The following is a 48,081-nucleotide window of genomic DNA, read 5'->3' as shown; positions in this document are numbered from 1 at the left end:
TGACACCCGCACAGAAACTGAGAATGGCCGCGTAAATTCTACGGCCAAGCCCCCGTAAAAACGGGGGGATTACCCCGCAAAACAGAGGCCACATCCTCATACCGCACCTGCGTGACCGAAGGGCTCGACTGTACCGTGCTCGCCTTGTGGGCCACAAACACCTTTCCGCCATCCATTTGATAGATATAGGAATAAACATCGATGCGCGCGTCCGCCACAAACGCATGAATGAAAGAGGCACTGGGCCGCTCAGAAGCAAGCAGCTTGCCCAGCATGTTCCCTTCCCAGAAGCGAAAATAATACCATTTGCCGTTTTGATCCTGAACACGCGTAAATTTTCGAAAATGCGTCCATACATCGTCGAAAGAGGATCGCGAGCGCAGATAAAGACCGGGCGCCTTATGCCACATATGACGGCTCGTCAGGTTGTCTGGCTGCTCAGGAAGATGGGTAAATAAGGTCCTCGTAAAGGCGTTCTGATCTTTCAACTCCACCAGATAAGGCGCCGCATCCTCATAGTTCTCTTCCGCCTCGCCCTTGAACAGACAACGAAAATTCAAATCCGATGCCTCAAGGATTTCACGAAGCCCAAAAACCTTCGCAGCATCGAGAACCGCATATGTTTTAAGAGAGATTGTAGAGGAGTCAGATGAGTCGGGCTGGCCGAACATATGGTCGAACAAAAGATCAGGCACCGTCTTCAGAGGCCAGATATCACGCTGATGATCCAGCGGCATCACGCCTTCGATCTCTTCAATTCTGAGATCAGCACTCAATGATCCGAAATATGTCATATAAAATCCTCGTCTGCGGGCTTCTATCAACCACCTAAAACGCGGACAAGCGAGATGAACAACTTGTGTTCGAGCCTAAGCATGTGCTTGTGCTTGGCCTGAAATCATCACCTTTGGAAAACCTTCCGGGTTGGACTTAAGCCATTGTTTCACATTAATTTTATCACAACATAGACTCGATTACGTCGCCATGAGACACAACGGCGGAAAATCCCCAAGGCGTCCATGACACCCTTATTACCATGTCTCTGCGTCCATACAGAAGACATGTTCATTCAAAACCCACACAGCCGGGCAACGGCTTACTCAGCGTCCCGCCCCTGAGGGGATGTCGCATGGTAAGGCGGACTGAGTTGGATCGGCCCAGGCAAAGTTCCGAACCCGGTCTCAGAGGGCCTCAGATCCAGTTCGACAACACATCGCGCGCCGACATGAGTGGGAGGGAGCCCGTAGAGCTGTCCCATCTCCTCCATCTCTGCCGAGTCATACGCCCCCGTCAACATGGCCTTCAGCGCAGCGTCGTGCGCCCTGCCGGTGCTATCGGACATGCCCCGTGTTGGAATGGTTTCGTAAAGGGCAGATGAGTAGTCGCTGCCGCCTTTGAAGATGATCGCCTCTTCCGGGTCCGAGGCTGCACGGTCGCTGACCCAGTCGGCCAATCCGCCAGACAAATCGTAAATCCCCAAAGGATTGGGCGGGAAACTCGCCACATCGGGGCGATCCTGACTCATCCGGGGCAGCGTGCTTAAATCGAACACGTTGCGCCCATATTCGAAACTGCCGTTGTCTGTGGGCCAGAATGGCGTCTGCCCACGGCTACGCGCCATATATTCCCATTCCGCCTCTGTCGGCAGACGCATTGGCAGGCCCGCCGCGTCTCCAAGCCACGCACAATACGCTGTCGCCTCCTGATGGCTGAACGCGGCAGGTCTATTTTCCATTCCCGCCGCGACATCGCGCGCCCTGCCCTGCGTCCGGTCAAAAAGCGCAGCCTCCGATTGGGTGACCTGATGCGGCGCGATGTAAAAGCTGTCGATCGTGACCTGACGCGTTTCCGATGTGCTGTGATCCGCCACGTAAGTGTCGATCACCGTGCCATCCTGCCTCTGCAAAGGGGCGCGATAATTGCCCATGGTGAATGTGCCACCTTCGACGAAAACCATCGTCGCGCGGGTGCTGTCGATCAAATTCGCACGGGCGCGTTTCTGACCGAACGTGTTGAACGTCAGGCCACCGGCGACGACCAACACTATGGCCCCGGCGGAGAGCAGGACGATAGACTTGCGGGTCATGCGACATTCCTCACGTGGACAGGTTCACCGGCAAGCATGGTATTGGTCGGCAAGGAATTGATGGCGCGCACCAGCGCTTCGAATTTGCGCGCGGAGCCCCCATCGAGCACGGCGCGCAGACGGGCATAGCCCGCGGCGGCTGAGGATTTCATACCCGTCACGGTGATACGCTCGACGACCTGTGCCCATTCGCGTTGGCTTTGCATCGTGCCGACAACGGTGAGAATGGCAGCTTCCTGATGTTCTTCGAAGGAGAAGAGATAGCGCTCGGAGAGCTTGTAGAGAATGGCCCCCTTGGCCTCCGGCGCCGCAAAGATCAGAGCGGATGGGCGGGCCTTGACCTTACGTGCGAAATCTTCTGCGGCATTGGCGCTTCGGATCGGTTCGAGCGCGGCCTCAAGCGCGATGGAGCCTTCGGTAATCAGGGAAATCGTGACCTGAACGAGCGCCTGCCATGCATCCTCGGCGACAAACCGCAGGAAGGCAAAGTCGTTGTCCTTGAGCTGGCAGTAGATGTATTTGATGAATTCCAGAATTTTCGCGAAATTCACCTCTCCCAAGAGCCCGCCCTTGGCGCCGACGCCAAGCACGGCACGGGCCTCGCAGCGGAACATGAATTTGCCGTTCTCATAGGTGATCTTAAGCACCCCTTCGAGACCGGCCCCGGCGTTTACGGCCACGGTCGCCCCGACGGACACGAAGGCCGCCCATTTGGGGCTTTCGACAACTCCGCCCGCTTCGACAAGGCCCGGATTGTACCATTCGAAAGCGCCTTTGACGCTGCCGCCGGCCTCAAGCCCGGCAAACAGTCCGGCGGCCACTTCGCCCTTGCTGTCGGCGGCGGAGGGTTTGACGAGGACCTTCCCCGCAGGCTCGGTTTTGAATTCCAGACCTGCGGTGGCATAGACCGAAGCGCCCAACATGGCATTTGCAGACACCGTGGCATTGAACCGGAAATAGCCAAAATCGAGACGCGCCTGCGTGCCTGCCTCGGAGGCATCCTCTTCGGACAGATCAATCAAGGCATGCCAGCCGTCCCTGTCGACAAAATAGCCGTTGAACGTGGCTTTTGCCTCTCCCAGAATGGCGCGCGCTTCGGCATTGCCTTTCAGAGAGTAAGCGCCTTTTTTCGGATCATAGCCCAGCTGCACGCCAAACCCGGCATAGCCACGCATCAGTTGCGCCCCAGCGGAAAGATCGAAATGCGCCCCGCTCGCGGAATAGCTCAGGCTGTCGTTGACCGCATCGACCCATTTGAGCCAATTGGCGTCCCAAACGTCGGTGATCGACCCTGAGGCCTCCCCTTTTGCGATCTGTTGCTTGTAGGTGATCCCGTCTGAAAGATCGGATTTGATCTTGTCGCGCACCGAGGTGAAGGCCTGACGCAGCTTGCCGCGATCAAGCTCCGACGTGCCCGCAGCCCCGGTTTGGGCTTGCAGGAGGGATGTGTCGATTTTGTAGCTGCGCCAATGATTGCGCATCTTGTCGGACCGGATCCGGGTCCATTTTTTGCCCCGGATGGAATAGGCTTGCACCAGATGTTTGTCCGGCAGGCGTTCGGTGGGTCTGACATATCCTTCGAGCATCTTGGCGAGATGATCCTGCGCCTCGATCACGGTTTCGGGATCGCCTTCAACCTTGGCCCGATCCAGGGCGCCAAAGGCGGCATCCATTTCGCGGATTTCCTGATTGAGGGCTGTCAGCTCCTCACCTGCGTAAAGGAGAACGTTGCTTTCACCGACAGCCGAGTCGCCACAAGCCAGCACATAAAAAAGTTCGAATTCACCGCATTCAACACAAATACTCATACATTCTCTCCATCGAGAAGCTCTAGGCAACCATATCTATTGGCATACCGTAACAGCAAGGGGCGCGGGGAAAAAACGCCGTTTTCCGCATCGGCCCAAAAGGCAGTGCGGGCCTCTTCAGGAAGCGCACAAAGAAGCCGGTGCGTCTCCAAAAGACGCGGGGCATGATCGAAACCGGCCTGCATCATTCTGGCAAAGACATAATGGGCAAAGGGGCGCGCATCGGCGGCTGAAATGGCTTCGGCTGCGAGGTTTCGGGCACGGGTGTCGTTGACGAAAAGCGCCAATGCGATCCGCGCCGGGCGATCAAGGCGGGGTATGGCCGCCCCCTCGGCTCCTGATCGACCGGCTATCAGAGCGACAAACTCCCACAGGCCCGGTTCAAGAGCTGGGCGGGGATAGACAAGCTGTATCCCGGCCTGAAAGAATTTCGTCACCGCGGCAGGATCGCTGGCACATAGAAGCGCATCAAGCATTCCCGGCTCCTGCAGGCGAAAATATTGCGCGATCCCGGCCTCGTCCGACAGTTTGGTGTAATGTTTGAGATGACGCCTCATCGCGTCGAGCGGCAGCGCAGAGGCAAGGAAGATCCCGGCACCCAGCATTTTGCGGGGATCGTCCCTATCGGGGTCATGGGCAAAACAAGTGCCCGTAAACGCGGCCTCGCGCGTCAATTCGACAAGCCATGGCGCGCCATCGGCAAGCTGCGGCGCATTGTTCAGATCGTAGAGACAGCTATGAGCAAGCTCGCTGCTGTCCAGACGGGCAGGCAGCCCCTGTGAGCGCGCCGCATCCAAAAGCGCATAGACATGCCAGCTCTGATCGGGATCAGCGGGCGAAGAGAAAAGCGCATCCAGCACGTCTTCTATGGGCTGACGCTCCTCAGGCGCGTGCAGTCCCGTCAAAAGCGGTGGAACTTCTGCAAGGATTCGGTGCGTAACGGCCTCGCTTTCTGTAGGGTGCAAAAGCGCCTGTGCGATTTGCCAAGGCTCAACCGTTTGTAAAAGGGCCATACCACGCCTCACTTTGCCGTCTTAACAGAAAAGAGCCGCGCCCAATCGGACGCGCCCTATTGGCCGACAACGTCCTCTGCCGGGCCCGAATTTGCAAACGGAAATCCAGATCCCGCCTTGCGAAGGCTCTCGATCCCCTTCGTCCTGTTTCTTGACGGGAGCCATCACGATTTCATTTTGTGGTTTTGGAAACTTGTTCATTGAGCCAGTGCATCATGGATGCTAGATGTTTTGAGCAGAAATTGTCCTAAAGATCAGATTTGGATGGATTTTTTGAGTGATTATGACCACTGGCTAGATCTTGAGACGCCAACGCATCGAACAGCTACGACAGGTTTGCACGACGCCCCTGTCGCTATTTCAACGCAATCCGGTGTGCTGGCGCTTGATGCGCAGTTCGGGATTTGGCCCAAGAAAAATCTACCCGATGCTCTGGCCGAGAACCTTTTTGGCAAGCGGTTTTTCGCTGAAGCGGACGCCTCTGAAAAGGCCGTAGCGCCGCGCACCTTCGCCATTCTTGACGCCTCAAAAGTTAAAGACCTACCACGCCTTTTGGACGCGAGCGGCCTGCCCTATCTCTGTTTATTCCGTGGAACGGCGGCGACGGAGCTTTCGGACGTCGCACCCTATATCGTGGAACTCGACAGCACGGCGGACTTTGTGCGTCGGCTGTTTACAGCCTCGGACAACCCCTCTGATCTCTGGCTACGAGAACCGGGCATCTTTTTGCGCTCACATGAGACTTTGAAAAACCTGCAACGCCTGCTGCGACGGTTTACACGGGTCCGCGATGAGGCCGGAAACTGGAGCTTCTTTCGCTTTTGGGAACCCGAGGTCGCCAAAGTCCACTTCAACTATCTCGCGAAACGTCCCAAGCTATTCACATTGTGGTTTTGCTCTCTGAACGGACATGCTGTCGGCTATATCGTCCTCACGAAGGATGGCGAGGTGACAACCTTCACGCCGAATTCCCCCTGCATCGAGCGCGCCTCTGCCGTATTCACGCTTGAGACATCCGAGAAAGAGGCGTTCCGGGCACGGCGCGTTCAGATGAAGATGACGGAGATACAGCGAAAGTTGGAACCGCATTTCACGGCACGCAGCCCGGCAGAGATCAAGACAGCCGTCGCCCACGTCGTCGAGCGGTTTGCACGCTTTGGCCTGAAAAGCACGGCGACCATTTTTACGCTCGCATGGTATGAACTCAAGTCTGGCCCCGCTTTCGAGAACCGGATTGGCGCGGACCATCTGAGAGAGTTGGAACAAACCCACATTGCAGAAGATCTTCGCATCATGAGATTTCGTGCGGCGATGGAAGGGCAAAAAGGAACGGATTTATGAGAAAATCTGTGAGAACGGTTCTGGCAACAGCTTTGCTGTTTTTTGCGGCGGCCTGTCGTGGTGACGCTGTGACAGACAACGTCAGGTATGATCTCAAGACCACATCGGGATGGCCGGTGGTCGCGTTCATCGGCTCCTCGTCTTTTGCTCCGGAGCGTCAAAGCTACACAGGCGATCCGTGGCTTCGAAACGGCGGATATGATGAGAACAGCGCAGGCACACCGGTGCGAAACCTCCTCGCCGAGGGCGCAGATACGACGCATGTGACCTTCGATGTGACCTGGTTCGAGGTCGTCACCCGAAACGTTTATTCCGCCTCTCTCGATGTCGATCTCAAGACGTTGAAACGCGATCCTATTGCCACGGATTTCAACGTCCTTATCTTTCGCATTTCGCCGGATGGCATCGTTCAGGCCGTGACATATGACGAAAGCTACCCGCCCAAAGAGCCCCCCGCCAGTGCGATTACGGTGGCACAGGCCTGCGGCGCGCCAACCCGCCTTGATGAGGAAAAACGGGACAGCTTGACCTTCGCATTGGAGCTCATGGAGAGCAACGAAGATGTGGGCGACTGGTTCGCGCACAGATGGGATGACGAAGATATCCCGACACATTGCAACTGAGGCACAGAGCGATGGATGGCAGCACATTTCCCGATGAAGACCTTGTCGACCTGCAAGAAGAAGGCGCGATTGATGCCGTAACGACCACCTGTCCGGCGGTCGACGTCGAGATCGCGATGTTCTTCGACGGGACAGGCAACAATCTGGCCAATGTCGAAGAGGGCAACAGGGTCCGCGCCAACGGTGGGGCCACTTCGGAGCCGAGCTACGAGAACGATCTGAGCAATGTTGCAAAGCTCTACCAGAGCTATGCGCGACTTGTCCCAAGCGTGGTACGCAACGACTGCGGCGGGATCGGAAAACGACGCTTCGCCGAGATCATTGACGGGATCGGCACAACATCAGGCCAAGAAGACAGCGTGCTTGGCTTTGCTGTCGGTTGGGGGATCACCGGCGTCGAGGAGCGCGTGAAAGAAGGCTTCCTGCGGTTTTTGCAGCGGCTGAACGAGGCGAAGGCCGCAGGTGAGATCAAATCCATCAAGCTTGATGTTTTCGGCTTTAGCCGCGGGTCGGCAGCGGCACGTCACTTTGTGAACTGCGTCAGGCGTGGCAACGCGGGCCATGGATATGGCGGTCCATACTATGAACTCCAAGAAGAGGATAAACCCAAACTCGAAATTCGCTTCCTCGGTCTTTTCGACACGGTCGTCTCTTGGGGATTGATCGCCAACGATAGCAATTGGGGGCGGCTGAAGATCACACTCCCCGACGACATCGCAACGAAAATCGTCCACATCACCGCGCTGGATGAACACCGCGAGAATTTTCCCTTAACCGAAGCGCCCGCGAGCGCCGAAACGATCCGCATGCCGGGCGCCCACTCGGATATCGGCGGAGGCTATGCGGATTTTTTCGTGGAACGGGTTGAAGTGGAGCGCCCGAGGTCTGACTTCGACAATTTCAATCCACGCCCGAGCGAGACGCATGAGGTCCATGGTTTCGATGCCTTTACCGCAGAGGATATGGCCATCTTCAACCGCCTCGTGGCTCAGGGTTGGATTAGGCCGACGGATCGGAGCGCTCTGACGCGGGAATACACGCCCGTCTCGAACAATCCCTACGATCCTTACTGGAACCGCTGGTTCTTGACGCGGGACTGGCTGCGCAATCCGCGCCTTGCACATGTCTCTCTGCATGTCATGTTCGAAAAAGCCGTCGAAGCGGGCGTGCCTTTTGTCTCCCTGCTTCCCGGTGAGAATTACGATCTCCCGGAAAGCGATCTCGTGCTGGCGCAGCTCAAAGCCGATTTGATGGCGGGCCGCGTATTCACGCCTGCCGAAACGATCCCCTACCGCCGCGACTATGTGCACCACTCGGCAAACTGGGCACCTTCTGGTCCTGTCTTCCCAATGCAACCGCATGAGGGCGCGAGCCGACGTACGGTTTACGGAAATGATGGCTCTCTTCAGGCGGACTGATCGGCGGCACCAACGGGAGGGGCGATTTTGAGACAGCTCGCCCGGATCACCATTCAAAATTTTCTCAGAATGGGACGGAACATCTCAGGGTTTCGCCTGTGTTTTTACGGCTTCACACATAAAAACGCCCCCGCAAAAGCGAGGGCGTTTCTCGTCTTATCGACTGAAGATCAGGCCAGATCGAAACGGTCGGCGTTCATCACCTTGACCCAGGCTTTGACGAAATCAGTCACGAATTTCTCCGCATTGTCGTCCTGCGCATAGACTTCCGCGTAAGAGCGCAGGATCGAGTTGGATCCGAACACCAGATCCATGCGCGTTGCGGTGTATTTCACAGCACCCGTCTTGCGATCCGTGATCTCGTAGATGCCGCCTTTCGCAGCATTCCACGTGTAGGCCATATCCGTGAGCGTCACGAAGAAATCTGGCGTGAGCGTGCCCGGGCGATCCGTCAGGACACCATGCGCGGTGCCACCATAATTGGTGCCCATGGCCCGCATGCCGCCAACAAGAACCGTCATTTCATGCGCGGTGAGGCCCATGAGTTGGGTACGGTCGAGCATCAGCTCTTCGGGGGCGACCACGTAGTCTTTCTTGAGCCAGTTGCGATAGCCATCGGCGATCGGTTCCAGCACGTCGAAAGAGGCCGCATCGGTCATCTCATCGGTGGCATCGCCCCGGCCCGGCGCGAAGGGGACAGAGATGTCGAAACCTGCAGCTTTCGCCGCCTGCTCGACACCGACGCCACCGGCCAGCACAATCACATCCGCCACTGAGGCGCCGGTCTCGGCGGCAATCGGTTCCAGCACAGAGAGCACTTTCGCCAGACGGGCGGGTTCGTTGCCCTCCCAATCCTTCTGCGGCGCCAAGCGGATGCGCGCGCCATTGGCACCACCGCGCATATCGGAGCCACGGAAGGTCCTGGCGCTGTCCCAAGCGGTCGAGACCATCTCGGAAATCGTCAGACCGGACGCCGCGATTTTGGCCTTCACCGCCTCAACATTGTAGGCGGTCGAACCGGCGGGCACCGGGTCCATCCAGATCAAGTCCTCAGAGGGCACATCCGGGCCGATATAGCGCAGTTTCGGCCCCATGTCGCGGTGGGTCAGTTTGAACCAGGCGCGTGCGAATGTGTCGGCGAAATAGGCGGGATCAGCCATGAATTTCTGGCAAATCGCGTTGTAGATCGGGTCGACCTTCATCGCCATATCTGCGTCGGTCATCATCGGGTTGTGGCGCTTCGACGGATCGGAGGCGTCCAAAGGCTTGTCCTCTTCCTTGATGTCCACCGGCTCCCATTGCCAAGCGCCTGCGGGCGATTTTCGCAGCTCCCATTCGTGACCAAAGAGCATCTCGAAAAAGCCCATGTCGAATTTCGTCGGCTCAGAGGTCCATGCGCCTTCAAGCCCGGAGGTCACCGCATTTGCCGCCTTGCCGTGCTGGTTCGGGTTCGACCAGCCAAGGCCCTGCATTTCAGGTCCCGCGCCTTCCGGGTCCGCGCCCAGAATCGAGGCGTCGCCATTGCCGTGGGTCTTACCGACCGTGTGGCCGCCAGCCGTCAAAGCGGCGGTTTCCTCGTCGTTCATCGCCATACGGGCAAAGGTTTCGCGGACTTGGGCGGCGGTTTTCATCGGGTCCGGTTTGCCGTTCACACCCTCAGGGTTCACATAGATCAGGCCCATCTGCACGGCGGCCAGCGGGTTTTCCATCGTGTCCGGCTTGTCGACGTCACTGTAACGCTCATCAGAAGGCGCCAGCCATTCTTTCTCGGCGCCCCAATAGGTGTCTTTCTCCGGGTGCCAGATGTCTGCGCGGCCAAAGCCAAAGCCAAAGGTCTTCAGCCCCATGTTTTCATAAGCGATGGTCCCGGCGAGAACGATCAGATCGGCCCAGCTCACCTTGTTGCCGTATTTCTTTTTGATCGGCCACAGAAGGCGCCGCGCCTTGTCGAGGCTGACGTTGTCGGGCCAGGAGTTCAGAGGTGCAAAACGCTGGTTGCCGGTGCCGCCACCGCCGCGCCCGTCGGCCAAACGATAGGACCCGGCGGCGTGCCACGACATGCGGATCATCAGGCCGCCGTAATGGCCCCAGTCGGCCGGCCACCATTCCTGACTTTCGGTCATCAGCGCGTGCATGTCCGCCTTCAGCGCGTCGAAATCGAGCGATTTGACTTCTTCGGTGTAGTCAAACGCCTCGCCCATCGGGTTCGTCTTGGTGTCATGCTGGTGCAGAATGTCGAGATTGAGCGCATTCGGCCACCAGTCCATGACGCTTTTGCCGGATTCGGTGTTGCTGCCGTGCATGACCGGACACTTGCCCGCCGTTTTCATATCGTTACCGTCCATCTGTTCCTCCAGAGTGCTACGTTCTTCGTGGCTGGGATCGGACAACATATAAGTTTCATTTGGCCGTCAGCCACTGTTACCGATCCCGTTGGACCAAGAGGTAACAACTCCAAACGATAAATAATAATTGTATTAAATATGCGTCGCGATAACTTTTACTAATGAATAACCTCGCCATTCATGGCCACTTATGGCTCACAATTCAGACCACGCGACACATTGCCGGACGCGGACGACAAACAGGTCGGCGCGGGCACGTCAACGCCCACGGCTTCGAGGTGACGGGCAATGGAAGACAAGGCCACATCCCCTTGAACATACATGCGAATATTCGCCATCGGGTCCTCAGGATGCCCCACAAGAGGCGCCAAACGTTCGATCTCCGACCGATCCCCGATCATTGACGCAGCGGCCAAAAGCAAGATGTCGCGCGACGGGCTTTCCTGTTCGGCATACCCTTTGCGCGCGACATCGACCATACGGGCGTTCTTGCGCACGATGCCGACCACGAGCATCGGCAAATACATATAGGCTGACGGGCTGGCGCTGAGGCGCACGGCGGATTGCGCCATACTCGCCGAAGCATCCAGCAGGTCCGCCGACAAATAGGCATAGGACAACACGCCATAGGCCGTGGGATTGGCGGGGTTCAACTCAACCGCCTGACGCAGGGTCCGGATCGCCAGATTGGTGTCGCCCTTCGCGTTATAGAGCGCCCCCAACAAGATGAATCCCACATCCGAACCGGGAAAGCGGTCCACGAGGGATCCGGCATACTCCGTGACCTCCTGAGCGGTGCTGTGCATCTGCTCGGGCACACCGCTCAAGTCCATGAAATGAAACTCGGGCACAGCGTGCAGCATCAACGTGCCGAGAGACGCCGCGCCCACCGCATCGTTCTCCAACCGCCCGCGCAGAGGATCGAAACAGCGATAGGCCTCCAGAAACCGTTCCTGTTGGTAACTCTCGAGAAAGGCGTCGGTGAGCAGCACACAGCGGAAAACATCGCCTATGGCCGCAGGGCGCATTTCGCTGCTCAGGCCGAAAGCGCTGATCACCCCGCCCTGCGCGGCGAGAAAGGCGCTGATGCGTTGCGAGACATCACGCAGGCTCGCGTAAAAATCTGCGTCTGTGATCGGTCCGGAAATCCGCGACTGAAACAACACCTTGCCGCTCTCGGCCTCGGCCAATTCCACAGCCAGATCGAGCTCACCTACAAGCTTGAGGATAGACCCACGCAGGATATAATCCGAGCCCGCGATTTCACGATTGAGATCGGCGCTCAGGACACGCACACGAAGACGTCCGAACCGCTGAAAATCACCGGCCAATTGGCGCTGGACATCCTTTTCATAGACATCGTTCTCCGCGTCCCTGGTCAGATTGACGAAGGGCGCGATGGCGATGATCGGGTATCCAGTGTTGAGCACCTGCCCCTCTGTATCGGGCACAGCCTTGTGCCACATATCATGCCCCAGAACCACCGCCACGAAAGCCACGATCAGGGCCACGACGCCCATAAGCCCCCACATGGGACGAGGCCGCCGGGTTGATACCTTCAGGGGCGCAGAGGCTGGGCTGTCCGCCGCCTCTACACGTTCAGAGGGCGACGCGAAGCTTGGTGCGGTCTCATCTATGGCGGCGTCCACCTCGACAGGCAATGCGGCAGGCTCAGCGGGGTGCGGCACGTTCACATGCGCAAGAGAAAGCGCATAGCTTCCACGCGGAACAGTCAACCGGTCTGCACTGTCGGCGTGCAGGTCGTAATAGACCGCGATCGCTTCCCGCAATCGCCGCATGCGCACACGCACGATCGGATCGGTGGAGGGGTCGAACTCCGCATCCCGTCCCAGCAACTCATGGGCGATGCCATATTCCGTGATCTCATCGCCACGCCCGGAAAAGAACTCTTCGGCGAGATACATGAGCAGGGCTCGATTGGCCTTTGAGCGCGCAAAGGTATCACTCTCGAGGATTTTCGTGACCTCTTGACGTAAAATCTCGCGCTTTTGCACGTCGGGCAACATGTCGGCCTCCTCGGGCCTCAATCCTCTCAAACCGCGAAACGGTAACATGTTTCACAGGCGGCAAAAGAGAAATATCCCTAAAACATGGGAAAAAACGATGACTGCCGTAACTTCCTCCAAATCTTAACGCGATGTCGGTTACATCTTGTTACGCAAGCGCTTTGGATCGTAACAATCACATGCAACCACCTGAAACGCTTTGTCTCTGACCAAGACGTGAAATCGGCGTCATAAGGGCGTTCAGACTCAGATTGTCACGAGACCAACGATCATGCTGACGGCTTTCCTACCCAAAAACTTCCTGCCCCGAGGCTTCAGCATGCCCAATACGCATGCCCCTGTCGTATGTTGTCCTGTCGTACGTTGCCCTGTCGTACCTCGTATCACGCCTCGAGTCGCCACCGGTCCCGCACATATGCAAACAGGCCCCAATCACATGGGCAGACCCTCCGTGCTCAGTGCAGACAGGGCCGGTTCTACGGGCGCCTCCCTCGATAAAGAGCAAAGCCGCATGCAGCTTCCGCAATACGATCTTCTCGTGTTCAGCCTGGTCGCAGAGCAAAAGAGCCTTGCGCGCTCCGCGACGGCCCTCCTCAATCCCAGACTGGCCACCTCCTCCGATGAACTCAGCGCACATTTCGAAGCCGAACGTTTCAAACTGATCGTCGTCGAATGCGACCCGGACAGCAACGAGTTGGCGCAAAGCGCCATCAATGTCCATCGCCGCATCCCGCCGGAAGACGGCTCGTCTTTGATCGCTTTCAAAGCGGGGCCGGACAGTGTACTTGATCTCTTGCGATATACGCCCAGCGCATCGGCCTTTGCCTTTCTGGCCGCCAAACCTCATCAATTGCGAGCCCATATCCTGGAATTGCTAACGCCCTGAGCTTTGCTCCGACCACGCCCCTTTACCCCTCCCCGCCCAAAGCGGTCAGAAATGAGTTTGATGCGATGTCTGTGTCCTCCCCACGTCAGAGACGGCGACTTTTGATCGCCCTGCCTCCGGGTCAGCCCTGTCTGACGCTGTCAGCAGAGATTCGCATGGCTTTGGTCAGCAACTCCGCGCATAGCCCGGCCAACGCCCGCACGCACAGCCACCCGCATCTGACCGCGCGCGAAGCCGAGGTGATCGAACGGCTGCTCTCCGTTTGCACCCATTATCACTATCTCGGCCAGCATCATACTTCCGAGCTGGTGGATCGGATCGGCATGAACATGATGCAGGCCTTCCTGGCCCGCAAAACCCCGGAACCCAGTGACACCTGAGCCCCTAAACGTGAAAGCCCCCGCTGCACTGCGAGGGCTTTCGTCGTTTAAGGGACCTAGAGGGCCTCAGTTCGGAATCACCTCTGCCGTCGGACGTGGCGTCGTTGCGGTTTCGACGGGCAGGACCGGCGTGGTGATCGCCGGCAATGTCCCCGTCAGGGAGCCAAGGAAGGCCACAATCTGGCCGGCTTCATCCTCGGTCAATTCTTCGCCCAGCTGGCTTTCCGCCATAATCTGAACCGCGACCTTCAGATCCCAGACCTTGCCGGAATGGAAATAGGGCGCCGTCAGCGCGATGTTGCGCAGCGGCCCGGCGCGGAAGACATATTCATCGTCTACGGTCTCGGTCACGGCAAAGCGCCCCCGGTCGCCCTCGGGCAGAATGTCAGAGCCGGGTTTTTCGATCAGACCAAAAGGATAATACCCCTCGCCGCCGACGTTCACACCGGCATGACAGGCGACACAGCCCTTGTCCATGAACAGCTCAAGCCCGGCCAGCTCTTCGGCAGACAGCGCATTGTCATCGCCATTGAGCCAGGAATCAAACGGCGCAGGCGTCAAAAGCGTGGCCTCGAAGGCCTCGATCGCCTTGGCCATATTGTCGAATGTGACGGGCTCGGCCTCATCCGGGAAGGACTCCTCGAACCACTCCACATATTGCCCCATCGACGACAGGGTCGCGACGACATTCTCCGGCGTGTTGGCCATTTCGACCCCGGCTTGAATCGGTCCTTTCGCCTGCGCTTTCAAATCCGCTGCACGCCCGTCCCAGAACTGCGCCTCGTTGAACACGGCGTTCAAAACGGTCGGCGAATTGCGCGGACCTTTTTGCCAGCCATGGCCGACAGAGGTCTCCATATTGTCGTCCCCGCCGGTCGTCAGATTGTGGCAGGAATAGCAGGAAAACACACCCGAGGCCGACAGCCGCGGATCAAAGAACAATGCTTTGCCCAGATCGATCTTTTCCGCCGTGATCGGGTTGTCCGCCACAGCGGGCACCGTCGAGGGCAAGGGCTTGAAGAAATCGAGTGCATAGTCCCGAAGCTCATTGGCCGAAGCCGTTGAGGCGCCCAAAATGGCGGCACTCGTCAACAGGGCAAAACGCGGTAAAATTTTCATAAATTTCTCCCTCGCATCATGGATGCAATTGATATGTCGCGCGTCTTCGATCAACTTAGAATCTCTCTAAAAATGAACCATGACTTAGATCAATTCTAAATTTTGCGGACTTCTTGATCTGCGCGCCCCCTTGCCAAGACGGGGCTTCACCGCGTAAGCGAATGTGCAATTTTGATTGATCGGACAACTGTCTTGCTTCTCTACCGTGCCCTCCTGACCCTGCTGAGCCCGCTCTTTGCGCTCATGCTGCTGCGGCAAGTGCTGCGCGGGCGCGAGGGCCTGTCCGATCTGGCGGAACGTTTCGGCGCGGGTCTCAGTACGATCCCCCGCACCAAAGAACCGCTTCTGTGGATTCACGGCGCCTCCAATGGCGAGTTGACCGCCGCGCGCGGGCTGATTGAAGAGGCGCTACGACGCGCCCCCGGCCTCGACATCCTCGTGACGGTGAACACGGTGAGCGCGCGCAAAATGGTCGCGGGTTGGGCCCTGCCTCGGGTCACGACCCGGCTCGCGCCGATGGATTTGCGCCCTGTGCTGAAACGGTTCCTGACCGCCACCCGCCCCTGCGCGCTGGTCTCTTTGGAAAATGAGATCTGGCCCAACCGCTTTGTCACGCTCGCCCGTCATGACATCCCCGTGGTCGTCGCAGGCGCCCGCATGTCGGAGCGTACAGCACAGCGTTGGGGACAGATGGGCATTCTGCTCGGCGGCACCATCCGTCAGACCATCAGCGCGATCACCAAACTCGCAGCACAAGACACCGCCTCCGAACAACGGTTGCTGCAACTGGGCCTGCCCGCGGCTACACTTCTGCCGCGAATGAACCTCAAAAGCACGGTCGAATTGGCCACCGCGCCTGAGGCGGAACTAAAGGCCCTGCAAAAGACGTTTCGTCGTGACAAGACCCTGCTCGCGGCCTCGACCCATGCGGGCGAGGAGCGTCCGATCTTTGAGGCCTTTCACCGCCTGCAACAGACCCATCCCGACGCGCGCCTGATCCTCGCGCCGCGCCACCCGTCGCGCGCCGAAACCATCGCGACAGAGCTGACCCGCGTAGGGCTCAGCTTTGCACGGCGCTCCAAAGGAGACGCCCCCGAAGGCGCGCCGATCTACCTCGCCGACACGCTGGGCGAAATGGCGCTTTGGTATCGCCTATCGGGCATCACCTTCGTTGGCGGCTCTTTGACGGACCACGGCGGACACACGCCCTATGAGCCGGTGCAATTCGACACAGCGATTCTGCATGGCCCGCATGTCTCCAACCATGCTGCCGCCTATGATGCGCTTGACCGCGCAGGCGGTGCGATGGACCTCTCCGATGCCGCCGCCCTGTCTGAGGCCGCAAGCGCGCTGATGTCGGACCCGGATCGCGCCAAAGCGATGACGGAACAGGCCCACGCCGCGCTCATTCCGCTGCGCGAAAGCCAGCTTCGGCAAGAGGCCTTTTGGGCTGCTCTGGCCGATTTGCCCAAATTACAAGCATTGAAATAACCCAAAGCTCGCCGTTTCCGCCGAGAAACGGCGTGTGAAACGATTTTTCTTTCCAGCCGTCACAGGGCTTTGATACTTCTTCTGTTACCCTGATGCGACGAACCGGGTGCAAGCGTGTTTTTCCACGCTTTGGAGGAGGGCCCGCCGCACTCAGATATTGAGGGAAGAGCAGGTGTCATTGATACGCCCAAGACAACATCCGGTAAAACTCGGGCCAGGCGGCAAGAACGGCGTGCGCACCCAGTTTGGCGCGTTGATCTGGCGCTGGCGTAAGGACAAGCTGCAAATCCTTCTGGTCAAATCGCGGCGCCGCAAACGTTGGATCATCCCGAAAGGCTGGCCGATGGACGGGCAAACCCCCGTACAAGCCGCCGCCACCGAGGCCTGGGAAGAGGCCGGGATCAAGGGCCGTCCCGCCCCCATCTGCATCGGGCTTTATTCCTATCTCAAATATCCCCGCGATGGCGAATTGCCGATGCCCTGCGTCGTTGCGGTGTTTCCACTCAAGGCGCGCTGGGTCTTTGACCGCTACCCCGAAGCCAATGAACGCAAACGCAAATGGGTCTCCGCCAAAAAGGCCGCAAGCCTTGTGGATGAACCGGAGCTGGCCCAGATCATCCGCCATTTCAACCCGCGCCTCTATCGCCTTTGAGAGCGGTCGCATTGCAAAGCCCCCGGACAAGGCCTATCCTAAAGGTCTGATCTTGGGAAACGCGCCGATCATGATCCGCTACATGCTCAAATGCTCCAAAGAGCATCAATTCGAAAGCTGGTTTCGCTCCGCCGAAGCCTTTGAGACGCTTTGCAAAAACGGTCAATTGAGCTGCCCGACCTGCGGCACGTCGCAGGTCTTCAAGGCAATGATGGCCCCCCGCGTCAGCACGGCGCGCAAACCCGAACTCCCCGCCACCGAAGCGCCCGCCTCCGCCTCGCCGACACAGACCTCCCCGATGGAGCCGCCACGCCCCACGGCCGAAGACGTCGAACAGGCCGTCGCTAAGCTGCGGGCGGACGTGGAGGCCAATTCCGATTACGTCGGCGTCGAATTCGCAAAGGAAGCGCGCAAAATTCACGAGGGCGAGGCGCCAGCACGGGCGATCTACGGCGAGGCGAAACTGGACGACGCCAAGGCGCTTTTGGAAGAGGGCGTGCCGGTGCTGCCGCTGCCCTTCACGCCGAAACGCAAACTGAACTGATCCTCCCCGATTTCTCACTGCAAAGGCATTCGACATGGACACGGCTCTCATCACCGGCGCCTCGCGCGGCATTGGCGCGGCTCTGAAATCTGAACTGAGCACGCGCGGCTATGAGGTCACAGGCACCTCGACCCGCGGCGCGGACGGTCTTTTGTCACTCGACGTCAAAGACCCGCAAAGCGTTTCGGGTCTGGCCAGCACATTGAAAGATCGCCCGCTGGACCTGTTGGTCTGCAACGCCGGGCTCTATCTGGATCGCGGCCAATCGCTCGACACCGACTACCCCGCCGAGATGTGGGCCGAAGAATTCGCGGTCAATGTCACCGGCGTCTTCCTGACGGTGCAGGCGTTCCTCCCCGCTTTGCGCGCGGCACGCGGCAAAATCGCGATCATCTCGTCCCAGATGGCGTCCCACACCCGCGCGCCCGGCGGCTCTTACATCTACCGCGCCTCGAAAGCCGCCGCTTTGAATCTTGGCCGGAACCTTGCCACAGATCTCAAATCGGACGGCATTTCGGTCGGCATCTACCACCCCGGCTGGGTCCAGACCGATATGGGCGGTGCCTCTGCCGAGATCACGGCGACCATGGCCGCCAATGGTTTGGCGGATCGTTTTGCAGAACTGTCGCTCAGCGCCACCGGCTGTTTCCTGACCTGGGACGGGCATCCGCACGCCTATTAAAGCGTTCGACCAAAAACCTCGCTCACAGCTTTTGGTCGAACGCGGTGCAACATCTGTACGTGGCAGGCGCCCCGACCTTATCTGATGCCTCAAGTCAAAGGCCGGACGCTTTAAGTCTCCTTTGCTGTAAAAATACTCAGCAAAATATGCGCCGGGCGCACGCGCCACTCTTGCGCTTGCGTCTCAAGCCACTTAGAGAACCGTGACCACTCTGACGACGGGGGATAAGGCCAGAGATGCCCATTCTCGTGATGAAATTCGGCGGTACATCCGTCGCCACGCTCGACAAAATCAAACGCGCCGCGAAACGCGTCGGCCGCGAGGTTGCCAATGGCTACGACGTGATCGTCGTGGTCTCTGCCATGTCCGGCGAGACCAACAAGCTCGTGGGCTACGTGAACGAAACCTCTCCGATGTATGATGCGCGTGAATATGACGCCGTTGTCTCCTCGGGCGAGAACGTGACCGCAGGTCTCATGGCTCTGACGCTTCAGGAAATGGACGTGCCCGCACGCAGCTGGCAGGGCTGGCAAGTGCCGCTCAAGACCAACTCCGCGCATGGCGCCGCCCGGATCGAAGAGATCCCGCCGGAAAACATTCTCGCCAAATTTAGCGAAGGCATGAAAGTCGCCGTCGTGGCGGGTTTCCAAGGCATTTCGCCCGAGGGCCGCATCACCACGCTGGGCCGGGGTGGCTCTGACACCACCGCCGTCGCCTTCGCCGCCGCCTTTGAGGCCGAGCGCTGTGACATCTACACCGACGTGGACGGGGTCTACACCACCGACCCGCGGATCGAGAGCAAAGCCCAGAAGCTCGACAAGATCGCTTTCGAAGAAATGTTGGAACTGGCGTCTTTGGGTGCGAAAGTGCTTCAGACCCGGTCTGTCGAGCTGGCGATGCGTTACGGCGTGCGCCTGCGCGTCCTGTCGTCTTTCGAGGAATATGACCCCAATGCCGGCACGTTGATCTGTGCCGAGGAGGATATCGTGGAAAACAAACCTGTCTCGGGCATTGCCGCCTCCCGCGAAGAAGCCAAAATGACCCTCGTGTCGGTCGCCGACCGCCCCGGCATCGCCGCCGCCATTTTCGGCCCGCTGGCCGAAGCGGGCGTGAATGTCGACATGATCATTCAGAACATCTCCGAAGAGGGTCGCACCGACATGACCTTCTCCTGCCCCGTCGATCAGGTGAACCGCGCCAAAGCGGCTCTGGACGCGGCGAAGGACCGTGGTGCCTTCAACTTTGGCGAGCTGATCTCCGACACGGATGTGGCGAAAATCTCGCTCGTCGGCATCGGCATGCGGTCGCAATCGGGCGTCGCCGCCAAGATGTTCAAAGTGCTGTCTGATGAGGGCATCAACATCAAAGTTATCGCCACCTCCGAGATCAAAATCTCCGTTCTGGTCGACCGCAAATACACCGAGCTGGCCGTTCAGGCTCTGCACGATGCGTTCGAGCTGAACGCGGCCTGAGCCAAGGCTTCACTGCAAGACATAGACCCCCGCGCTCTGCGGGGGTTTTCTTTTGTGCAAAGGAGGACGTCGAATGATCCTTTGGCAACGCCTTGAGGGCGCATTGATTTTTGCGATCTGCCTCATCATGCTCTGGACCATGGGCACGCCCCTGCCCCTATGGGCCATGGTGCTTTTGTTCTTCGCCCCCGACCTGTCATTTGCGGGCTATGCCTTTGGTCCGCGCGTCGGCGCCATCGCCTACAATCTAACGCATCTCTATGCCTCCGGCGCAGGTGTCGCGCTTTTCGGTTGGCTTGGCGAGGCACCAGTCTCCACGGCGCTTGGGCTCTTATGGATCGCCCATGCAGGCTTTGATCGCGCCCTTGGCTATGGCCTGAAATCCTCGCAGGGCTTTGAGATCACCCACCTCGGACGGATCGGAAAGACCAAAGCCTGAATCCTCCCTCAAAGCACCTTGGTCAAAGCGACCTCCGCGATGCCGCGCATGGCCTCAACCGCCGCGCGGGCCTGACCTTTTTCGGTGCCGATGTAAACACTCATGACAAAGGGCGTGCCCTCCGGGGACCAAAGCGCGGCGATGTCATTGGCGGCCCCATTGGGCGTTGTCCCCGGTTTATTGGCGACCACCCAGTCGCTTGGGACCGCCGACCTGATCCGGTTTTTCGCATTCTGTTCGTTGCGCATCCAATCGACCAGAAGCTCACGGGACGTCTCGGACAGAACCCTTGAGGGCATCGTCATCCGCCGCACATTCTGCGCCATGGCCAGAGGCGTCGTCGTGTCCCTCTCATCCCCGGAAATATTGGAGTTCAGCGCCATTTCGATCCGGTCCAAACGGCTCACCGGATCGCCCATATCGCGGAAAAACTGCGTCACGGCAGCAGGACCACCCACGCGCGCCAGCAACAGGTTTGCGGCCGTATTGTCGCTATATTCCACCGCCGCCTGACACAGGCTGCGGATGTCGAGCTTGCCTGCTTCGGCGTGACGTTTGGTCACCGGCGAGGTCGGCAAAAGCTCTGACTCGCGAAACGCCAACTTTTCGTCCAGATCGAGCGCCCCACGATCCGCCTCACGCAGGCACAATGCGGCCAGCGAGGCTTTGAATGTCGAACACATGGCAAATCGTTCTTCGCCGCGATGTTGATACATCTGCCCCGTCGCGAGGTTCTGAACACAGACCCCGATCCGCGCCGTCAGTGCCCGCTCCTGCGCCTGCATATATGTGTCTGTCGCGTCCTGAGCGCGCGCCATTCCAGCCCCAAAAGGCAAGATCGCCGCGCCAAGCATGAAGTCTCTGCGTCTCATCTGAAATCTCCTTAGATCTTTTGGCTGAACAAAAAATTTATTCAGGCAAAGGGTAAAGGTGTTCGAGGCCAGAGGCCCCCTGAATGCCCGCCGTGGTCACAATGGCCGTCCCCTTCAGCACATCCCAACAGTCATCGCGGCTGACGACATAGGTGCAATAGGGGTGCTCCTGCCAATCGGTCAGGAAAACCGCCTCAAGCTCCGGGTGGCCCTGCGCCAACTCCGCGAGCCTCACAGGCACCCCCAACGTGACGCCTGCGCCCAAAGCCGCCAGATAGACCAGTTCCGCACCGTAATATGTGTCCCCGCCCATAAGGCGGAACCGATCCGCCGCCTGACCATAGGCCACAAGAAGCGCATTGTAGGAGATGGGGCTATCGCCCTGCCCCCAATCGGCCATGTCTTGCAGGCGATAGACCGCATAGTCCGACGCCCTAAGCCCCGTGACGAAGTCTCCAAGCATCGCCTCGGTCACGCCCTCTTCCGCATCGACATAGACGACATGCGGCCCACCGCTCCCGGCGCGCACGATCGCCACCGAACCGAACTCCGCCTGCGTGGCCTCAGCGATCAAATCATCCATAGGGTCCAGCCCGGAGCGAAAAATCAAATCCCCGGCGCGCCAGTCCCAAGCCGCCTCTTCGGCAAAGGCAGGCACAGCCAGCCCCCCGCATGAAAAACAGAGCAAAATCCGCATATATCGGTGCAATTTGCGCCCGAAAGATCGTGACCATGACTGTGTCATGGCTTTTGCCCGCCGCGCCTTATTCCCCATTTCACCCACCTGCCTTTTGCGCTCTCACGACGTCTTGCCCGCAGGGTACGCAGAAGCCGGGCCCTCAACCAGAGCCCGCAAAGCGGCTCGGCGACTTTCGGCGCAGCTCTTCAGCAAGATGAAAGCATACCCGAATATTTTGTGATCACAGATGCCTAACGGAGTCGCAAAAACACCGACCAAGACGCACACGCAGCACGAATTTTCTGCACCTGCATCCACAAGTTGCGGATTTTTCTGCACTTTTTCCACGCATTTTCCACGCAAATTTTGGCCGAGCCGCCGTCGCGCGGTTGATTTTTCTGGGCAAAAGCCACATCTGTGCTCTAAAGAATTTGACGCCCATCATGAAGGCGCAAAACAAGACCGACGGGGACATGGTGCATAATCTGGAAAGCGAAAGCCGGAAGCTTTTGGGCCGGCTCAGGGACACGCTGGCCGAGGACAGTGCCGGTCAGGCACGTCTCGACCGCATCACCCATCTGATCGCCGACAGCATGCAGACCGAGGTCTGTTCGATCTATCTTTTCCGCGACGCCGACACGCTGGAGCTTTGCGCCACCGAAGGTCTCAAGGCCGAAGCCGTGCACAAGACCCGGATGCGCATCGGCGAAGGCCTCGTGGGCCGGGTTGCACGCACCCGCCTGATGGTCAACGCCGCCGACGCGCCCTCTGAGCGTGGCTTTCGCTATATGCCCGAAACCGGCGAGGAATTGTTTTCCAGCTTTCTGGGCCTGCCGATCCAGCGCCTCGGTGAAATCCTTGGCGTTCTGGTCGTGCAATCGAAAGAGGCCCGCGCCTTTACCGAAGACGAGGTCTATGCCCTCGAAGTGGTCGCCATGGTGTTGGCCGAAATGACCGAGTTGGGCGCTTTCATCGGTGATGAAGGCGGCATGGCCGCGCTTCACCAACATCCGGTGATGTTCCGCGGCGCGACGGGCCAGGAAGGCGTCGCCGAGGGCAATGTCTATCTGCACGAGCCGCGCGTCGTCGTCACCAACCCGGTGGCCGATGACCCGGATGTGGAAAAGGACAGGTTGCGCAAGGCGGTGGATGAGTTGCGCATTTCCGTCGACAGCATGTTGGCCGCCGTCGAACCCGGTGAAAAAGACCAGCGCGAGGTGCTTGAAGCCTACCGCATGTTCGCCAATTCCCGTGGCTGGATGCGCCGGATGGAAGAGGACATTGACCGGGGCCTCTCCGCAGAGGCCGCTGTTGAGAAAGAACAGGGCGCCGCGCGCACGCGACTGGCACAAGTGCCGGACCCCTATATGCGTGAACGTCTGCACGATCTCGACGATCTGTCGAACCGCCTGCTGCGCATCCTCACTGGCCAAGGCAATGAGACCGGCGCGGAAATGCCCGAGAACCCGATCCTCGTCGCCCGCAACATCGGCCCCGGCGAGTTGCTGGACTACGGCAAGGACCTCAAGGGCATCGTTTTGGAGCAGGGTTCCGTCGGCTCGCATGCCGCCGTGGTGGCCCGCGCCTGGGCGATTCCATTGGTCATTCACGCCGAGGGCATCACGACAGAGGCGCTGAACGGCAACGCCATTCTGGTCGATGGCGATCAGGGCGTGGTGCATTTGCGGCCCGAAGACACCGTCGCCGCCGCTTTCCGTGACAAGATCGCGATGCAGGCCGAAGCGCAGCAACGCTATGCGGGGCTGGTGGGGCTACCCGCCGAGACGCTCTGTGGTCGGCACATCAACATGCATATGAACGCCGGTCTAATGGCGGATCTGCCCTCTCTGGCCTCCTCGGGTGCTGAGGGCGTGGGCCTGTTCCGCACCGAATTGCAGTTCCTGATCCGCAACAAGGTGCCGCGCCGGGGTGAGCTGGCCTCGCTCTACGCCCGCGTCATGGATGCGGCGCGCGGCAAACGTGTGGTGTTTCGCACCCTCGACATCGGCTCCGACAAGGTGCTGCCCTATATGAAGCCGCAAGACGAGCCGAACCCCGCGATGGGATGGCGCGCGATCCGTGTGGGGCTTGATAAACGCGGCGTCATGCGGATGCAGCTTCAGGCGCTCATCCGCGCCGCCTCGGGCCGGCCTTTGACGATCATGTTCCCCTTCGTGGCGCAGTTCGACGAATACCGTCAGGCGCGCGCGATTCTGGAGGACGTGCTCGAGTCCGAGCAAAAACTGGGCTACGTGCCGCCGTCGTCGGTCGAGATTGGCGCGATGTTGGAGACCCCCTCTCTGGCCTTTGCGCCCGATTTGTTTTTCCAACAGACCGATTTCATTTCCATCGGCGGCAACGACCTCAAACAGTTCTTTTTCGCCGCTGACCGGGAGAACGAGCGGGTGCGTCGGCGTTATGACACGCTGAATTATTCCTTCCTGAGCTTCATCCGCCAGATCGTTGAACGCTGCGATCAGTTCGACACGCCGGTGTCGTTTTGTGGCGAGGATGCCGGGCGGCCTTTGGAGGCGGTGGCTCTGGCCGCGATGGGCGTGCGCACGCTGTCGATGCGCCCGGCTTCGATCGGCCCGGTGAAGGCGATGTTGCGGCGGCTGGACCTCGACGAGGTGGCGCATGTGATTGATCAAGCGGCAGAAGCCGGGGCGCAATCCGTGCGGGACGATCTGAGTGCCTATCTGGTCAAACAGGGCTTTATGCTCTGATCCAAAGTTACGGCGCGCGACAGGACCGCCTCAGCGCGCCATTTCCGCCCGCAGCAAGTCTTTCAACTCTTCGAAGGACAGATCGCTGTCCTCGGCCATGCGGAGCATGCCGAAACTCACATGCGCCATGTCCTGATAATAGGCGGTATAGGCGTAATTCGTCGCCGCCCCCGCCACGGCGCCCAGAACCGGCACGGTCTGTGCCGCCAGTTTTTGCCCCAAAACCACCGAGAGACGCGGCGCGACCTTGGCGATAATCCCGTTGAGCGTGGCCCCCGTCAGCGCGGTGCGCGCGGCGATAAACCCGAGATCGGCCCCATCGTCGTCTTGCAGAGGCCCTGCGGCAGCAAAAACCTGAATACAGGCCTTGCGCACATCGTCGCGGGAGGGATCAAAGCCATGATCTTCGGCCACGCCCTGAATCGCGTGGAGCAGTACGGTCGTGGTGACCGGCAACTCCGCCAGAGCGGTCGGCAGCCCGCCGATCCCGCCCACGGCCCCCAGTCCAGAGGTCACCGCCCGCGACATCCAAGTGCCGCCTTTGACCGAGCGCCGCCCCCGCGCAGCACCCTCAAACGCCAGTTCCAGCGCAGAGAGCGTCGCGCCCTCAAGTTGATTTCTGATTTTGTCAGGAAGCTTGCCGAACAGCCCGTCCGCCGTGCCACCCACAATGTTGAGCAATTGCATGCCGGGATGGTTCGCGCGTTTCAGCCGCCGCGCCAAAGCGCGGATCGCCTCCGGTGTCGGAGCTTGCAACACGGCATGTGCGCCATCGGTGAGGGTCGGCAATTTTTCCATGCCTCATAGATGGGGTCAGTCGTCCTTGTGGACAAGCCCCTCGACCCCGTCCCAGGCCCCAGGGCGCAAAGCCACGCCCAAAACCCGGTCGGGGTTGGTCGGCGGCGGCATTTCGACATGGTCGAGCTTTTCAAAACCGAAGCGGGAATAATAGGGCGCATCGCCCACCAACATCACCCGCTGCCACCCGAGCCGCACGGCCTCGGCCATAGACTCGTTCATGAGCAAGCCGCCCAAGCCCTCGCCCTGACGGGTGTGGTGCACGGCGATGGGCCCCAACAAAAGCGCACGATGCTCGCCCGCGCCGATGCGAATGGGCCAATAGCGGATCGCGGCGGCCAGAACGCCATGTTCGTCACGCGCCAGAAGACAGAGATCCGTGACCTTTTCGATCCCATCGCGCAGACGATAGGACGACAAAAGCTCACGCCCGGGCGCGAAACAAGTGTCATAGAGGGCTTCGACCTCCCAAAGATCGTCCGGCGTTTCTGTCTCGATCCGATACACGCGTATCCCTTTCTCAGCGCACAGATTTTGCGCGCGGATTTGGCTCGGATTTCTGCTATCACAGCCCTAAATGGTGAGCAACGCGAAGAGAACGCGAGACAGAGGACATAGCCCAAGATGTATTACCGCCCCAGAGATGGTCACAACCTGCCGCATAACCCGTTCAACGCCATCGTGTCGCCGCGCCCCATTGGCTGGATTTCGACGCGCGCCTCGTCCGGACATGAAAACCTCGCGCCCTACTCGTTTTTCAACGCGGTCGCCTATGTGCCGCCGCAGGTGATGTTTGCCTCGATCGGCTCGAAAGACACGCTGCGCAACCTGCGCGAGACCGGCGAGTTTTGCGTCAACCTGGTGGGCGCCGACCAGATCGCGGTGATGAATGCTTCCTCCGCGGCGTTTGAGTTCGAGGAAGACGAGTTCACCCAATCCGGCGCGCTGCGGGCCCCCTGTCGCGAGATTGCCTGTTCGCGGGTCGAAGATGCGCCCGCCTCTTTGGAGTGCAAGATGACCCAGATTGTCCAGCTCGCAGGCAAGGACAATCACGTGGTCTTTGGCGAAGTCGTTGGCATCCACATCCGTCCCGACCTCATTGTCGATGGGCGGTTTGACGTGGTGAAAGCCCGCATGCTGTCGCGTCTGGGCTATCGCGATTACGCCGAGGTCACGAAAGTTTTTGAACTGACGCGTCCGAATGACTGAGCTTATTTGAGTATTTTACCTACAATGCTTATGAAAAAGGGGCCGCAATTTTGATTTTGCGGCCCCTTTTCTTGTCTTTATCGAACCAAGTCAGTGCCCGCCCAAAACACCGGTGCGCACGACATAATCGGTGGCGATCTGGTAATCCGGATCGTCATCGCTATCGACCATCAGGTGGCCAGCGTTGGACAGAAGCCGGTGACAATCGCGGCTCAGGTGGCGCAGTTGAATTTCCTTGCCCAGCGCCTCGTATTTCGCAGCGAGGCTTTCGATCGCGTTGAGTGCGGATTGATCGGCAACGCGGCTGTCCGCGAAATCAACGATCACCATAGAGGGGTCGTTGGCCGGGTCAAAGAGCTCCGAGAAGCCCTCGGCGGAGCCAAAGAACAACGGGCCCTGGATTTGGTAGACCTTCGCGCCCTCGGGGCTCTCGTAGGTTTTCGCATGGATGCGCGAGGCGTTCTGCCACGCATAGGCCAGCGCGGAGACGATCACGCCCACGACCACGGCGACCGCGAGGTCTTCGAGCACGGTCACAACGGTGACGAGCACGATCACAAAGGCATCCACGCGCGGCACTTTGCGCATCACGTTGAAGGAGTTCCAGGCAAACGTGCCGATCACCACCATGAACATCACGCCCACGAGGGCTGCGAGCGGGATTTGTTCGATGAGCGGCGAGGCGGCCACGATGAACAACAACAGAAACAGCGCCGCCGTGATGCCCGCCAGACGCGTGCGCCCGCCGGATTTCACGTTGATCATCGACTGGCCGATCATGGCGCAACCGCCCATGGACCCGAAGAAACCGGAGATCACATTGCCTGCGCCTTGGGCCAGACATTCCTGCGACACGCCACCACGCTCGCCTTTGATCTCGCCCACAAGGTTCAGCGTCAAAAGGCTCTCAATGAGGCCCACAGCCGCCGCGATCAGCGCGTAAGGCAGAATGATTTTCAGCGTCGCGAGGAAGCTGTCCATGCTCTCGAACATCGGTACGGACGGGATGTGGAATGTCGGCAGACCGCCCTTGATCTGCGCCATATCGCCCACGCGCGGCACGTCGATGCCAAAGGCGATCACCACCACGGCGGTGATCAGAATGCCCGCCAGCGGCGCCGGGATGATATTGGTGACTTTCGGCAGGAAATGCACCACGGCCATGGTCAGGCCGACAAGCCCAAGCATGATCACCAGAGGCATGCCGGACATGTAGCTGTCGGTGCCGGGCACTTTGAACTGGGTGAGCTGGGCGAGGAAAATCACGATCGCAAGCCCGTTCACAAAGCCCAACATCACCGGATGCGGCACAAGGCGGATGAACTTGCCGAGGCGGAAAATGCCCGCGAGGATTTGCAGAATGCCCATGAGGACGACGGTGGCAAAGAGGTATTCGACGCCATGTTCGACCACGAGAGAGACGAACACCACGGCGATGGCCCCGGTCGCCCCCGAAATCATCCCCGGACGGCCGCCAAAGACGGCGGTCACAAGCCCCATGATGAAGGCGGCGTAAAGACCCACAAGCGGGTGAACATGGGCGACGAAAGCAAAGGCCACGGCTTCGGGCACAAGCGCCAGCGCCACGGTGAGACCAGAGAGCACATCGGTTTTCGCCTGTGCGGGCGTCAGCTTGGTCGATGTGGTCCCGGAAATGGACAGGTTCTTCGCGAAAGACGCGAGTGCGGATTGGATCACGGGAGGCTCCCAGATGTCAGGATTTGTGCGGTTATGCGCTCTATAACGGCTTTTCTGCGCTGGCGAAAGGTTCAGAAAAACCCTAGTCACATCGCACCTGAAGTGGCAGGTTCTCACCATGATTGTTTAGGGTGTTTGAATTGCATTTTTTTACATCTCCAGATCGCATAACCGATGCCACGACAGGTGAAATCGCCACACGCCTTCCCGGCATGTCCCAGACCCAGAACGTCACAGTGCAATTTTCCAAACCTCCCGCAGCTGACGCCCTCGAGGTTGTGGAACAATGTGCGAAAGACGGCGCGCTCGACTTTACCCTGCGGTTTTACAGTCATTTCCCACAAGAATATTTAAATACAAATATCCTGAGAAAAACACCTTCCGTGCGGAAGATCGCCCTGGACTATTTCCAGGTCATTGAGGGGTTCGAAGCGCTTGTTGAGCGCCCCCCGATGACAGCGCTTTGTCTGGGGGCCTATAAGACCTGCCCGCGTGAATTATTGCGACAATTGGATGGGTCACAGATGACGAACCTCCAAATCAGCGGCATCGAGAAACCAAAGATGGACCTTGCCCCCCTATCGACCTTTCATCGGCTGACAAGACTCTCTGTCGGTAAACATGTTGATGGGTTCAAAGCCATTTCAGACATTCCAAATCTGTCTTACCTTAGCGTGTCGCCCAATCGGAAAGGGAACTACGCCACTCTCAACACGGCTCCAGCTTTAGAAGACCTACAGTTTCTGTTGGGAGGTGCCGACGATTTCAACCATGTGGCTCATGAAAGGCTCAAGAAGCTATCCGTCATCCGCGTGCGCGGCCTCTCAGACCTGGGAGACTTGGCCCGCTTCCCCAATCTCACAGAGCTACATGTCGAAGATCAGATCGGGCTACGTGAGATCAAGTTTTCGGAACTAAACAAATCGCTCAGAAAGATACTGATTCACAACTGCAAGTCTCTCGAGCTTTTGGCGGGGCTTGAACACTTGACGCATTTGGAGGGCATTTCCATTGTCAGGACGGCTCTTGATCTCGACACCTTGGAGCGTGTCAATTTCTCAAAGACACTGAAAATCCTCACTTTGTGGAGTGGTCGGCGGCGTGAGGACGACGCGCGCGACGCACGTCTAAAGGCCAGAGGGCTCCAGAAAACGCCGTTTTGGCAATTATAAATTTGCTGCCTTTAACCTGCCCCAATGAGCAGCAACAGATTTGGCGCCTCAACCGACCAATTGCGCGGGAATGAGGCCCCGGAGCGAGTTTCCAACCCAAAGCCGCGCCGCCGCGCGCAGGTCTGCCTCGGTCAACACCGCCTCTTTCACGCGCCCCTCGGCCAGCATCTCTTCGCGCAGCACCCCCGGCAAAAGCCCCGAGGACAGAGCGGGGGTCAGCAGGTCGCCTTGCAGTTCTAGAAACACATTGGTGATCGTGCCTTCGCAGAGCTCTCCGCGCGTATTGAGGAACAACAGCTCGTCGATGCCTTCGGGCAAGGCGGCGCGGGCTTGATCGTAGAGGCTCCGCTCGGTCGTTTTTACCCTGAGCCACGGGTCCGCAGGGTCAAGGCGGGCCTCATGCAGCTCTACCCGAAACAGAGGTTCGGACGGCGCGAGCGGCGCGTCTTGCAGCTCAAGCCCCCCAGTTCGATCCAGCGTCATGCGCATCCGGCGCGGGGTGTCGGCGTCAAACTCCGCCATCAAGCGCTCTGCCTGTGCCGGATCGAACGCCACATCCAACTGCGCCGCCGTGCGCGCCATCCGCGCGAGGTGGCGCGGTCCTCGCGTCATGCCCTGCCCCAGCGCGTAGCCAAAGGTTTCGATGATGCGGAACGGATCGCTCGTGACGTCGCTCATGACAAAGGCTCCAAATCGGCAAAGCGGGATTTCAGCAGCGCTTCGTCATATTCCGACTGCGCCTCACTGTCATAGACGACGCCGCCACCAACATGCAGCCGCGCGCGGCCATTTTCCATCTCCAAGGTGCGGATCGCGACGTTGAAGGACGACCGCCCATCCGGCGCGGCCCAACCGATGGAGCCGCAATAATGTCCGCGCGGACCGGCCTCCAATTCATGAATGATCTGCATCGCGCGAATCTTTGGCGCGCCCGTCACAGACCCGCAAGGAAACAGCGCGCGGAAACGCTCATAAAGCCCGATGTCCGGCAAAAGCCGCGCGGTCACGGTCGAGGTCATCTGATGCACTGTGGCGTAGCTTTCGATTTCGAAGAGCTTTGGCACTTTGACCGATCCCACCTCCGAGACCCGCGACAGGTCATTGCGCAGGAGATCGACGATCATCAGGTTCTCGGCCTGATTTTTCTCCGACCCGACCAGCCAGTCTTTCGACGCGGCGTCTTCTTTGGGCGTTGCACCGCGCGGCACGGTGCCTTTCATCGGACGCACGGTGATGCCGCCTTGCGCGTCGGTCTCGTAGAACAGCTCCGGCGAACGCGACAGAACTGCCGTGCCATCCGGCCGTTCGATCAGGGCGCCGTGGCCCACAGGCTGGCGGGCCTTGAGCCGGTCATAAAGCGCGCGCGGTGTGAGATCGGAGGTGAGCGTCAGCGGGAAGGTCAGGTTGGCCTGATAGATGTCCCCCGCCCGAATGTAACGCGCCACGGCGTCGAAAGCCTTCGCATAGCGCGGTGCATCCCAGAGGGGCTGCTTGTCCGTGGAGCCTTTATTCAAACTCTCGCGGGCGGGTAGAGGCTCAGGCGCTTCGAAAATCCCAACTTCCAGCAAAGGCACATCACGCGTCTCGGGCAGCAAAGGCAAAAGCCGCGGCTCGAAACAATAGCCCAGCTCATAGGAAAACGCGCCCGCAATCCAGAGCCCGTCCGCAAGAGCCGCCTCAAGCCGCGCAAACGTCTCCGCGACCTCGCCCGGGGTATGGGCGAAGACCGTCTCTTTCGGCTTTCGGAACAGGCTGCCGCTCTGCAACGGCCCCGTGTCAAATTCGATCCGCATCTCATCCCCGGCGTGTTCGGACGCGCAGCGTTCTACGGCGGACACCCCCACTTTGGCAAGCGCACCCGCGCCTTCTGTCGCACATCTCCTGAGCCTTGTCCCCGTATCTTTCCCCTCTAACGTTTCCCTGTATCTTTTCCGAATTGCCTCTTGCGCGCCGCATTGCAGCGCCGCAAAGTTGGCCCGAACAGGCGACCAAGGAGGCGGATATGACAGGACAACAGCGTGTGATTGGCGTGATGGGCGGCTCCGGCGTCTATGAGATCGACGGGCTGAAAGATGCCGCATGGCAGACCCTTGAAACGCCTTGGGGCGATCCCTCTGATGCGCTTCTGACCGGCACGTTGGAGGGCGTCAAAATGGTCTTTCTGCCCCGTCACGGACGCGGGCATGTGCACTCTCCCTCGACCGTCAACTACCGCGCCAATATCGACGCGATGAAACAGATGGGCGTCACCGATCTGGTCTCCGTCTCCGCCGTCGGCTCGTTCCGAGAAGAGATGGCACCGGGGGACTTTGTCATCGTCGATCAGTTCATCGACCGGACCTTTGCGCGGGAAAAATCTTTTTTCGGCACCGGCTGCGTCGCGCATGTCTCGGTCGCGCATCCGGTGTGTGAACGGCTGTCGGGGATTGCCTATGAGGCCGCGCGTGCGACGGGCGTGACGGTTCATAAGGGCGGCACCTATCTCGCCATGGAAGGCCCGCAGTTTTCGTCGATCTCTGAGAGCAAAATGTACCGCGAGAGCTGGGGCTGTGATGTGATCGGCATGACCAATATGCCGGAGGCAAAACTCGCCCGCGAGGCGGAGATTTGCTACGCCTCCATCGCCATGGTCACCGATTACGACAGCTGGCACCCGGATCACGGCGCGGTGCAGATCACCGACATTCTCGCCACGCTCAAAGCCAACACCACACATGCGAAATCCCTCGTTGCGGCGCTTCCGGGGCTTTTGGGGGGCGTCTATGCCCCCTGTGAGCATGGCTGCGACCGGGCGCTGGACTACGCAATCATGACCGCGCCGGACAAACGCGACCCTTTGATGATCGCAAAGCTTTCGACCGTCGCGGGGCGGGTTTTGAACGGCTGAGCCATGCGCATTCTGATTCTCGGCGCCGATGGCTTCATCGGACGGCATATCGCGGTGCATTTCCGCTCTCAAGGCGATCATGTCATTGCCTCCGCCCGGCGGGTATCGCGGCTGTCGCGCATGGGGTTTGACACGCTGCGGTGCGATCTGGCGTCCCCCGAGGCCAGCACGCCCGCGTTCTGGCGCGACAATCTGCGTGACGTTGATGCGGTGGTTTACGCGGCGGGGCTTTTGACCGGATCGGAGGCACGGTTTCAGGCCGTCCATGTCACGGCGCTTCAGGCCCTGTTGCAAACCCGTCCCCCAACCTGCCCCGCGCTGTTTCTTTCCGCGGTCGGCATCGATGAGGTCGATACGCCCTTTGCCCGCTACCGGCGCGACAGCGAGCGGGTTTGCCAGCAGGAAGGCGCGATTACTCTGCGCGCAGGGCTGGTTCTCGGGGACACCTCCTATGGCGGCTCGTCTCTGGCGCGCGCGCTTTCTGCCCTGCCCCTGATCACACCGCAAATCGGCGGCGGTCAACAGGCGTTCAACCCGATCCATGCGGCGGACCTCTCGAACAGCATCGATGATCTTCTCTCGCGCAATCAGCCCGGCCACTACGAGATCGGCGGGCCGGAAACCGTCACCCAAAAGGACATGCTCACGGCCTATCGCCGCTGGCTGGGCCTCGGGGGCAGCTTGGCCTTGCCGCTGCCGCGTTGGCTTGCGAGGGGGATTGGCTGGGTCGGCGATCGGATGCAGTTGGGTCCGATTTCCTCGACCGCTGTCGATCAACTTGATGCGGGCGTGCTCGCCACAGTGACCATACCGGACGACAGCCCGCCCCCTCGCAGTTTCACCCAATTCCTCCATGCCCGCCCCGCTGGCACCCAAGACCTCTGGCACGCGCGGCTCTATCTGTTGCGCCCGCTGTTGCGGGTCACGCTGGCGTTCCTGTGGCTGTTTTCCGCTGCACTTGGCCTCTTTCTTGCCCCTGAGACCTTCCTCCCGATGCTGCCCAACGCGCCTTGGCCCGATGGCATCTCCGTCCTGATGGCGCGGCTCGGCGGCGTGGTGGATCTGGCTTTGGGGTTGGCCCTGCTGCGCGGTTGGCGGCCCAAACTGATCGCCGCCGCGCAATTCGCCATGGTCGCCACCTACACGCTGGCCTTTACCCTTCTCGCCCCCGTCCTTTGGCTTTTGCCCTTGGGCGGGGTGCTCAAGAACCTGCCAATCCTGATGCTCATCGCGATCTCCGCCGTGTTAGAGGACGAACGTTGATGGACTGGTATCTCATCGCAAAATGGCTCCATATTCTGAGCTCCACCGTGCTCTTCGGCACCGGCATGGGCACCGCGTTTCAGATGGTGTGGGCCATGCATCTCCATGCCCGCACCGGACGCGTAGAGACGGTGCACTCCGTGGCCTCGGGCGTGGTCATGGCCGATTGGCTTTTCACCACGCCGGCCGGAGTGTTCCAGCCTTTGTCCGGTCTCTGGCTCATCCATCTGGCGGGCTATTCGCTGCTGGAGCCTTGGCTCATCGCCACCTATGCGCTCTACATCCTTGCGTTTTGCGCCTGGGCCCCGGTCGTGCATCTGCAACTCCGCATTCGTGATCTGGCCGGAGATGCGGCTGCGCAACAAAAGCCTTTGCCCGAACAGGCGCTGCGCTATTATCGCATCTGGTTTGCTCTGGGCTGGCCTGCTTTTATCGCGTTGACCGGTGTCTTTTGGCTCATGATCGCCAAACCCGATCTCGGTTTTTGAAAGGAACACATATGCCCCTTGAGCTTTGGCTGGCCTTTGTCGCCGCCTCCACCGCCTTGCTGATGATCCCCGGCCCGACGTTGGTGCTCTCCTATGCGCTCACTCAGGGCAAACGCGTCGCCGTGTCGACCGCTCTCGGCGTCGCGCTTGGGGATTTCATCGCCATGAGTGCCTCGCTTCTGGGGCTTGGCGCTTTGGTGATGGCGTCGGCCACGGCCTTTACCGTGCTCAAATGGGCCGGCGCCGTGTATCTGTTCTACCTCGGGTTCAAGATGTTGAAATCCGCACCTAAGGCGTCTCTCGGAGACGTCGAACAGATGGGTCAAGTCAGCTCAAGGCACGTGTGCCTCCATACCGCTGCTGTCACCGCGTTGAACCCGAAATCCATCGGCTTCTTCATCGCCTTCGTGCCGCAATTCCTGACGCCCGGCGCGCCGCTTGCGCCGCAATTCACTGTGCTCATCGCCACTTTCGTGGGTCTCGCCACGCTCAATGCGCTGGCCTATGCGCTCCTCGCCAATGTCATACGCCAACGCATCCGGCGCCCGCGTGTGCTGCGCAACATGACCCGCGCGGGCGGCGTTGCGCTTTTGGGCATGGGCACCCTGACCGCCACGCTTCGTCGCGCCTGACCTCATCGCCTTAGCCAAAGGACACACCATGAAAACCGTTAAGGATTACATCCGCACCATCGTAGATTTCCCGCATGAAGGCATTCTGTTTCGCGATGTCACCACGCTCTTTGCCGACCCGCGTGGCATGCGGCTTGCGATTGACCAGCTGCTCGATCCCTATGTGGGTCTGCAAATCGACAAGGTGGTGGGACTGGAAGCGCGCGGGTTTATCCTTGGCGGCGCCATCGCGCATCAGCTCTCCATCGGCTTCGTTCCGATTCGCAAAAAGGGAAAACTGCCGGGCGCTGTGATCTCCGAAGAGTATAAACTCGAATATGGCGAGGCCGTGGTCGAGGTGCATGACGATGCGATTCAGCCCGGCGAGAAAATCCTCGTGGTCGACGATCTTTTGGCCACGGGCGGCACGGCGGAGGCCGGGATCAAGCTGGTCGAGCGGCTGGGTGGCGAGATCGTGGGCTGTGCGTTTATTATCGACCTGCCGGAGCTCGGTGGGCACAAGCGGCTGGCCGATCTGGGCTATGACATTCATACGCTTTGTGAATTTGAGGGGCTGTGACACATATTTTTGCAAGCCCCCCGAAAACTATCCGATGCGGCGTGAACGCTTTGGTAACGACTCGCACGTAAATCTGTGCATGTCTCGCGGAGCCGAGACGCTGTTTGCACCACATGTGAGCAATCACATTTCGCGCCCTGACCTCCCCCCGGTCGGGGCGCTTTTCGTTTCCCTGCCGCGTCACGAAATCACTCCGACAGGGGAAAAGCCACGCAGCTTGCGAGAGATCACACCCACCGTCCAACGTGTTAACCTTAATCAGATTAACCTTAACGCAATTGGTTTTTCAGCGCGCCTCAGCCCAGTTGATTCCGTAAAACCGCGCCCGGATTCATGATGCCTTTCGGATCGAGCGCCGCCTTGATCGCCCGCATCGCGGAGAGTTTTCCCGGATCGCCATAGTGCTCCAAATCCTCGGCCTTAAGCCGCCCGACGCCGTGCTCGGCGGAAAACGACCCATCGTATTCGGCGACCAGATCATGCACGACACATTTGACCTCAAACCGGATGTTTTCATACTCGGAACGGTCGCGTCCCTTTGCCGGAAAGACATTGTAATGCAGGTTGCCGTCGCCCAGATGTCCAAAGGCATTCACCCGCACATCGCCCAATTGCGACAGACGCGCGATACCCTCGGGAATGAAGTCGGCGATGCGCGACAGAGGGATCGAAATGTCATGCGACGAAATCGAGCCGATGCGTTTGTTGCCCTCGGGGATCGTCTCGCGCAGGGTCCAAAAGTCCTGCCGCTGCGCCTCGTTTTGCGCGATGACCCCATCTGTGACAAGCCCCGCCTCGAAACCGCGCTCAAACAGAGTGGCGAGCATGGCGTCCGGATCGGAGGCACCCGACACGCCCAGATCAATCAGCACACACCACTCGGGGTGCTCGGCAAAGGGCTGGCGAATGTCAGGCACGGTTTCAGCAAGGAAATCGAGCCCCATGCCAGAGATCAGTTCAAAGGCCGAAATGCCCTCCCCCGCGATGCCCTGCGCCATGTTCAAAAGCTCAAGTGCTGCAGCGGGCGACGGCACGATGAGGATCGCGGCGGCGTTATGTTCCGGCTGCGGGAAGAGGCGCAGGCTGACGGCCGTGATCACGCCCAGCGTGCCTTCCGCCCCTATCAACAGGTTGCGAATGTCATAGCCGGTGTTGTCCTTGCGCAGGCGTTTGAGGCCGTGGAAAATCTGCCCGTCGGGCAAGACGGCTTCGATGCCCAGACACAGCTCGCGCGCGTTGCCGTAACGCAAGACATTGAGCCCGCCCGCATTGGTTGAGAGATTGCCGCCGATGCGACAGGTGCCCTCTGCGCCCAAGGACAGAGGAAACAGACGCCCGGCCTCAGAGGCTGCGGATTGGATGTCGGCGAGGATCGCGCCGGCTTCCGCGACGATGACGTTTTCCTGCGGATAGACCGCGCGGATTTTGGTCATTTTTTCCAACGACAGAATGACCGGCGCCGGGCCGTCATAGGCGATCTGGCCCAGAACCAATCCGGTGCCGCCGCCCAGAGGCACGATGCCGACGGAGGCCTCATGACAGGTCCGCACGATGGTCGAGACCTCTTCGACCGTCGCGGGACAGGCGATCACTGCCGCTTGTCCATGATAGCGCCCGCGCGGGTCTTCCAACTCGCCGTCACGGCGCGCGTGCAGGGTGCCGGGCGGCAAGGCGGCCTCAAGAGAGGCAAGAAAGTCGGGCGTCGCAGGCTGGGTCATGTGAGGCTCCTTTGCCTCAGATGTAGCCCCTGCCCCCCGAGGTCTCAATCGGAAAGAAACTGAGGCTCCAGCACCATGATCGTCGGTTGCCCCGGCAAACGATCGAGTGAGACCAAAAGCTCGGAGCCGTGGGTTTCGACAACCGCAAAGTCGTCGCCCATCCCCGTGAGGAAATCATTCAAACCATAGCGCGAAAAATAATGCATCGGGATGACGATGGAGGAGCGAAACCGCTCGACGATCCGCATCATCACCTCGCGCGGCACGGTGTAGCCGCCATCGACCGGCGCCATGACCACATCAAGACGTCCGATGGCAGCATATTGTTCTTCGGTCGGCTCATGGTGAAGATGTCCGAGATGACCGATACAGAGACCGCCGGCCTCGAAAACAAAAATCGAATTGCCGTTGGGTTCGCGGCTATCCCCTAAACGAATATCGGTCGGCACATTGCGGATGCGCATGGGGCCCAGATCGAGATCGTGTTCGGCGCCTTCACCATAGGCGCCCCAGCCCTCAAGAATATGCGCGACAGCGCCGTGAACGTTGTTGGTGTAATGGCTGGAATGGGCTTGGTTCATCGTCACCACATCGGGCGCCCAGAGCGTATCACCGATATAGCCGTTGTAATCGGTGACCACCGACACGTCCCCCACCTCGATGGCAAACATCGCGTGATCGATGAAATGAATGCGCACGGTATCTTCGGGAACCGGCGCGCCGACAGAGGCCCGCCACAGCTGCTCAGGCGCGACATCCCCCGCAAGAGAGCGACAATGGCTGGGGATACGCTCGGCCTCCTGGGCCAGAGCCATGGTCGAGGTGATAGAAAAAGCGAGGCTGAGAAAAAGAGGCCGCATTCGTGACTCCCGATCATATCGCGATCAGGGTAGGCCCGAATCCCTCTCAGCCCTCATCACAGAACCGTGTGGACCGACGCCGCACACGGATTTTGGGCAATAGCCTTCTTTTATCTCAGCCGCCCTCGGGCAATTGGAACAGCTCCTCCACCGACAGGCCGAGGCATTTCGCCAGCCGCAAGGCCAAAAGCGTCGAGGGCACAAAGACGCCGTTCTCAACCGTATTGATGGTCTTGCGGCTCACCTCGACCTGCGTGGCCAGCTCCATCTGCGTCAGCCCGGCCCTCTGGCGATGCTCTTTCAGATGAACGATGAGCTGCACGGGCGCCTTCATTTTCGAAGGCCTGCGACGGCCATCCATGCCGAAGGCGCGCAGATGAGCAGGATGCCAAGCGCCAGAAGCGCCCCTTTCAGACTTGTCTCAAAGTATTGTGTCAAAAAGAAAAAAAGCCAGAATCCGAGGACAGCGCACCAATAGCCGAACTGATAGGCGCCGCGATGTGATGCAACGGCCATTTCATCCCAAGCGGGTCGAATGCTGCGCGGTGAGATCACGGACACGATGAATTGCGAGAGGCCACCGAGAATGGCCAGCCCACCGAGCCAGAGGACGGGCTCTGACGAGATGGTGTTTGTAAAACCGTAAAGGACAAGCAGCCCAAGGCCAAAAGCGGTGACCAAGAGGTTCGCGGCGAGGCGTGTGGTGGCGAGCGGGTTCATGTTCAGTTCTCCTGTAACCTTTGGGTTACATAAGAAGCCCCGAAAGTAACCTCAAGGTGACATTGAAAACTTTTTCAGATGTCTATCAGGCTTGGCCGATCGAAGTCGGCCCCCGCCGATCCGGGTGCAGTGCAGAATAGAGCACATGGTTGCGCCAGCGGCCGTTGATCTGAAGATAGGCCTGCGCCACGCCTTCGTATTTGAACCCGGCCTTTTCCAAAGCCCCACGCGACGCCGCATTTTCCGGCAGGCATGCCGCCTCGATCCGGCTCAAACGCATGCGGGCAAAGGCGTGATGGGTGACGGCGGCGATGGCCTCTTTCATATAACCCTGTCGGGCGTGGCGCGCGCCGATCCAATAGCCGATGGTGCCCGCCTGCGCCGGTCCACGGCGGATGTTGTCGAGCGTCAAAGCCCCCAGCAAGACGTCATCTTCGCGCCGAAACAGGAACACCGGCAAGCCGCTGTCATTGCGAAAGCTGCGTTCTGCCCAGATCACACGATTGGTAAAAGCCTTGCGCGTCAGATGATCCGACGACCAGGTCGGCTCCCAAGGCTGCAAAAATTCCATGCTTTCCTGACGCAGAGACGCCCATGCGCGATAGTCCGAATGCTGAGGCAGACGAAGCGTCATGCGCTCCGTCTCGATCCGCACCTTCGGTCGTCGCGACAGCATCAGGCGGCGAACCTTTCGCGCAATTTATCCAGCTCAGGCGCGGCTTTGACCGGGCCGTAAAGCGCCATCGACGCCTTGCCCATGCCGGTTTTCACCAAAAACTCCCGCACATTCTCAAGCGTCACCGCGTCAATCCGCTCGACCGTCTCATGAAGCTCCGGAATGCGGCCCCAGATGCCCAGCATCCGCGCGTTACGTTCGGAGCGCGACGACGGGCTTTCCAGCCCCATCAACAGCCCCGCCTTGATCTGCGCGCGGGCACGGTCGACCTCGACCAACGTCATTTCAGACGCCGCACGTTTCATTTCGTCAATCGTGACTTCGGCCAGTTCCGCGACCTGATCGCCGGAGGTGCCCGCGTAGATCGTGGTCAGCCCGGTGTCGGAATAAGCGCCGGATTGGGCGTAGATTGTATAGCAAAGCCCGCGCCGTTCGCGCAGCTCCTGAAAGAGCCGCGAAGACATGCCGCCGCCCAAAGCGGTGGTCGCGGTCTGAGCGATGTAGATGTCTTCGTCGCGATACGCCGGGCCTTCGAAGGCCAGCGTGAAATGCGCCTGTTCGAGTTTCTTGACCTTGCGATATTCGCCGCCCTCAAACCGCGCCGGGTCCGCGTAATCGCGGCCATGCGGTTTGAGCCCACCGAAAATCTCTTCGGCTTCGGCCACAATGCGGTCGTGATCGATATTGCCCGCAGCAGAGAGCACCATGCGTTCGGGGCTATAGTGCTCATCAACAAAGCCCGCGAGGTCATCGCGGCTAAAATTGCGCACTCGTTCGGCAGGACCAAGGATGGTGCGGCCAAGCGCCTGTTTCGGAAAAGTCGCCTCTTGCAGCCAGTCGAAAATCACATCGTCGGGCGTGTCGAGCGCCTGACCGATTTCCGACAGGATCACACCGCGTTCGACCTCAAGCTCATGCGGATCGAAGATCGGGTTCAACACGATGTCGCCGATCACATCCAAAGCCAGAGACACGTCGTCCTTCAGCACCCGCGCATAATAGGCCGTGGTTTCCCGCGTCGTATAGGCATTCAGATAACCGCCAACATTTTCAAGAACTTCGGCAATCTCCAGAGGCGTGCGGCGCGCTGTGCCCTTGAACGCCATATGTTCGAGAAAATGCGCGATGCCGTTCTGTTCGATCCGCTCATGACGTCCGCCCGCCAGCACCCAGACCCCAATCGACGCGCTTTGCATCGAGGGTTGAAGTTCGGTGACGATCCGAAAACCGTTGGACAGAGTGTGGATACGTGGGCTCAAGCAAGGCGCTCCTTGATCAGGGTTTTCAGACCATCTAGGTCGTTCGGCACCACGGTAAACCGCTCGTCGCGGTCGAACAGATCGGCCATATGTTCGGGCAGCGCCGGATGGATGCCACAAGCCGCCTCGACAGCCGCCGGGAATTTCGCCGGATGCGCGGTCGAGAGCGAGATCATCGGCACCTCAGACAGATGCTCTTCGGCGACCTTTATCGCGACGGCCGTATGCGGGCAAATCACCTCACCGGTGCGCTTGTGCATGTCGGTGATCATGGCGGAGGTTTCCGCCTCGGACGCCCGACCCGAGGCAAAAGTGTCGCGCAGGCGATCCATCGCGCCTTGGGAGATTTTGAACTCGCCCGATTTGAACTCTTCCATGAGCTGCGCAATCGCGGCGCCTTCGCGGTCGTAGACATCGAAGAGCGCACGTTCAAAGTTGGAACTCACCTGAATGTCCATCGACGGCGAGATCGAGGGGGTCACACCCTCTTTGGTGCAGGCCCCCGTTTCCATCGTGCGGTGCAGGATGTCGTTCTGGTTCGTCGCGATCACCAGCTTGTCGATCGGCAGGCCCATGCGCTTGGCGATATAGCCCGCGAAAATGTCACCGAAGTTGCCGGTCGGCACGGTGAAGGACACCTTGCGATGCGGCGCGCCCAGCGACACGGCGGAGGTGAAATAATATACGACTTGGGCCAGCACTCGCGCCCAGTTGATCGAGTTCACAGCCGCCAGTTTGACGTGATCGCGGAACTCGATGTCGGCAAACATATCCTTGAGCGCGGCTTGGCAATCGTCGAAATCTCCCTCGACGGCCAGCGCGTGGACGTTGCTCTCAGACGGCGTGGTCATCTGGCGACGTTGCACATCGGACACGCGGCCATGCGGGAAGAGGATGAAGACATCGACATTCGACAGCCCTTTGAAAGCCTCAATCGCGGCAGAGCCGGTATCACCAGAGGTCGCCCCCACGATGGTCACATGTTCGCCGCGCCGCGCAAGCGCGGCTTGGAACAGCTGGCCGATGAGCTGCATCGCGAAATCTTTGAACGCCAGCGTCGGCCCGTGGAATAATTCGAGCAGGAAGTGGTTCGGACCAAGTTGCACCAGAGGTGCGCGGGCGTCGTGTTTGAAACCCTGATAGGCCTTGGCGATGATCTCTTTGAACTCGGCGTCGGTAAAGGTCTCGCCGATGAACGGCTTCATCACCACAAAGGCCGCCTCTTCGTAGCTCATCCCCGCAAGCCCGGCGATCTCCGCCTCGCTCAGCGTCGGGATGCTCTCCGGCACATAAAGCCCACCATCGGAGGCAAGCCCCGTCAGCATGGCGTCTTCAAAGGTCAGGGTCGGCGCTTGGCCGCGGGTCGAGATATAACGCATGTCGTCTGCTCTTTAGTCCGTTCGCGCCCTGATACGCCACAGAAGGAAAAGAGTCATCCCTAACCAGACAAGGCAGAGCGAAAACCATGTGATTGCATACTCGAGATGATCGTTCGGGATGCCCTCGATGCCCACCGGCATCGGCTCTATGCCAACGCCTGTGCTGTCGCGCGCCACGATCAGCACGGGCTCTGTGTCGAGAGCCTCTGCCATCGCAGGAATATCGCGCCCGAACCAGATGTTACGCCCCACATCGGGTGCAGGCGTCGAGCTGTTCATATCATCCGGCCAATGCAGGTTGCCGACCACCGTGACCTGACCTCCCGCACGTTGGGCATCTTTCTCCATGTCCCGCACAAACCCACGATCGAGCAACACCCGCCGCCCGTCGTCCAACGTCATAGGTGCAATAATCAGGTATCCCGCGCCAATCTGTTTGCGCGAGACAAGCACATGAAGCTCACCCTCATCGATCTCCCCTGTCACCACCACAGGCAGGTATTTCATCGACGGATCAATCGCCTCCGGAAGAGGCACCGGATCGGCGCCAATCTCCGCGCGGATCTCGGCCAGAACGCCCTCTTTCCACACGAGGCGCGAAAGCTGCCATGTGCCCAACCAGATCAGAATCGCGCAGCCCAAGACCCCGATCACAATGGGAAAAATCATCCGCTTGAACATAAAGCCTCCAAAGAAAAAGGGCGCGTCAACCGCGCCCTTCTATCGAGTTTCCTTTGTGCTGGAAATACTCAGACCTTACTGGCCCCAGATATAGACCACCACAAACAGGAAGAGCCAGACGACGTCCACGAAGTGCCAGTACCACGCAGCGGCCTCGAAACCGATGTGATCGTCCGGGGTGAAGTCGCCCTTCATCGAGCGCACAAGGCAGATCAGCAGGAAAATCGTGCCGATGATGACGTGGAACCCGTGGAACCCCGTCGCCATGAAGAAAGAGCCGTAGAAGAAATCGCCACCGAAGGTCCAGCCTTCGTGCACGACCAGCTCGTAATACTCATAGGCCTGAAACAGCGTGAACACCGCGCCAAAGCCCACACCAATGGCGAGACCGGCCACGAGGTCCTTGCGGATGTTGCCGTGGACCAGTGCATGGTGTGCCCAGGTCACAGCGGCGCCGGAGCACAGAAGGATCAGCGTGTTGATCAGCGGCAGGTGAAACGCGTCGACCGGGATGATCTCCGGTTTGACATATTCAGTGCCCGCATAGGTGTACATCGGGTAAAGCGTGTTCTTGAAGAACGCCCAGAACCAAGCAGCAAAGAACATGACTTCGGACATGATGAACATGATGAAGCCATAGCGCAGGCCGATCCGCACCACCGGCGTGTGATCGCCCGCCTTGTTCTCCTTGATCGTGTCCGACCACCAGCTCCACATCACGTAGAGCACGCCGACGAAACCGATCAGGAAGATGAACGGATTGTCGTTGGCCATCCACATCACGGCGCCGAACAGCATGATAAAGGCGCCGACCGCGGCCATCAGCGGCCAGGGCGATGGCGGAAGGATGTGGTAATCGTGGTTCTTTTCATGCGCCATAGTGTGCGTCCCTCTCCCTTGGTGACCCGTTCGGGCTTAGTTCAAACTCGTGTCCGAAGATGTGCCCGCCTCCAATGCGGCGTAATCTTCGGGCAGGTCTGTTTCATGGAATGTATACGACAGCGTGATGCGATGGATATATTGCGCATCCCTGTCGGTGGTGATCTCGGGATCGACATAGAAGGTCACGGGCATCAACACGCGCTCCCCCGGTTTCAGCACCTGTTCGGTGAAACAAAAACAGTCGATCTTGGTGAAAAAGCCGCCGGCCTCGAAGGGCGCGACATTGTAGGACGCCGTGCCTGCGATGATGCGATCCGTCGGGTTATAGGCCTCGTAGAACGCAAGCCCCGTCTCGCCGATCCGAACCTCCATGGTGTTTTCCACGGGTTTGAACTCCCATGGCATCGACTGATCGGTGTTGGCGTCAAAGCGGATCTTGATGGTCTCGTCCAAAATGGTGTCCGAGGCGCCTACGGCCACAGTCGTTGTGCCGCCAAAGCCCGTGACCGCGCAGAACCAGCTGTAGAACGGCACCGACGCCCAAGCCAGACCGCCCATGAGGAACACGACCCCCACGAGTTGGAACACAGTCTTTTTCGGGCTACGTCCGGCCATCAGTAGCCAGCCTCCTGTGCAGCAATCGACGGATCCAGAACGGTCACCTTGACCACGGTCAGGCCGAGCAAAAGCAAAACGAAGGCGCCCAGCGCCAGCCCAAGCCCCACATTGCGGGAGCGGCGGCGCGTGTGCATGTCATGAAGTTTGGTGATCGCCATCTTAGAACGGGCCTCCAATACCATAGGCAAAGAGCGCCTTATCGGCCATCAGCGCCATGAAATGCAGGAAGGTATAGGCCAGCGACAGTTTGAAAAACGCGCGCTCGGCCTTGTAATTGTCGGCCTCGGCCTCTTCCTCATTGCGACGCCAAAGCACCACGGCCCCGCGCAGGAAGGCGGCGTTCATCACCACGGCGACGACCAGATAGCTCCAGCCCGCCAGAGGTGTGGCGAACATCGCGGCGGCAAAACCGGCCAAAAGGATCGTGTAGACAAGGATGTGATTGCGGGTCGCGCGTTTGCCGTGTGTCACGGTCAACATCGGCACTTTCGCCTTGTCGTAATCGGCGTTCATGAAAAGGGCGAGCGCCCAGAAATGCGGCGGGGTCCACATGAAGATCAGCATGAACATCAACACGGACGACAGGGTGATGTCGCCGGTCACGGCGGCCCAGCCGATCATCGGAGGCAGCGCGCCAGAGGCCCCGCCGATCACGATGTTCTGCGGCGTCGCGCGTTTGAGCCAGATGGTGTAGACCACGGCGTAGAAAAAGATCGTAAAGGCCAAAAGCGCCGCCGCGACCCAATTGGTCGCCAGATAGAGCATCACGACGGAAAAGGCCGACAGCGTCAGGCCGAAGCCAAGCGCCTCGCCACGGGTGACTTTCCCCGCCGGGATCGGGCGCGACTTGGTGCGCTTCATCACCATATCGATGTCGCTGTCATACCACATGTTCAGCGCGCCAGATGCACCGCCACCGATGGCGATACAGAGAATGGCGAAGAAACCAAGGAAGGGATGGATGCCACCCGGCGCCACGATCAGACCCGCAAATGCGGTGAAGACGACCAGAGACATGACGCGCGGCTTCAACAAGGCGAAATAATCGCCAAAGCCCGCTTCATGGTTGTCATCCAATACGATCGTCGCGTCAGTCATCGCGTCACTTCCAGTTATGCGTATGCCCCCCGGGCAGGCTTTTTGCCTCTTATCGGGGGGCGTGCGTGGGCAAAGAAAGGCGGGGCGGTTGATCCGCCCTCACCCGAAAAATTCAGTCGGCAGAGGCCAGTCGGATGTTGCTCGGAGCGGCCTCGTTGGCGGCGTAGAGCTCTTTCGCCTGCAGGAGCCAGGCGTCATACTCGTCCTGCTCCACCACCTGCACGGTGATCGGCATATAGGCGTGATCCTTGCCGCAAAGTTCCGAACATTGACCAAAGAAGGTGCCGGTTTTCTCCGCTTTGAACCAAAGCTCTGCCACACGGCCCGGAACGGCATCCTGTTTCACGCCAAAGGCCGGGATTGTCCAGCTGTGGATCACATCCGCGCCGGTCACGCCCATCACAATCGTCTTACCGACAGGCACGACAACCTTGGTGTCGGTGGCCAGAAGGAACTGATCCTCGGTGTAACCCGCCTTGACCAGTTTCGCCCGCATCGCGTCGTTCAACACGTAGTTGCGTGCCCCCGCCTCGTAATCCTCATCGGTCATATTGGCCGGGTGACCCAGAAGGTAGCTGTCAAAGGAGAAACCTTCGTCAACATATTCATAGCCCCAGAACCACTGATAGCCGGTCACCTTGATGTAGATGTCGCCATCCGGGATTTCCTGTTGCTTGAACAGCACCGGAAGCGAGAACGCCCCGATGACCACAAGGATCAGAATCGGCACGATGGTCCAGGCCACTTCGATCGGCGTGTTGTGGGTGAAGGTCGCGGGCGTCTTGTTGGCCTTGCGGTTGTAGCGCACGATCACCCAGAGGATGAGTGCCGCCACGAAGGCCACGATCACCGTGATGATCACCAAAAGCATGTGATCGAGACCTTGAAGGTCGCGGGCAAGCTCGGTCGCCGGCGCCTGAAAGCCCATCTTGCCGGGTTCGGGCGCGCCCAAAAGCTCGCCGTCCTGCGCCCAGGCGCCCGTCGCGGCGCTCAAGGCTCCGGACATAGTTGCAAAAAGAGTGGCCGCCCGAGCGGACCCGAAAGATTTTATGCGCATAGTCTCTTCCCTAGGTTGCAATCAGGGTTGGCTCCCCGACGGCTGCCCCGGTCTTCCGGGTGCATTTTCATTTGAGTCTGCCCTATCAAAAACCATATTAGGCGTGATGGGACAAGAATTCCCCATCTGTTTGAGCCACTTTTTTGATCTAGATCAAGTCCAAAGGGAGAAAATCTGTGAATTCGAGACGTTTTGACCCATTTACAAATGCGATCGAATTGGAAAGCTCCCTCGCGATCCTGCGCGACGCAGTCGCGGGCGCCGATGACGGCGAACTTTTCCTCGAGCGCCGCACCTCTGAGGGTCTGGTTTTGGACGACGGGCGGATTCGCACCGCCTCCTATGACGCCTCCGAAGGATTCGGCCTGCGCGCCGTGCGTGGCGAGACGGCGGGTTACGCGCATTCGACCGAGATTTCCGAACAGGCCATCCGCCGCGCCGCCGAGACCGCCCGTCTCGCCGTGGGCGCGGGCGGCGGCACGCTGGCCGAGGCACCGCGAGCCACGAATGTGCACCTTTATACTGACGAAAACCCGCTCGAAGGCGCGGCCTTTGACGTCAAGATCGACACATTGAAAGAGATCGACGACTACCTGCGCGGCCTCGATTCGCGCGTGGTTCAGGTCACTGCCTCGCTCGCGGCCTCTCACCAAGAAGTCTACATTCTGCGCCCCGAAGGCGGGCTGACCTCCGACATCCGCCCGATGGCGCGGCTGTCGATTGCGGTCATCGTCGAACAGAACGGTCGTCGTGAAAGCGGCTCTGCGGGGGGCGGCGGGCGCTTTGGTCTCACGGGTCTCATCGCGCCCGATCACTGGCAAGGCGTGGCGCGCGAGGCTCTGCGCATCGCCGCAGTGAACCTCGACGCCGTCCCTGCCCCTGCGGGCGTGATGGAGGTTGCACTTGGACCGGGCTGGCCGGGCGTATTGCTGCACGAAGCTGTCGGCCACGGGCTTGAGGGCGATTTCAACCGCAAGAAAACCTCCGCCTTCGCAGGCCTTATGGGCCAACAGGTCGCCGCCAAGGGCGTCACCGTCCTCGACGACGGCACCATCCCGGATCGGCGCGGGTCGATTTCCGTGGATGACGAGGGCACGCCTTCGGAGAAAACCACGCTTATCGAAGACGGCATTCTCGTCGGCTACATGCAGGACCGCCAAAACGCGCGTCTCATGGGCGTCACCCCCACCGGCAACGGGCGCCGCGAAAGCTACGCCCACGCGCCGATGCCGCGCATGACCAACACTTATATGTTGGGCGGCGATGCGGCGCCGGACGAGATCCTCGCCGATATGAAAAACGGCATCTATGCCGTGGGCTTTTCCGGCGGGCAGGTCGACATCACCAACGGCAAATTCGTGTTCAACTGCACTGAGGCCTACCGCGTCGAGAATGGCCGCATCGGCGCGCCTGTAAAAGGCGCGACCTTGATTGGCGACGGAGCCACCGCGATGAAACAGATTCGCGCGGTCGGCAACGATATGGCGCTCGATCCGGGCGTCGGCAATTGCGGCAAACAAGGACAATGGGTGCCGGTGGGTGTGGGCCAGCCGACCTTGCTGATTGGCGGGTTGACGGTTGGGGGCTCTGCGGCCTGAGTACTCTGCTGCCTGAGGGCTGCAGATTGCGATTCTGTCCGAGACCCTCTCGCACCAAGCCTACGTTAACCTTTATGAACAAAGCGGCCCGATATGCGTCATTTCGGGCCGCTTTTGCCGAAACCGACGCACGTCCGGTAAATATTCCGGCAAAAAATCGCTTCGCACTTGGCTAAAATCCAATCTTTCCGATTTGTGGTAACACCTCATTAACCATTTTGCGCGA

The 48,081-nt window shown here is 59.6% G+C and carries 47 protein-coding genes; 20 read left to right on the top strand and 27 right to left on the bottom strand.

Annotated features, from left to right (window positions below; genetic code table 11):
- Positions 1–38: 38 nt before the first annotated feature.
- The 4 genes from ACN0X0_RS15830 to ACN0X0_RS15815 all read right to left on the bottom strand — a co-directional run bounded on the left by ACN0X0_RS15830 (position 39) and on the right by ACN0X0_RS15815 (position 4,907).
- Complete coding sequence (locus ACN0X0_RS15830; protein ID WP_417279931.1) at positions 39–794, bottom strand: DUF4123 domain-containing protein; 756 nt, start codon at positions 792–794, stop codon at positions 39–41.
- Between the two features lie 302 nt (positions 795–1,096).
- Entirely contained in the window at positions 1,097–2,086 is a 990-nt protein-coding gene (locus tag ACN0X0_RS15825; RefSeq protein WP_417279930.1) for a formylglycine-generating enzyme family protein, read from the bottom strand.
- Complete coding sequence (locus ACN0X0_RS15820) at positions 2,083–3,894, bottom strand: hypothetical protein (RefSeq protein ID WP_417279929.1); 1,812 nt, start codon at positions 3,892–3,894, stop codon at positions 2,083–2,085. Before ACN0X0_RS15820 ends, ACN0X0_RS15825 begins: the two co-directional genes overlap by 4 nt.
- Positions 3,891–4,907, bottom strand: coding sequence for a DUF4123 domain-containing protein (locus ACN0X0_RS15815; protein WP_417279928.1), 1,017 nt, complete (start codon positions 4,905–4,907; stop codon positions 3,891–3,893). The genes ACN0X0_RS15820 and ACN0X0_RS15815 overlap by 4 nt, the downstream gene beginning before the upstream one ends.
- A gap of 219 nt (positions 4,908–5,126) precedes the next feature.
- On the opposite strand from ACN0X0_RS15815, the gene ACN0X0_RS15810 reads away from it, so the two are divergent.
- Genes ACN0X0_RS15810 through ACN0X0_RS15800 form a run of 3 tightly spaced genes read left to right on the top strand, consistent with a single transcriptional unit; the run spans position 5,127 to position 8,289 of the window.
- A complete protein-coding gene (locus tag ACN0X0_RS15810; RefSeq protein ID WP_417279927.1) occupies positions 5,127–6,248 on the top strand; it encodes a DUF4123 domain-containing protein in 1,122 nt (373 codons plus the stop codon).
- Positions 6,245–6,871, top strand: coding sequence for a hypothetical protein (locus ACN0X0_RS15805; RefSeq protein ID WP_417279926.1), 627 nt, complete (start codon positions 6,245–6,247; stop codon positions 6,869–6,871). The genes ACN0X0_RS15810 and ACN0X0_RS15805 overlap by 4 nt, the downstream gene beginning before the upstream one ends.
- A gap of 11 nt (positions 6,872–6,882) precedes the next feature.
- Positions 6,883–8,289: a phospholipase effector Tle1 domain-containing protein gene (locus ACN0X0_RS15800; RefSeq protein ID WP_417279925.1), complete on the top strand. Its 1,407-nt coding sequence runs from the start codon at positions 6,883–6,885 to the stop codon at positions 8,287–8,289.
- A 170-nt stretch (positions 8,290–8,459) separates the two neighbouring features.
- Here the strand turns inward: ACN0X0_RS15800 and katG are convergent, their stop codons facing one another.
- Both katG and ACN0X0_RS15790 read right to left on the bottom strand, forming a co-directional pair.
- Positions 8,460–10,634 (bottom strand): catalase/peroxidase HPI, encoded by a 2,175-nt coding sequence (gene katG, locus ACN0X0_RS15795; protein WP_417279936.1) that lies wholly within the window; start codon positions 10,632–10,634, stop codon positions 8,460–8,462.
- Positions 10,635–10,822: 188 nt separating this feature from the next.
- Complete coding sequence (locus ACN0X0_RS15790; RefSeq protein ID WP_417279924.1) at positions 10,823–12,661, bottom strand: hypothetical protein; 1,839 nt, start codon at positions 12,659–12,661, stop codon at positions 10,823–10,825.
- A 511-nt stretch (positions 12,662–13,172) separates the two neighbouring features.
- Here ACN0X0_RS15790 and ACN0X0_RS15785 point away from each other — a divergent pair.
- Both ACN0X0_RS15785 and ACN0X0_RS15780 read left to right on the top strand, forming a co-directional pair.
- Positions 13,173–13,547, top strand: coding sequence for a hypothetical protein (locus tag ACN0X0_RS15785; protein ID WP_417262033.1), 375 nt, complete (start codon positions 13,173–13,175; stop codon positions 13,545–13,547).
- A gap of 65 nt (positions 13,548–13,612) precedes the next feature.
- The gene (locus ACN0X0_RS15780; RefSeq protein ID WP_417279923.1) at positions 13,613–13,927 is read left to right on the top strand and encodes a hypothetical protein; all 315 of its coding nucleotides are present in this window, start codon (positions 13,613–13,615) and stop codon (positions 13,925–13,927) included.
- Between the two features lie 66 nt (positions 13,928–13,993).
- Here ACN0X0_RS15780 and ACN0X0_RS15775 read toward each other — a convergent pair whose 3' ends face one another.
- The gene (locus ACN0X0_RS15775) at positions 13,994–15,046 is read right to left on the bottom strand and encodes a cytochrome-c peroxidase (protein WP_417279922.1); all 1,053 of its coding nucleotides are present in this window, start codon (positions 15,044–15,046) and stop codon (positions 13,994–13,996) included.
- A gap of 192 nt (positions 15,047–15,238) precedes the next feature.
- Here ACN0X0_RS15775 and ACN0X0_RS15770 point away from each other — a divergent pair, with 192 nt between their 5' ends.
- From ACN0X0_RS15770 to ACN0X0_RS15745, 6 genes are all read left to right on the top strand, one after another.
- Positions 15,239–16,537 (top strand): 3-deoxy-D-manno-octulosonic acid transferase, encoded by a 1,299-nt coding sequence (locus ACN0X0_RS15770; protein ID WP_417279921.1) that lies wholly within the window; start codon positions 15,239–15,241, stop codon positions 16,535–16,537.
- 172 nt (positions 16,538–16,709) lie between these two features.
- Entirely contained in the window at positions 16,710–17,189 is a 480-nt protein-coding gene (locus ACN0X0_RS15765) for an NUDIX hydrolase (protein ID WP_417279920.1), read from the top strand.
- Positions 17,190–17,259: 70 nt separating this feature from the next.
- The gene (locus ACN0X0_RS15760) at positions 17,260–17,733 is read left to right on the top strand and encodes a DUF1178 family protein (protein ID WP_417279919.1); all 474 of its coding nucleotides are present in this window, start codon (positions 17,260–17,262) and stop codon (positions 17,731–17,733) included.
- Positions 17,734–17,767: 34 nt separating this feature from the next.
- Complete coding sequence (locus tag ACN0X0_RS15755; RefSeq protein WP_417279918.1) at positions 17,768–18,415, top strand: SDR family NAD(P)-dependent oxidoreductase; 648 nt, start codon at positions 17,768–17,770, stop codon at positions 18,413–18,415.
- 236 nt (positions 18,416–18,651) lie between these two features.
- Positions 18,652–19,887 carry an aspartate kinase gene (locus tag ACN0X0_RS15750; protein ID WP_417279917.1) on the top strand — a complete coding sequence of 412 codons (1,236 nt, stop codon included), beginning with the start codon at positions 18,652–18,654 and terminating at the stop codon, positions 19,885–19,887.
- Positions 19,888–19,960: 73 nt separating this feature from the next.
- A complete protein-coding gene (locus ACN0X0_RS15745; protein ID WP_417279916.1) occupies positions 19,961–20,326 on the top strand; it encodes a DUF4260 domain-containing protein in 366 nt (121 codons plus the stop codon).
- Between the two features lie 8 nt (positions 20,327–20,334).
- On the opposite strand, the gene bla is transcribed toward ACN0X0_RS15745, so the two are convergent.
- Positions 20,335–21,198, bottom strand: a complete 864-nt coding sequence (gene bla, locus ACN0X0_RS15740) for a class A beta-lactamase (protein WP_417279915.1) — start codon at positions 21,196–21,198, stop codon at positions 20,335–20,337.
- 37 nt (positions 21,199–21,235) lie between these two features.
- Positions 21,236–21,856: a peptidoglycan peptidase gene (locus tag ACN0X0_RS15735; protein WP_417279914.1), complete on the bottom strand. Its 621-nt coding sequence runs from the start codon at positions 21,854–21,856 to the stop codon at positions 21,236–21,238.
- A 494-nt stretch (positions 21,857–22,350) separates the two neighbouring features.
- On the opposite strand from ACN0X0_RS15735, the gene ptsP reads away from it, so the two are divergent.
- Positions 22,351–24,603, top strand: coding sequence for a phosphoenolpyruvate--protein phosphotransferase (ptsP, locus tag ACN0X0_RS15730; RefSeq protein WP_417279935.1), 2,253 nt, complete (start codon positions 22,351–22,353; stop codon positions 24,601–24,603).
- A gap of 30 nt (positions 24,604–24,633) precedes the next feature.
- Here ptsP and ACN0X0_RS15725 read toward each other — a convergent pair whose 3' ends face one another.
- Together ACN0X0_RS15725 and ACN0X0_RS15720 are read right to left on the bottom strand one after the other, a co-directional pair.
- Entirely contained in the window at positions 24,634–25,401 is a 768-nt protein-coding gene (locus tag ACN0X0_RS15725) for an EcsC family protein (protein ID WP_417279913.1), read from the bottom strand.
- Positions 25,402–25,416: 15 nt separating this feature from the next.
- Positions 25,417–25,908 (bottom strand): GNAT family N-acetyltransferase, encoded by a 492-nt coding sequence (locus ACN0X0_RS15720; protein WP_417262021.1) that lies wholly within the window; start codon positions 25,906–25,908, stop codon positions 25,417–25,419.
- A 117-nt stretch (positions 25,909–26,025) separates the two neighbouring features.
- Between ACN0X0_RS15720 and ACN0X0_RS15715 the strand changes: the two genes are divergently transcribed.
- Positions 26,026–26,610 carry a flavin reductase family protein gene (locus ACN0X0_RS15715; protein WP_417279912.1) on the top strand — a complete coding sequence of 195 codons (585 nt, stop codon included), beginning with the start codon at positions 26,026–26,028 and terminating at the stop codon, positions 26,608–26,610.
- Positions 26,611–26,700: 90 nt separating this feature from the next.
- Here the strand turns inward: ACN0X0_RS15715 and ACN0X0_RS15710 are convergent, their stop codons facing one another.
- Positions 26,701–28,308, bottom strand: coding sequence for a SulP family inorganic anion transporter (locus ACN0X0_RS15710; RefSeq protein WP_417279911.1), 1,608 nt, complete (start codon positions 28,306–28,308; stop codon positions 26,701–26,703).
- A 131-nt stretch (positions 28,309–28,439) separates the two neighbouring features.
- Here ACN0X0_RS15710 and ACN0X0_RS15705 point away from each other — a divergent pair, with 131 nt between their 5' ends.
- Positions 28,440–29,480 (top strand): hypothetical protein, encoded by a 1,041-nt coding sequence (locus ACN0X0_RS15705; protein ID WP_417279910.1) that lies wholly within the window; start codon positions 28,440–28,442, stop codon positions 29,478–29,480.
- Between the two features lie 48 nt (positions 29,481–29,528).
- Here ACN0X0_RS15705 and ACN0X0_RS15700 read toward each other — a convergent pair whose 3' ends face one another.
- Together ACN0X0_RS15700 and ACN0X0_RS15695 are read right to left on the bottom strand one after the other, a co-directional pair.
- Entirely contained in the window at positions 29,529–30,158 is a 630-nt protein-coding gene (locus ACN0X0_RS15700; protein ID WP_417279909.1) for an aminotransferase class IV family protein, read from the bottom strand.
- A complete protein-coding gene (locus ACN0X0_RS15695; protein ID WP_417279908.1) occupies positions 30,155–31,273 on the bottom strand; it encodes an aminodeoxychorismate synthase component I in 1,119 nt (372 codons plus the stop codon). The genes ACN0X0_RS15700 and ACN0X0_RS15695 overlap by 4 nt, the downstream gene beginning before the upstream one ends.
- Before the next feature lie 209 nt (positions 31,274–31,482).
- Between ACN0X0_RS15695 and ACN0X0_RS15690 the strand changes: the two genes are divergently transcribed.
- From ACN0X0_RS15690 to ACN0X0_RS15670, 5 genes are read left to right on the top strand one after another with little or no spacing between them, the layout of a single operon-like run.
- On the top strand, positions 31,483–32,367 hold the full coding sequence (locus tag ACN0X0_RS15690) for an S-methyl-5'-thioadenosine phosphorylase (RefSeq protein ID WP_417279907.1): 885 nt from the start codon (positions 31,483–31,485) through the stop codon (positions 32,365–32,367).
- A 3-nt stretch (positions 32,368–32,370) separates the two neighbouring features.
- Positions 32,371–33,630 (top strand): SDR family oxidoreductase, encoded by a 1,260-nt coding sequence (locus ACN0X0_RS15685; RefSeq protein ID WP_417279906.1) that lies wholly within the window; start codon positions 32,371–32,373, stop codon positions 33,628–33,630.
- Positions 33,630–34,118 carry a DUF2269 family protein gene (locus ACN0X0_RS15680; RefSeq protein ID WP_417279905.1) on the top strand — a complete coding sequence of 163 codons (489 nt, stop codon included), beginning with the start codon at positions 33,630–33,632 and terminating at the stop codon, positions 34,116–34,118. The genes ACN0X0_RS15685 and ACN0X0_RS15680 overlap by 1 nt, the downstream gene beginning before the upstream one ends.
- Before the next feature lie 11 nt (positions 34,119–34,129).
- Positions 34,130–34,750 (top strand): LysE family translocator, encoded by a 621-nt coding sequence (locus tag ACN0X0_RS15675; protein WP_417279904.1) that lies wholly within the window; start codon positions 34,130–34,132, stop codon positions 34,748–34,750.
- Positions 34,751–34,778: 28 nt separating this feature from the next.
- Entirely contained in the window at positions 34,779–35,309 is a 531-nt protein-coding gene (locus tag ACN0X0_RS15670; RefSeq protein WP_417279903.1) for an adenine phosphoribosyltransferase, read from the top strand.
- Positions 35,310–35,605: 296 nt separating this feature from the next.
- Here the strand turns inward: ACN0X0_RS15670 and ACN0X0_RS15665 are convergent, their stop codons facing one another.
- The 13 genes from ACN0X0_RS15665 to coxB all read right to left on the bottom strand — a co-directional run bounded on the left by ACN0X0_RS15665 (position 35,606) and on the right by coxB (position 46,206).
- Complete coding sequence (locus ACN0X0_RS15665) at positions 35,606–37,027, bottom strand: FAD-binding oxidoreductase (RefSeq protein WP_417279902.1); 1,422 nt, start codon at positions 37,025–37,027, stop codon at positions 35,606–35,608.
- 44 nt (positions 37,028–37,071) lie between these two features.
- A complete protein-coding gene (locus ACN0X0_RS15660; RefSeq protein WP_417279901.1) occupies positions 37,072–37,887 on the bottom strand; it encodes an MBL fold metallo-hydrolase in 816 nt (271 codons plus the stop codon).
- A gap of 115 nt (positions 37,888–38,002) precedes the next feature.
- The gene (locus ACN0X0_RS15655; protein WP_417279900.1) at positions 38,003–38,209 is read right to left on the bottom strand and encodes a helix-turn-helix transcriptional regulator; all 207 of its coding nucleotides are present in this window, start codon (positions 38,207–38,209) and stop codon (positions 38,003–38,005) included.
- 8 nt (positions 38,210–38,217) lie between these two features.
- A complete protein-coding gene (locus ACN0X0_RS15650; protein ID WP_417279899.1) occupies positions 38,218–38,607 on the bottom strand; it encodes a hypothetical protein in 390 nt (129 codons plus the stop codon).
- Positions 38,608–38,692: 85 nt separating this feature from the next.
- On the bottom strand, positions 38,693–39,283 hold the full coding sequence (locus tag ACN0X0_RS15645) for a GNAT family N-acetyltransferase (RefSeq protein ID WP_417279898.1): 591 nt from the start codon (positions 39,281–39,283) through the stop codon (positions 38,693–38,695).
- Positions 39,283–40,542, bottom strand: a complete 1,260-nt coding sequence (locus ACN0X0_RS15640; RefSeq protein WP_417262005.1) for a M16 family metallopeptidase — start codon at positions 40,540–40,542, stop codon at positions 39,283–39,285. The genes ACN0X0_RS15645 and ACN0X0_RS15640 overlap by 1 nt, the downstream gene beginning before the upstream one ends.
- Complete coding sequence (gene thrC / locus ACN0X0_RS15635) at positions 40,539–41,921, bottom strand: threonine synthase (protein WP_417279897.1); 1,383 nt, start codon at positions 41,919–41,921, stop codon at positions 40,539–40,541. The genes ACN0X0_RS15640 and thrC overlap by 4 nt, the downstream gene beginning before the upstream one ends.
- Positions 41,922–41,933: 12 nt before the next feature.
- The gene (locus ACN0X0_RS15630) at positions 41,934–42,602 is read right to left on the bottom strand and encodes an SURF1 family protein (RefSeq protein ID WP_417279896.1); all 669 of its coding nucleotides are present in this window, start codon (positions 42,600–42,602) and stop codon (positions 41,934–41,936) included.
- Between the two features lie 75 nt (positions 42,603–42,677).
- Complete coding sequence (locus tag ACN0X0_RS15625; protein WP_417262002.1) at positions 42,678–43,481, bottom strand: cytochrome c oxidase subunit 3; 804 nt, start codon at positions 43,479–43,481, stop codon at positions 42,678–42,680.
- A gap of 36 nt (positions 43,482–43,517) precedes the next feature.
- Positions 43,518–44,099, bottom strand: a complete 582-nt coding sequence (locus ACN0X0_RS15620; RefSeq protein WP_417279895.1) for a cytochrome c oxidase assembly protein — start codon at positions 44,097–44,099, stop codon at positions 43,518–43,520.
- Entirely contained in the window at positions 44,099–44,260 is a 162-nt protein-coding gene (locus tag ACN0X0_RS15615) for a hypothetical protein (protein ID WP_417262000.1), read from the bottom strand. The genes ACN0X0_RS15620 and ACN0X0_RS15615 overlap by 1 nt, the downstream gene beginning before the upstream one ends.
- A 1-nt stretch (position 44,261) precedes the next feature.
- Positions 44,262–45,200, bottom strand: coding sequence for a heme o synthase (gene cyoE / locus ACN0X0_RS15610; protein WP_417279894.1), 939 nt, complete (start codon positions 45,198–45,200; stop codon positions 44,262–44,264).
- A 112-nt stretch (positions 45,201–45,312) separates the two neighbouring features.
- On the bottom strand, positions 45,313–46,206 hold the full coding sequence (gene coxB, locus ACN0X0_RS15605; RefSeq protein ID WP_417279934.1) for a cytochrome c oxidase subunit II: 894 nt from the start codon (positions 46,204–46,206) through the stop codon (positions 45,313–45,315).
- A 227-nt stretch (positions 46,207–46,433) separates the two neighbouring features.
- On the opposite strand from coxB, the gene tldD reads away from it, so the two are divergent.
- Positions 46,434–47,855: a metalloprotease TldD gene (gene tldD / locus ACN0X0_RS15600; protein ID WP_417261997.1), complete on the top strand. Its 1,422-nt coding sequence runs from the start codon at positions 46,434–46,436 to the stop codon at positions 47,853–47,855.
- Positions 47,856–48,081: the final 226 nt, after the last annotated feature.

The sequence above is a fragment of the Celeribacter sp. genome (assembly GCF_048270365.1).
Taxonomy (GTDB): Bacteria; Pseudomonadota; Alphaproteobacteria; order Rhodobacterales; family Rhodobacteraceae; genus Celeribacter.
The sequence above is the reverse complement of the archived record's forward strand: the minus strand, read 5'-3'. Positions and strand labels throughout refer to the sequence as shown.

Bases quoted from the DNA above. Each gene is read 5' to 3' on its own strand.
- ACN0X0_RS15830 (WP_417279931.1), bottom strand. From the start codon at position 794: ATGACATATTTCGGATCATTGAGTGCTGATCTCAGAATTGAAGAGATC.
- ACN0X0_RS15825 (WP_417279930.1), bottom strand. From the start codon at position 2,086: ATGACCCGCAAGTCTATCGTCCTGCTCTCCGCCGGGGCCATAGTGTTG.
- ACN0X0_RS15820 (WP_417279929.1), bottom strand. From the start codon at position 3,894: ATGAGTATTTGTGTTGAATGCGGTGAATTCGAACTTTTTTATGTGCTG.
- ACN0X0_RS15815 (WP_417279928.1), bottom strand. From the start codon at position 4,907: ATGGCCCTTTTACAAACGGTTGAGCCTTGGCAAATCGCACAGGCGCTT.
- ACN0X0_RS15810 (WP_417279927.1), top strand. From the start codon at position 5,127: ATGCTAGATGTTTTGAGCAGAAATTGTCCTAAAGATCAGATTTGGATG.
- ACN0X0_RS15805 (WP_417279926.1), top strand. From the start codon at position 6,245: ATGAGAAAATCTGTGAGAACGGTTCTGGCAACAGCTTTGCTGTTTTTT.
- ACN0X0_RS15800 (WP_417279925.1), top strand. From the start codon at position 6,883: ATGGATGGCAGCACATTTCCCGATGAAGACCTTGTCGACCTGCAAGAA.
- katG (WP_417279936.1), bottom strand. From the start codon at position 10,634: ATGGACGGTAACGATATGAAAACGGCGGGCAAGTGTCCGGTCATGCAC.
- ACN0X0_RS15790 (WP_417279924.1), bottom strand. From the start codon at position 12,661: ATGTTGCCCGACGTGCAAAAGCGCGAGATTTTACGTCAAGAGGTCACG.
- ACN0X0_RS15785 (WP_417262033.1), top strand. From the start codon at position 13,173: ATGCAGCTTCCGCAATACGATCTTCTCGTGTTCAGCCTGGTCGCAGAG.
- ACN0X0_RS15780 (WP_417279923.1), top strand. From the start codon at position 13,613: ATGTCTGTGTCCTCCCCACGTCAGAGACGGCGACTTTTGATCGCCCTG.
- ACN0X0_RS15775 (WP_417279922.1), bottom strand. From the start codon at position 15,046: ATGAAAATTTTACCGCGTTTTGCCCTGTTGACGAGTGCCGCCATTTTG.
- ACN0X0_RS15760 (WP_417279919.1), top strand. From the start codon at position 17,260: ATGATCCGCTACATGCTCAAATGCTCCAAAGAGCATCAATTCGAAAGC.
- ACN0X0_RS15755 (WP_417279918.1), top strand. From the start codon at position 17,768: ATGGACACGGCTCTCATCACCGGCGCCTCGCGCGGCATTGGCGCGGCT.
- ACN0X0_RS15750 (WP_417279917.1), top strand. From the start codon at position 18,652: ATGCCCATTCTCGTGATGAAATTCGGCGGTACATCCGTCGCCACGCTC.
- ACN0X0_RS15745 (WP_417279916.1), top strand. From the start codon at position 19,961: ATGATCCTTTGGCAACGCCTTGAGGGCGCATTGATTTTTGCGATCTGC.
- bla (WP_417279915.1), bottom strand. From the start codon at position 21,198: ATGAGACGCAGAGACTTCATGCTTGGCGCGGCGATCTTGCCTTTTGGG.
- ptsP (WP_417279935.1), top strand. From the start codon at position 22,351: ATGGTGCATAATCTGGAAAGCGAAAGCCGGAAGCTTTTGGGCCGGCTC.
- ACN0X0_RS15725 (WP_417279913.1), bottom strand. From the start codon at position 25,401: ATGGAAAAATTGCCGACCCTCACCGATGGCGCACATGCCGTGTTGCAA.
- ACN0X0_RS15715 (WP_417279912.1), top strand. From the start codon at position 26,026: ATGTATTACCGCCCCAGAGATGGTCACAACCTGCCGCATAACCCGTTC.
- ACN0X0_RS15700 (WP_417279909.1), bottom strand. From the start codon at position 30,158: ATGAGCGACGTCACGAGCGATCCGTTCCGCATCATCGAAACCTTTGGC.
- ACN0X0_RS15695 (WP_417279908.1), bottom strand. From the start codon at position 31,273: ATGCGGATCGAATTTGACACGGGGCCGTTGCAGAGCGGCAGCCTGTTC.
- ACN0X0_RS15690 (WP_417279907.1), top strand. From the start codon at position 31,483: ATGACAGGACAACAGCGTGTGATTGGCGTGATGGGCGGCTCCGGCGTC.
- ACN0X0_RS15685 (WP_417279906.1), top strand. From the start codon at position 32,371: ATGCGCATTCTGATTCTCGGCGCCGATGGCTTCATCGGACGGCATATC.
- ACN0X0_RS15680 (WP_417279905.1), top strand. From the start codon at position 33,630: ATGGACTGGTATCTCATCGCAAAATGGCTCCATATTCTGAGCTCCACC.
- ACN0X0_RS15675 (WP_417279904.1), top strand. From the start codon at position 34,130: ATGCCCCTTGAGCTTTGGCTGGCCTTTGTCGCCGCCTCCACCGCCTTG.
- ACN0X0_RS15670 (WP_417279903.1), top strand. From the start codon at position 34,779: ATGAAAACCGTTAAGGATTACATCCGCACCATCGTAGATTTCCCGCAT.
- ACN0X0_RS15665 (WP_417279902.1), bottom strand. From the start codon at position 37,027: ATGACCCAGCCTGCGACGCCCGACTTTCTTGCCTCTCTTGAGGCCGCC.
- ACN0X0_RS15660 (WP_417279901.1), bottom strand. From the start codon at position 37,887: ATGCGGCCTCTTTTTCTCAGCCTCGCTTTTTCTATCACCTCGACCATG.
- ACN0X0_RS15650 (WP_417279899.1), bottom strand. From the start codon at position 38,607: ATGAACCCGCTCGCCACCACACGCCTCGCCGCGAACCTCTTGGTCACC.
- ACN0X0_RS15645 (WP_417279898.1), bottom strand. From the start codon at position 39,283: ATGCTGTCGCGACGACCGAAGGTGCGGATCGAGACGGAGCGCATGACG.
- thrC (WP_417279897.1), bottom strand. From the start codon at position 41,921: ATGCGTTATATCTCGACCCGCGGCCAAGCGCCGACCCTGACCTTTGAA.
- ACN0X0_RS15630 (WP_417279896.1), bottom strand. From the start codon at position 42,602: ATGTTCAAGCGGATGATTTTTCCCATTGTGATCGGGGTCTTGGGCTGC.
- ACN0X0_RS15625 (WP_417262002.1), bottom strand. From the start codon at position 43,481: ATGGCGCATGAAAAGAACCACGATTACCACATCCTTCCGCCATCGCCC.
- ACN0X0_RS15620 (WP_417279895.1), bottom strand. From the start codon at position 44,099: ATGGCCGGACGTAGCCCGAAAAAGACTGTGTTCCAACTCGTGGGGGTC.
- ACN0X0_RS15615 (WP_417262000.1), bottom strand. From the start codon at position 44,260: ATGGCGATCACCAAACTTCATGACATGCACACGCGCCGCCGCTCCCGC.
- cyoE (WP_417279894.1), bottom strand. From the start codon at position 45,200: ATGACTGACGCGACGATCGTATTGGATGACAACCATGAAGCGGGCTTT.
- coxB (WP_417279934.1), bottom strand. From the start codon at position 46,206: ATGTCCGGAGCCTTGAGCGCCGCGACGGGCGCCTGGGCGCAGGACGGC.